At 65.8% G+C, this 55,931-nt stretch carries 54 protein-coding genes (2 of these 54 only partly in view); 9 read left to right on the top strand and 45 right to left on the bottom strand.

From position 1 onward, the window contains the following. Positions 1-750, bottom strand: partial view of a TrkH family potassium uptake protein gene (locus ACOXXX_RS07430; protein ID WP_422825929.1) — the 5' portion only. 594 nt of this gene lie to the left of the window's left edge; only the first 750 of its 1,344 coding nucleotides appear in the window; its start codon is at positions 748-750; its stop codon lies off the left edge, out of view. A 3-nt stretch (positions 751-753) separates the two neighbouring features. Continuing rightward, positions 754-1,419, bottom strand: a complete 666-nt coding sequence (locus ACOXXX_RS07425; RefSeq protein ID WP_422825928.1) for a potassium channel family protein — start codon at positions 1,417-1,419, stop codon at positions 754-756. Between the two features lie 222 nt (positions 1,420-1,641). Between ACOXXX_RS07425 and ACOXXX_RS07420 the strand changes: the two genes are divergently transcribed. The 3 genes from ACOXXX_RS07420 (at position 1,642) to ACOXXX_RS07410 (ending at position 5,100) form a co-directional block, all read left to right on the top strand. Then, positions 1,642-3,012: a hypothetical protein gene (locus ACOXXX_RS07420; RefSeq protein ID WP_422825927.1), complete on the top strand. Its 1,371-nt coding sequence runs from the start codon at positions 1,642-1,644 to the stop codon at positions 3,010-3,012. Continuing rightward, the gene (locus ACOXXX_RS07415; RefSeq protein ID WP_422825926.1) at positions 2,990-3,445 is read left to right on the top strand and encodes a hypothetical protein; all 456 of its coding nucleotides are present in this window, start codon (positions 2,990-2,992) and stop codon (positions 3,443-3,445) included. The genes ACOXXX_RS07420 and ACOXXX_RS07415 overlap by 23 nt, the downstream gene beginning before the upstream one ends. A gap of 107 nt (positions 3,446-3,552) precedes the next feature. After that, on the top strand, positions 3,553-5,100 hold the full coding sequence (locus ACOXXX_RS07410) for a Ppx/GppA family phosphatase (RefSeq protein ID WP_422825925.1): 1,548 nt from the start codon (positions 3,553-3,555) through the stop codon (positions 5,098-5,100). Positions 5,101-5,113: 13 nt separating this feature from the next. Here ACOXXX_RS07410 and ACOXXX_RS07405 read toward each other — a convergent pair whose 3' ends face one another. The 7 genes from ACOXXX_RS07405 to ACOXXX_RS07375 all read right to left on the bottom strand — a co-directional run bounded on the left by ACOXXX_RS07405 (position 5,114) and on the right by ACOXXX_RS07375 (position 11,470). Further along, entirely contained in the window at positions 5,114-5,458 is a 345-nt protein-coding gene (locus ACOXXX_RS07405; RefSeq protein ID WP_422825924.1) for a hypothetical protein, read from the bottom strand. 71 nt (positions 5,459-5,529) lie between these two features. Further along, on the bottom strand, positions 5,530-6,534 hold the full coding sequence (locus ACOXXX_RS07400) for an endonuclease/exonuclease/phosphatase family protein (protein ID WP_422825923.1): 1,005 nt from the start codon (positions 6,532-6,534) through the stop codon (positions 5,530-5,532). A 1-nt stretch (position 6,535) separates the two neighbouring features. Next, positions 6,536-7,219, bottom strand: a complete 684-nt coding sequence (locus ACOXXX_RS07395; RefSeq protein WP_422825922.1) for a TerB family tellurite resistance protein — start codon at positions 7,217-7,219, stop codon at positions 6,536-6,538. A 43-nt stretch (positions 7,220-7,262) separates the two neighbouring features. Then, positions 7,263-7,742, bottom strand: coding sequence for a GNAT family N-acetyltransferase (locus ACOXXX_RS07390; protein WP_422825921.1), 480 nt, complete (start codon positions 7,740-7,742; stop codon positions 7,263-7,265). After that, positions 7,739-8,350 (bottom strand): VOC family protein, encoded by a 612-nt coding sequence (locus ACOXXX_RS07385; RefSeq protein ID WP_422825920.1) that lies wholly within the window; start codon positions 8,348-8,350, stop codon positions 7,739-7,741. The genes ACOXXX_RS07390 and ACOXXX_RS07385 overlap by 4 nt, the downstream gene beginning before the upstream one ends. An 86-nt stretch (positions 8,351-8,436) precedes the next feature. Further along, positions 8,437-10,566, bottom strand: coding sequence for a methylmalonyl-CoA mutase (gene scpA / locus ACOXXX_RS07380; protein WP_422825919.1), 2,130 nt, complete (start codon positions 10,564-10,566; stop codon positions 8,437-8,439). After that, positions 10,529-11,470, bottom strand: a complete 942-nt coding sequence (locus ACOXXX_RS07375; protein WP_422825918.1) for a hypothetical protein — start codon at positions 11,468-11,470, stop codon at positions 10,529-10,531. Before ACOXXX_RS07375 ends, scpA begins: the two co-directional genes overlap by 38 nt. Positions 11,471-11,606: 136 nt before the next feature. Between ACOXXX_RS07375 and ACOXXX_RS07370 the strand changes: the two genes are divergently transcribed. Continuing rightward, positions 11,607-12,089 carry a DUF4174 domain-containing protein gene (locus tag ACOXXX_RS07370; RefSeq protein ID WP_422825917.1) on the top strand — a complete coding sequence of 161 codons (483 nt, stop codon included), beginning with the start codon at positions 11,607-11,609 and terminating at the stop codon, positions 12,087-12,089. 67 nt (positions 12,090-12,156) lie between these two features. On the opposite strand, the gene ACOXXX_RS07365 is transcribed toward ACOXXX_RS07370, so the two are convergent. The 7 genes from ACOXXX_RS07365 to ACOXXX_RS07335 all read right to left on the bottom strand — a co-directional run bounded on the left by ACOXXX_RS07365 (position 12,157) and on the right by ACOXXX_RS07335 (position 18,937). Next, entirely contained in the window at positions 12,157-12,951 is a 795-nt protein-coding gene (locus ACOXXX_RS07365; RefSeq protein WP_422825916.1) for a hypothetical protein, read from the bottom strand. Positions 12,952-12,955: 4 nt separating this feature from the next. After that, entirely contained in the window at positions 12,956-14,956 is a 2,001-nt protein-coding gene (locus tag ACOXXX_RS07360) for an acetyl-CoA carboxylase biotin carboxylase subunit (RefSeq protein ID WP_422825915.1), read from the bottom strand. Between the two features lie 156 nt (positions 14,957-15,112). Next, the gene (locus ACOXXX_RS07355; RefSeq protein WP_422825914.1) at positions 15,113-15,319 is read right to left on the bottom strand and encodes a hypothetical protein; all 207 of its coding nucleotides are present in this window, start codon (positions 15,317-15,319) and stop codon (positions 15,113-15,115) included. Positions 15,320-15,668: 349 nt separating this feature from the next. Beyond that, positions 15,669-16,028: a hypothetical protein gene (locus tag ACOXXX_RS07350; RefSeq protein WP_422825913.1), complete on the bottom strand. Its 360-nt coding sequence runs from the start codon at positions 16,026-16,028 to the stop codon at positions 15,669-15,671. Positions 16,029-16,112: 84 nt separating this feature from the next. Then, on the bottom strand, positions 16,113-16,259 hold the full coding sequence (locus tag ACOXXX_RS07345; RefSeq protein WP_422825912.1) for a hypothetical protein: 147 nt from the start codon (positions 16,257-16,259) through the stop codon (positions 16,113-16,115). A 214-nt stretch (positions 16,260-16,473) separates the two neighbouring features. Continuing rightward, a complete protein-coding gene (locus tag ACOXXX_RS07340) occupies positions 16,474-16,971 on the bottom strand; it encodes a DUF6497 family protein (RefSeq protein ID WP_422825911.1) in 498 nt (165 codons plus the stop codon). A 433-nt stretch (positions 16,972-17,404) separates the two neighbouring features. Then, positions 17,405-18,937: an acyl-CoA carboxylase subunit beta gene (locus tag ACOXXX_RS07335; protein ID WP_422825910.1), complete on the bottom strand. Its 1,533-nt coding sequence runs from the start codon at positions 18,935-18,937 to the stop codon at positions 17,405-17,407. A 179-nt stretch (positions 18,938-19,116) separates the two neighbouring features. Between ACOXXX_RS07335 and ACOXXX_RS07330 the strand changes: the two genes are divergently transcribed. Next, a complete protein-coding gene (locus tag ACOXXX_RS07330) occupies positions 19,117-20,343 on the top strand; it encodes a multidrug effflux MFS transporter (protein WP_422825909.1) in 1,227 nt (408 codons plus the stop codon). Positions 20,344-20,404: 61 nt separating this feature from the next. After that, positions 20,405-21,805 (top strand): helix-turn-helix domain-containing protein, encoded by a 1,401-nt coding sequence (locus tag ACOXXX_RS07325; RefSeq protein ID WP_422825908.1) that lies wholly within the window; start codon positions 20,405-20,407, stop codon positions 21,803-21,805. Between the two features lie 74 nt (positions 21,806-21,879). Here the strand turns inward: ACOXXX_RS07325 and ACOXXX_RS07320 are convergent, their stop codons facing one another. The 19 genes from ACOXXX_RS07320 to ftsW all read right to left on the bottom strand — a co-directional run bounded on the left by ACOXXX_RS07320 (position 21,880) and on the right by ftsW (position 41,390). Continuing rightward, positions 21,880-22,569 (bottom strand): N-acetylmuramoyl-L-alanine amidase, encoded by a 690-nt coding sequence (locus tag ACOXXX_RS07320; RefSeq protein ID WP_422825907.1) that lies wholly within the window; start codon positions 22,567-22,569, stop codon positions 21,880-21,882. After that, complete coding sequence (locus ACOXXX_RS07315) at positions 22,530-23,207, bottom strand: hypothetical protein (protein WP_422825906.1); 678 nt, start codon at positions 23,205-23,207, stop codon at positions 22,530-22,532. The genes ACOXXX_RS07320 and ACOXXX_RS07315 overlap by 40 nt, the downstream gene beginning before the upstream one ends. Before the next feature lie 35 nt (positions 23,208-23,242). Then, the gene (gene gatA, locus ACOXXX_RS07310) at positions 23,243-24,727 is read right to left on the bottom strand and encodes an Asp-tRNA(Asn)/Glu-tRNA(Gln) amidotransferase subunit GatA (RefSeq protein WP_422825905.1); all 1,485 of its coding nucleotides are present in this window, start codon (positions 24,725-24,727) and stop codon (positions 23,243-23,245) included. Further along, on the bottom strand, positions 24,727-25,014 hold the full coding sequence (gene gatC / locus ACOXXX_RS07305; protein ID WP_422825904.1) for an Asp-tRNA(Asn)/Glu-tRNA(Gln) amidotransferase subunit GatC: 288 nt from the start codon (positions 25,012-25,014) through the stop codon (positions 24,727-24,729). Before gatC ends, gatA begins: the two co-directional genes overlap by 1 nt. A 109-nt stretch (positions 25,015-25,123) precedes the next feature. Beyond that, positions 25,124-26,776 carry a DNA repair protein RecN gene (recN, locus tag ACOXXX_RS07300; protein ID WP_422825903.1) on the bottom strand — a complete coding sequence of 551 codons (1,653 nt, stop codon included), beginning with the start codon at positions 26,774-26,776 and terminating at the stop codon, positions 25,124-25,126. Positions 26,777-26,815: 39 nt separating this feature from the next. Then, a complete protein-coding gene (locus ACOXXX_RS07295; RefSeq protein WP_422825902.1) occupies positions 26,816-27,670 on the bottom strand; it encodes an outer membrane protein assembly factor BamD in 855 nt (284 codons plus the stop codon). A 124-nt stretch (positions 27,671-27,794) separates the two neighbouring features. Beyond that, the gene (gene lpxC / locus ACOXXX_RS07290) at positions 27,795-28,718 is read right to left on the bottom strand and encodes a UDP-3-O-acyl-N-acetylglucosamine deacetylase (protein ID WP_422825901.1); all 924 of its coding nucleotides are present in this window, start codon (positions 28,716-28,718) and stop codon (positions 27,795-27,797) included. Between the two features lie 368 nt (positions 28,719-29,086). After that, positions 29,087-30,739, bottom strand: coding sequence for a cell division protein FtsZ (gene ftsZ, locus ACOXXX_RS07285; protein ID WP_422825900.1), 1,653 nt, complete (start codon positions 30,737-30,739; stop codon positions 29,087-29,089). Between the two features lie 172 nt (positions 30,740-30,911). Continuing rightward, positions 30,912-32,246: a cell division protein FtsA gene (gene ftsA / locus ACOXXX_RS07280; protein ID WP_422825899.1), complete on the bottom strand. Its 1,335-nt coding sequence runs from the start codon at positions 32,244-32,246 to the stop codon at positions 30,912-30,914. Next, entirely contained in the window at positions 32,246-33,064 is an 819-nt protein-coding gene (locus ACOXXX_RS07275) for a cell division protein FtsQ/DivIB (RefSeq protein ID WP_422826169.1), read from the bottom strand. The genes ftsA and ACOXXX_RS07275 overlap by 1 nt, the downstream gene beginning before the upstream one ends. A 38-nt stretch (positions 33,065-33,102) precedes the next feature. Next, positions 33,103-33,981, bottom strand: a complete 879-nt coding sequence (locus tag ACOXXX_RS07270; protein ID WP_422825898.1) for a D-alanine--D-alanine ligase — start codon at positions 33,979-33,981, stop codon at positions 33,103-33,105. Between the two features lie 125 nt (positions 33,982-34,106). After that, positions 34,107-35,036: a UDP-N-acetylmuramate dehydrogenase gene (gene murB, locus ACOXXX_RS07265; protein ID WP_422825897.1), complete on the bottom strand. Its 930-nt coding sequence runs from the start codon at positions 35,034-35,036 to the stop codon at positions 34,107-34,109. A gap of 84 nt (positions 35,037-35,120) precedes the next feature. Further along, positions 35,121-36,551: a hypothetical protein gene (locus ACOXXX_RS07260; RefSeq protein WP_422825896.1), complete on the bottom strand. Its 1,431-nt coding sequence runs from the start codon at positions 36,549-36,551 to the stop codon at positions 35,121-35,123. A gap of 164 nt (positions 36,552-36,715) precedes the next feature. Beyond that, complete coding sequence (locus ACOXXX_RS07255; RefSeq protein ID WP_422825895.1) at positions 36,716-36,979, bottom strand: hypothetical protein; 264 nt, start codon at positions 36,977-36,979, stop codon at positions 36,716-36,718. Positions 36,980-37,090: 111 nt separating this feature from the next. Further along, entirely contained in the window at positions 37,091-37,345 is a 255-nt protein-coding gene (locus ACOXXX_RS07250; protein WP_422825894.1) for a DUF2484 family protein, read from the bottom strand. After that, on the bottom strand, positions 37,342-37,596 hold the full coding sequence (locus ACOXXX_RS07245; protein WP_422825893.1) for a DUF2484 family protein: 255 nt from the start codon (positions 37,594-37,596) through the stop codon (positions 37,342-37,344). Before ACOXXX_RS07245 ends, ACOXXX_RS07250 begins: the two co-directional genes overlap by 4 nt. A 25-nt stretch (positions 37,597-37,621) precedes the next feature. Then, positions 37,622-39,019: a UDP-N-acetylmuramate--L-alanine ligase gene (murC, locus tag ACOXXX_RS07240; RefSeq protein WP_422825892.1), complete on the bottom strand. Its 1,398-nt coding sequence runs from the start codon at positions 39,017-39,019 to the stop codon at positions 37,622-37,624. 22 nt (positions 39,020-39,041) lie between these two features. Then, positions 39,042-40,181 carry a UDP-N-acetylglucosamine--N-acetylmuramyl-(pentapeptide) pyrophosphoryl-undecaprenol N-acetylglucosamine transferase gene (locus ACOXXX_RS07235; protein ID WP_422825891.1) on the bottom strand — a complete coding sequence of 380 codons (1,140 nt, stop codon included), beginning with the start codon at positions 40,179-40,181 and terminating at the stop codon, positions 39,042-39,044. A gap of 42 nt (positions 40,182-40,223) precedes the next feature. Beyond that, a complete protein-coding gene (gene ftsW / locus ACOXXX_RS07230; protein WP_422825890.1) occupies positions 40,224-41,390 on the bottom strand; it encodes a putative lipid II flippase FtsW in 1,167 nt (388 codons plus the stop codon). Positions 41,391-41,551: 161 nt separating this feature from the next. Here ftsW and ACOXXX_RS07225 point away from each other — a divergent pair, with 161 nt between their 5' ends. Next, positions 41,552-42,739 carry an NAD(P)/FAD-dependent oxidoreductase gene (locus ACOXXX_RS07225; protein ID WP_422825889.1) on the top strand — a complete coding sequence of 396 codons (1,188 nt, stop codon included), beginning with the start codon at positions 41,552-41,554 and terminating at the stop codon, positions 42,737-42,739. Here ACOXXX_RS07225 and murD read toward each other — a convergent pair. From murD to ACOXXX_RS07175, 10 genes are all read right to left on the bottom strand, one after another. Beyond that, positions 42,715-44,121 (bottom strand): UDP-N-acetylmuramoyl-L-alanine--D-glutamate ligase, encoded by a 1,407-nt coding sequence (gene murD, locus ACOXXX_RS07220; RefSeq protein WP_422825888.1) that lies wholly within the window; start codon positions 44,119-44,121, stop codon positions 42,715-42,717. The two genes, ACOXXX_RS07225 and murD, sit on opposite strands and share 25 nt — an antisense overlap. A 35-nt stretch (positions 44,122-44,156) precedes the next feature. Further along, positions 44,157-45,395: a Coenzyme F420 hydrogenase/dehydrogenase, beta subunit C-terminal domain gene (locus ACOXXX_RS07215; protein WP_422825887.1), complete on the bottom strand. Its 1,239-nt coding sequence runs from the start codon at positions 45,393-45,395 to the stop codon at positions 44,157-44,159. A gap of 1 nt (position 45,396) precedes the next feature. Further along, complete coding sequence (gene mraY / locus ACOXXX_RS07210; protein ID WP_422825886.1) at positions 45,397-46,479, bottom strand: phospho-N-acetylmuramoyl-pentapeptide-transferase; 1,083 nt, start codon at positions 46,477-46,479, stop codon at positions 45,397-45,399. Between the two features lie 3 nt (positions 46,480-46,482). Then, positions 46,483-47,928: a UDP-N-acetylmuramoyl-tripeptide--D-alanyl-D-alanine ligase gene (locus ACOXXX_RS07205; protein ID WP_422825885.1), complete on the bottom strand. Its 1,446-nt coding sequence runs from the start codon at positions 47,926-47,928 to the stop codon at positions 46,483-46,485. A gap of 82 nt (positions 47,929-48,010) precedes the next feature. Further along, complete coding sequence (locus tag ACOXXX_RS07200) at positions 48,011-49,495, bottom strand: UDP-N-acetylmuramoyl-L-alanyl-D-glutamate--2,6-diaminopimelate ligase (protein ID WP_422825884.1); 1,485 nt, start codon at positions 49,493-49,495, stop codon at positions 48,011-48,013. Between the two features lie 59 nt (positions 49,496-49,554). After that, entirely contained in the window at positions 49,555-51,342 is a 1,788-nt protein-coding gene (locus ACOXXX_RS07195; RefSeq protein ID WP_422825883.1) for a peptidoglycan D,D-transpeptidase FtsI family protein, read from the bottom strand. After that, positions 51,339-51,686: a cell division protein FtsL gene (gene ftsL / locus ACOXXX_RS07190; RefSeq protein WP_422825882.1), complete on the bottom strand. Its 348-nt coding sequence runs from the start codon at positions 51,684-51,686 to the stop codon at positions 51,339-51,341. The genes ACOXXX_RS07195 and ftsL overlap by 4 nt, the downstream gene beginning before the upstream one ends. After that, entirely contained in the window at positions 51,686-52,678 is a 993-nt protein-coding gene (gene rsmH / locus ACOXXX_RS07185; protein ID WP_422825881.1) for a 16S rRNA (cytosine(1402)-N(4))-methyltransferase RsmH, read from the bottom strand. Before rsmH ends, ftsL begins: the two co-directional genes overlap by 1 nt. Positions 52,679-52,680: 2 nt before the next feature. Further along, the gene (gene mraZ / locus ACOXXX_RS07180; RefSeq protein WP_422825880.1) at positions 52,681-53,184 is read right to left on the bottom strand and encodes a division/cell wall cluster transcriptional repressor MraZ; all 504 of its coding nucleotides are present in this window, start codon (positions 53,182-53,184) and stop codon (positions 52,681-52,683) included. Between the two features lie 705 nt (positions 53,185-53,889). Next, positions 53,890-54,945, bottom strand: a complete 1,056-nt coding sequence (locus tag ACOXXX_RS07175) for an Mrp/NBP35 family ATP-binding protein (RefSeq protein WP_422826168.1) — start codon at positions 54,943-54,945, stop codon at positions 53,890-53,892. 265 nt (positions 54,946-55,210) lie between these two features. Here ACOXXX_RS07175 and ACOXXX_RS07170 point away from each other — a divergent pair, with 265 nt between their 5' ends. Next, the gene (locus tag ACOXXX_RS07170; RefSeq protein ID WP_422825879.1) at positions 55,211-55,429 is read left to right on the top strand and encodes a DUF1127 domain-containing protein; all 219 of its coding nucleotides are present in this window, start codon (positions 55,211-55,213) and stop codon (positions 55,427-55,429) included. A gap of 471 nt (positions 55,430-55,900) precedes the next feature. After that, positions 55,901-55,931 carry the beginning of a valine--tRNA ligase gene (locus ACOXXX_RS07165; RefSeq protein WP_422825878.1) on the top strand. 3,047 nt of this gene lie beyond the right edge of the window, so only the first 31 of its 3,078 coding nucleotides appear in the window; the start codon lies at positions 55,901-55,903; its stop codon lies beyond the right edge, outside the window.

The following is a 55,931-nucleotide window of genomic DNA, read 5'->3' as shown; positions in this document are numbered from 1 at the left end:
CGCGCCGAAGGTCACCGTGCCCCAGACGATCAGCACTGCGGTGCCCACGAGCATAAGGCGCGAATGCAGCGTCAGCGCCCGCCATTTGCGTTTCTGGTAGATGTCGCCCACCACGATGAAGCCAAGGCCCCCGAGGATGAAAAGCACCGGCACCACGATGTTGACCACCGGGTGCCCCACCCATTGCGACAGGCTGTCGGGATGCAGCGCGAAGCCCGCGTTGTTGAAGGCCGAGATCGAGTGAAACACCGCCTGCCAAAGCCCGTCGATCCCGTATTGCGGCACGAAGACAAAGGCCAGGATCAGCGCCCCCAAAGCCTCGCACAAGAGTGCGACGACGATGATGATCCGCACCAGTACCGTGAGGTTCGACAGCGACGTCTGGTTCAGGTCCTCGCGCAGGATCATGCGCTGCGGCATGCCCACAGGGATGCCGAGCGCGCTGAGCACCAGGACCGCAAAGGTCATCAGCCCCAGCCCGCCCAACTGGATCAGCCCGGCGATCACGAACTGGCCAAACCCGGTGAAGGCCGCGCCGGTATCATGCAGCACCAGCCCCGTCACAGTCACCGCCGAGGTCGAGGTGAAGAGCGCGTCGATCAGCCCCACATCTCCATGATGCGAGATCGGCAACCACAAGAGTCCCGCCCCCACGGCGATGAAGACGAGGTAGAGCAATGCAAGGGTCAAGGGCGGCGGGATGCGCAGCCTGCGACGGCCGTGCAATTTGCCCGCTATGCCACCCACCATCGTTCAGAGACTCGCGGCAAAGCTGCGCAGATCATGGCGCCGCCCCAGCAAAAGCAGAAGATCGTCGCGCTCCAGCGTGCAACCGCTGCCGTCGTTTCCGACGAACTCGGTGCCGCGCATCACGCCGATGCAGCGCAGCTTGTAGCTTTCGTTATGCGGCAGATCGGCCAGCTTCTTGCCCTCGAGGCTTTCGGGGATGCGGAAGTTGACCACGTGGTAGCCGTTGCCAAGGCTCACGTAATCGCGCACCAGCGGGTTGTGCAGCACCTGCGCGATGTGCTGGCCGACCTCGACCTCGGGGTGAATGACCCGGTCCACGCCCAGACGACTGAGGATGCGGTGATGGGTCTTGGTCTTGGCCTTGGCCCAGATCACCGGCACGCCCAGCAGCTTGAGGTTCATTGCCGACAGGATGCTGGCCTCGAGGTCCGATCCCATCGCCACGACGCCGATGTCGCATTCCGCCAGCCCAGCCTCACGCAGCGCCGCCTCGTCCCGGGCGTCGGCGATCATCGCCTGGCTCAGGGTTTCGACATGGTTGGCGACCCGCTGGTCGTCGATGTCGATGCCGATGACGTTGTTGCCGAACCGCTGGAGCTCCGTCGCCACGGTGCCGCCGAAATTGCCCAGCCCGATCACCCCGAACACCCGACCGTTCTTGCGCGACATGTCGCCTCCAACCCACAGGCCCGGACCGGATCCGGGCACTCCTTCGCAGGCGCGCCATCGGCCCGCCCGTTTCCAGCACCTATACCAGCCGTGCCCGAAATCAACGATCCCGGCCTGGATGATTGGCAGAAACCGTCCCGCCCGGACCCGATAACGCAATATCATTAGGCGCGTGCGCCTGACCGGGGTATACTCGCACCAGTTGCATATCGGGAGGCTGTATTGAGCCGCGATCTTTGGTCACCCCGCCTGAATTTTGCTTTGGCGCTTTTCCTGTTGGCCGCCCCGGCGGCCCATGCGGCCGGTCTGTGCGACCACGGCCTGATGGATGATCGCTATCAGCTTGGCTTTGACGACATGCCGATGGAGGATCCCGACAGGCTCTTCTATCTGAATGTCGACTGCACCTGCACCTACCCCAGCGGCCGGACCGATCCCGAATGCGTCGCCGGGACGGCGCGGCTGTCGGCCTTTGCGGGGCCGGAACCGGCCCGGCTTTTCGATATCGACGCCTTTGCGGACGGGCCGCAAAGCCTGGCACTGCGGTCTGGCCGCACGCTCACCCTGTCGCACGACATCCGCGACCTCATCGGACTGCGGCAGGGCCGCATCCATTTCAAACTGACAGAGGGGGACAGGGTCGTGTCGGACGCCACGGCGCTCAGCCCCAACATTTACGCGCCAGACCGGTCGGGTTGCGCCTCGGCCTCGGGAGAGGCGGGTATGATCCCGGGCGCGGTCGAGCTCAGCTACTGGCCCGAAGATGCCCCGGCCATCGCTGCGCTGGCGCAATCCAGGGGCTGGCAGGCCACGGATTACACCACCTACGACCGGGCCGGGCCGGAGGTGCTTCTGACCTGCCATCCCGGGTGGGACGGCACAGGGGAGCCTGCGGAGTTCTGCACCAACACGCTTTGGGTCGGCCCGGGGATGGAACTGGCCAGCATCACCGCGATCCACAGCGCGACATCCGCGATCTGTGCCACTTGGCCTGCCGAAGGGGCCGGCGCGCCGCCGATGCAGATCGGCTCTATCGCCCTTGGCACCCTGCTGGATCCGGCCAACCCCCAACCCCCCGCCGTGGCCGGGCGGCTGGGTGATATGCTGGAAACGGCGGTCTTCGATCCGCGCGTGAAGCTCAGCCCGCCCAGCCAACTGGGGGCCGGGCATCTTTTTGGCCTGCGGGTGCTGGGCCCCGGTCCGACGCTGGGCATCGATCAGTCCAGCGGCTTCTGGTACCAGGTCGATCTCAGCCTCAGCGTCGGGCTCGACATGGGCTATGACGGCAACCTGTTCGAGAAACTGGAACTGACCGTCCTTGATGTGGTCGAAATTCGCGCGCCCGACACCTTTGACACCCTGCCCCGCGGCATTGTCGAGGGCGGGCGCATCCTGCGGCTGATGCGCAGCTTTGACGATGTGCCACCATCAGACGAACCGCCAGACGAAGACGAGCCGGTGGTCTTCTCGCCGCTCAGTGATGATGGGATGCGGATCGACGCCTGGCAGCGCCAGACGGCCACGAAACTTGCCCAAGCCCTGGGCGGAGAGGTCTACGGAGGGATTATCTATGAGATTGGGAACGATCCGTGAGCTTGCCGCGCTGATCCTCATCGCCGGGCACCTTTTGGCGGTGGCCCTGATCTTTGGCAGGCTGCACGACTGGGCGAATTCGACCGAACGGCTGGAACTGGTGCTGATCCTGTCGCCGCTGACCGGGCTTTTTGCCCTCGCGGGCGTGCGGCACATCCTGGGCACCGAACGGCGGCGACGCAGCACCGCCAAAGTCACTGCCGCCTTCGGCATCGTCGCGGTCGGTCTGCCGCTGATCTTCTGCGGGTTCATCCTTTATACGATCTGGGTCTTTCCCTATGGCGTGGCCGCCGATCTGGACAGTCTGCGCCTGACCCTGGCCGCCTCCGAAGCGGGGCTTGGGGCGCTCATCGGCGCGGTGGCGGAAAAGCTTTTCGGCGCCGACATGGCGGCCCTGCGGGACGAGGTCGAGGCGTCGCACCGTTCGCAGTGACCCCTGGTTCGCCCTGCCTGCGGCAAACTGCACCTTATGCTAGGGCAGTTTCTTGACCCCCGCGCGCGGCTCCGGCATGGTCGCGCTGACGGCTCGCGGAGGGGATGATGGACGCGATAGCAGACACCGCCCAGACAGATTGGGGCCCCTTCGGCCGCCCGCTTTTCGACGATCCGCATGCCCGCGCCCTGTCGCGCGTGGGCGTCATCGACATCGGATCGAACTCGGTCCGGCTGGTGGTTTTCGACGGCGCGGCGCGGTCCCCGGCCTATTTCTACAACGAAAAGATCATGTGCGCCCTGGGTGCCGGCATGGCCGAGACCGGGCGGCTCAACCCCGAAGGCCGGGCGCGCGCGCTGGCCGCGATCGAACGTTTCCAGATGCTGGCGCAGGGCATGGGCCTGCCGCCGCTGACGGCCGTGGCCACGGCCGCCGTCCGCGAAGCCAAGGACGGGCCCGAGTTCCGGGACGAGATCGCGCGCGTCACCGGGCTCAAGATCTGGGTGATCGACGGGGTGGAAGAGGCGCGGCTGTCCGCGCAGGGCGTGTTGCTTGGCTGGCCAGGCAGCTACGGCCTTGTCTGCGACATCGGCGGGTCGTCGATGGAACTGGCGGCGATTTCGGACGGTCGTGTCGGCCCCCGGGTGACATCCGATCTGGGCCCGCTCAAGCTGCGCGATATGCCCGGGGGTCGCAAGGGCCGGACCCGGGTGATCAAGGACACGCTGCAGGACCTGGCCCGGACCATGGGCGACCAGCGCGACCGGCTGTTTCTGGTCGGCGGGTCGTGGCGTGCCATCGCGCGCATCGACATGCACCGGCGCGGCTATCCGCTGCACGTGCTGCACGAATACCGGATGACCGCCAAATCGGTGCAGGCCACCGCCAAGTATATAGAGGCGTCCGATCTGGATGAGCTGCGCAGCGCCTGCAGCCTGTCGTCGGCCCGCATGGCGCTGGTGCCCTACGCCACCGAGGTGCTGCGGCGGCTGGTGCAGGTGTTCAAGCCCAAGGATATCGCGATTTCCAGCTATGGCATCCGCGAGGGGCTGCTTTACGAACAGATGCCACAGGCCCTGCGCGACCGCGATCCGCTGATCGAAGCCTGCTCTTTCGCCGAACAGAAGGACGCCCGCCTGCCCGGCTTCGGCAAGCGCCTGTTCCACTTCATCGAACCGCTTTATCGCAATGTGCCAGAGGCGCGCCTGCGCATCGTCCGCGCCGCCTGCCTGCTGCACGACGTAAGCTGGCGCGCCCATCCCGATTACCGGGCCGAGACCTGTTTCGACAACGCAACCCGCGCCAACCTGGGCGGGCTCAAGCACAGCGAACGCATCTTTCTGGGTCTGGCCCTGCTGCACCGCTATCGCAACCGGCGCGAAGGCACGCGGTTCGAGGATCTGTACGACCTGATCGATGAACAGGAACAGCTGCGGGCCGAGGTTCTGGGCAAGGCGCTGCGGTTCGGCGCGATGCTATGGATGTCGGACACATGGCAGGACGGCGCGGCGCTGGAATGGCAGCCGAAAAAGCGCCTGCTGCGGCTGAAACTTCGCGAAGAAATTCATCCGCTTTTCGGCGAGGTGGCGCAGGCGCGGTTCCAGTCGCTGGCAAATTCTCTCGATGCGACGACCGAGGTGAAGATCGTCGGGTAGATCGTGCCCGGCGCTAAAGCTCGATCTCTCCCTCTGGCCGGTCAGGCTCTTGCTTCAGCTCCTCGGGCGTTTTGCGGCGCAGGATGATGTCGCCGTTGGGCAGCATCTCGGGCGGATGATAGACCGACCAGTCCTGCACCTCGGTCATCAGTTCGCGCAGCGCCGGGCCCATTTCGCGAACGAAATCGCGCAGTTGCGGCTTGATATCCTCGGCCAGCCCCTGCAACTCGTCCAGCGCCGGTTCCATTTCCTGCATCAACCCGCGAAACAGCAGCTTTGCCCCCTCTTCCATGAGGCTGAATCCGTCCTCCTCCTCTGCCTGCTGGGCAAACGCGGGGGTGACGGGGGCGGCGGCCATCAAAAGGGCCAGACAAAGGGCAGCGTGTTTCATGGCAGTCAACATAATCCGTTCCGCCGCGCTGAGAAGGGTCAGAGCTCGATATCCAGTGTCACCGGAAAATGGTCCGACGCGGTCAGCAGCGCGTCGCGCAGCTCGGGCACCGACCAGCAGGCCGGATCGTCGAAGGGATGCCAGATGCGCCAGCGCGGTTCGGACTGCCGCAGATCGGGCGACACCATCGCGTAATCCAGCAGCGCCTGCAGATAACGGCCCTGATGGCCAAGGTAGAACCGCGCCGTCGTCGGCTGCGGCAGGCCCGGGCGTTGTTGCAGCGCCAGCGCCGCGTTGGGATCGTAAAGCTGCGCGGCGCCGCCACCCAACAGGATCTCGACCGACGACCGGCCGAAGAGATGTTCGTATTCATCCAGCCCCGGCCCATCGTTGAGATCGCCCAGAAGGATCAGACTGTCGCCCGCCGCGAGGTGTTCGCTGATCCGCGCTCGCAGCCAGATTGCCTGCGCCAGCTGCTTGCGCCGGTTGGCGATCGACAGACGCATCACCGCGTCGCGGCCATGCGCGCCGTGCGGGGCCTTAGATTTCAGATGCGCCCCGATCAGCCGCAGCTTTGCCCCGCCTGCAGTCTCGACCGCCAGTTCCAGCGGCGGTTTCGAAAAGGTCACCCGGTCTTCGGAGGCGTCGATATCCAGATCGATGCGAAAGACCTCGTCAAACTGCGGCGCGGCGGCGCTGGCGCCCGGATCGTGCCAAGCGGTCAGGATCGCGGGGTCGTACATCAGCGCGATTTCCTGCTGCGTATCGTTCACAAAGCCCATGACCGCCCGGCTGGCGCGCAGACCAAATGCGCTCGCAAAGCTTTCGAGCGCGGTGATGCTGCTGCGGCGGCGGTGGGTGTCGGGCGCCTCGATCACCATCACCGCATCGGCGTCGAGCGCCGAAAACACGATCCCCAGCGCCTCGATCTGCTGGGCGCGGGTGATGTCATGGCGCGCCGACCAGCGATCGTCGGCCAAGAGCTGACCTGCATCGTCGAAAAGCGCGTCGAACCATTCCACGTTGTAGGTGGCGATGCGCACCCTACCCGGCCTCGCGGGCCTGGATCTGCTCCCACGCGCGGTTGATCGCCACCAGCCGCTTTTCCGACATCTTGACCGCCTCTTCGGGCAGGCCGCGGGCGATCATCCGGTCAGGATGGCTTTCGCGGACCAGCCCGCGCCAGACCTTGCGGATCTGCGCCGTGGGCATGTCCGGCTCCACCCCCAGCACGCTGTAGGGATCGGGGGCGGCATCGGGCACGAATCGCGCCCGCAGCCGCTGGAACTGCGCCTCTGGCAGGCCGAAGATTTCGGCCACCTGCGCCAGGAACGCGTCTTCCTTGGGGTGGTAATCGCCGTCCGCCAGGGCGATATGAAACAACCCTTCCAGAAGGTCGCAGAGCGTGCCGCTGGTTTCATCGAACATCCGCGCGATCCGATCGGCGTATTCCTCGAACCCCGCAACGTCCTGCCGCGCCAGGTTGAACACCCGCGCCGCCCCGGCTTCGGCCTCGGGCGGAATATGGAACACCTCGCGAAAGGCGGTGACCTCGTCGCGGGTCACCAGCCCGTCGGCCTTGGCCATCTTTGCGCCAAGCGCGATGACCGCGATGGTGAAGGCGACCGACCGTTCGGGCGGCGTGCGCAGCCGGTCGAACACCGCCGACAGCCCTTCGCCCGAGGCGAGGGCCGACAGGGCCTGGGATATGCGGGTCCAGATCGACATGGGCGCAGTCTATGCGCCCGCCCCGCCAATGTCAGCGCGGCAATCAGAGAATTTTCTGCATCAGCACCAGATCCATCCAGCGCCCGAACTTGAACCCGACCTCGGGCAGTGTGGCGATTTCGCGAAAGCCCAGGGCTGCGTGGAATCGCACGCCGCCGGGGTTTTCGCCGCTGACCCCGGCCCAGAGCGAATGCACGCCCTCGCGCCGGGCCGCGTTCGCAAGCTGCATCATCAGCGCGCGGCCCATGCCGCGGCCTCGCGCGGCGGGGGACAGGATCACCGAATGTTCCTTGGTAAAGGCATAGCCCGGGCCGCCGCGAAACGGGAAATACGTCGCAAAGCCAAGCAGTTGCCCATCCTCTTCGACCACCATGAAGCCATCGCCCCGCGCCGCGATATCGGCGGTGATGCCGGGGATCGTCTTGGGTTCGGTGGTAAAGGTGATGGCAGTCCGCGCGATCACGTCATTCCAAAGCGCCACGATGCCCGGCGCGTCGGCTGCGGTGGCCCGGCGCAGGATCATCGCAGCTGTCGCAGGCCCTGGGGCGTGTGCACCGAAGCCTCGAGCCCCGGTCCGCCCGTCCGGTACGCCACGTTGGGCGCGTCCAGATGCGGGGCCAGAAGCGCCTTCAGCTCTTCGGCCTGAGGATGCGAGACTGTCAGCCGCTCTAGCTGCAGGGCCGGGTTGGCCAGCGCGTTGCCGGGCGGCACCGGGCTGTGCCACTGGATGATCGCGGGAAACAGCCCGTCAAAAGGCAACTGCCCGTCCTCGGGCACCGCCATCGTCCAGCGCAAACTGTCGCGCGCGAGCTTCACGGGGCGTCCCGCCATCGGCAGCGCCGCCAGCGTCGCATACATGTCCGCCGTGCGGCAGATCCATTTGTCGAGCCGGGCGGCCCCGCGGAACCCGTCAAGCCCGAACCACCGCGGATGGGGCGGCGGGGGCGCGGCTGGATCGATGGCGATCGCTTCGATGTAAAGCCCGTCCGCCAGCCCCAGAAGCCGGTTGTGCGTGGCGAAATGCCCATGCTTGCCCCCGGGCAGCATCGACTGGCCAAGGGCCGCCTCCGTATGGGCGGCGGCCTCTTCCAGCGTTTCGCCAAGAACGGCGATATGATCCAGTGTCAGCAAGGGTGCAGCAAGTCCGGCGCGGTTTCCTTCGCGCTACCTTAGATCAGGCGCCGGGTTTGGCAATACGCCCTTGGTGCCCCCTGCCCTCAGCCCCTGGCCTTGCGGATCAGCTGCAGGATGTCCTGCGCCGCCTCGGGGATGTTGGTGCCCGGGCCGAAGATCGCCTTGACCCCCGCGTCATAAAGGAACTGGTAATCCTGCTGCGGGATCACCCCGCCGCAGATCACCAGGATATCCTCGGCCCCCGCGTCGCGCAGCGCCCGGACCAGCTGCGGCGCCAGCGTCTTGTGCCCCGCCGCCTGCGAAGAGATGCCGATTACGTGCACATCGTTGTCGACCGCATCCTGCGCCGCCTCTTCCGGCGTCTGGAAAAGCGGGCCGACGTCGACGTCGAACCCGATGTCGGCAAAGGCTGTCGCGATGACCTTTGCGCCCCTGTCATGGCCATCCTGGCCCATCTTGACCACCAGCATGCGCGGGCGGCGACCTTCGTCCTCGGCGAATGCCTCGACCGACTTCTGGATCGCGGCAAACCCTTCGTCGCCCTCGTAGGCCGCGCCGTAAACACCCGCCAGCGTCTTCACCTCGGCGCGATGCCGTCCGAACACCTTTTCCATCGCCATACTGATCTCTCCTACCGATGCCCGGGCGCGGGCCGCCTCGACCGCGCCTTCCAGCAGATTGCCGCCCTCCTTGGCGCGCCGCTCCAGTTCCTCGAGCGCCGCATCGCAGGCCGCCTGATCGCGCGACCCTCGGATCTTCTCGAGCCGCCGCACCTGGCTTTCGCGCACCTCGTCGTTGTCGATGTCGCGGATGTCGATCGGGTCTTCCTTGTCCTTGCGGTACTTGTTGACGCCGACGATCACCTCGGTCCCGCGGTCGATATCGGCCTGACGGCGCGCCGCCGTCTCCTCGATCCGCAGCTTGGGCATGCCGCTGGCCACCGCCTTGGTCATGCCGCCCATCTCATCCACCTCTTCGATGATGGTCCAGGCCGCTTCGGCCAGGTCATGGGTCAGCTTTTCCACATAGTAGGAGCCCGCCAGCGGATCGACCACATTGGTCACGCCGGTTTCTTCCTGCAGGACCAACTGGGTGTTGCGGGCGATCCGGGCGCTGAAATCCGTGGGCAGGGCAATCGCCTCGTCCAGCGCGTTGGTGTGCAGCGACTGCGTGCCGCCCAGAACCGCGCTCATCGCCTCGTAGGCGGTGCGGATGACGTTGTTGTAGGGGTCCTGTTCCGACAGGGTCACGCCGCTGGTCTGGCAATGGGTGCGCAGCATCTTCGATTTCGGGTTCTGCGCGCCCAGATCGGTCATGATCCGGTGCCAGAGCATCCGCGCCGCGCGCAGCTTGGCCGCCTCCATGAAGAAGTTCTTGCCGATGGCAAAGAAGAACGACAGCCGCCCGGCGAACTTGTCGATGTCCATGCCGCGCGCCATCGCGGTCTTCACGTATTCCTTGCCGTCGGCCAGGGTGAAGGCCAGTTCCTGCACCAGGTTCGCGCCGGCCTCCTGCATGTGGTAGCCCGAGATCGAGATCGAGTTGAAGCGCGGCATCTCGGCGCTGGTGTATTCGATGATGTCCGCGATGATCCGCATCGACGGTTCCGGCGGATAGACATAGGTGTTGCGGACCATGAACTCCTTGAGGATATCGTTCTGGATGGTGCCCGACAGCACCGCCTTGTCATGGCCCTGCTCTTCGCCCGCGACGATGAAATTGGCGAGGATCGGGATCACCGCCCCGTTCATCGTCATCGACACGGACACCTGATCCAGCGGGATGCCGTCGAAGAGGATCTTCATGTCCTCGACGCTGTCGATCGCCACCCCGGCCTTTCCCACGTCGCCCACCACGCGGGGATGATCGCTGTCGTAGCCACGGTGGGTGGCCAGATCGAACGCGACCGACACACCCTGCTGACCCGCTGCCAGGTTGCGGCGATAAAAGGCGTTGCTTTCCTCGGCGGTGGAAAAGCCCGCGTATTGACGGATGGTCCAGGGGCGGCCCGCATACATCGTGGCTTTGACGCCCCGGGTGAAGGGTTCCGCCCCGGGCAGACTGCCCAGATGCGGCAGATCGGCCACGTCTTCTTCGGTATAAAGCGGTTTGACGGCGATCCCTTCCAGCGTCTGCCAGGTCAGGTCGTCGACGCTGCGATTGCGCAGCTCCTTTTCAGCCAGAGCGCGCCACTCTTGGGTTTTCGATGTCATCAGCGTTTCGTCCTCTTGTCAGCAGGCCCGGCGGCCAGGTGATCCTGGTCTTGTCCGGGTCCGTTTCCTCGATATAGCGCGCAAGCCCGTCGGCCCCGGCGCGCAGCCAGTTCAGATCGTCCGCATAGGCGTTGCGCAGTTGCAGCGCCTCGCGGGGTGAAAACGGCATCCAGCGGCCGGACCGGGTGCCCAGTCGCGCCGGGTCCTCTCCGCGCGCCGCCATCACCTCTGCCAGCGCGGACACATCGGGCGCGCGGTTGCACCACGGCCCGTCGGCCGGCGGCGTCGGCGCATAAAGCAGCCCCGTAGCGCTGTGCAAAAGCCGGTCGGGCCGGGCGGCGAAGCGCTCGAAGGGGGTCACCACCAGGTCGGTGCCGGGCATCGCGCAGGCCAGCTCTGTGATCACCTGCCGCCAGCTGCGCGGGGCGGTGGCCAGCATGGCCAGCGTTGCAGTGCCGGGACAGGGCGCGCCGCGCGGCAGTAGGTAGGCCAGGAGCGAGGCCCAATAGCTGTCGAGCGAGCGGATTTGCAGCATCGCCCGGCGCGGGCCCTGCCCAAAGGCATTGTGAAACCGCGCCATGCGTTCGCCGATCTGCGGATAAAGGCAGCCGGCGCGCAGGTTGCCGCGCGGCGTGCCGATCATGTTCTCGTCGCTCACCAGCAGAACCGCCGCACCGCGCCTTGCCGTCGCGGCGCAGGACAGCGCCACGCGGCCTGCGGCCCGGCGCCCGCGCCTGCTGTTGCTCGGCTGGTCGGCCAGGTCGTGAAACAGACCCCTGCGGGTTCGATGCGGCCCCCAGAAGCCGATCCCCTGCCCGGCCAGCGCCGCGCCCGATTGCCGCATGTAGGTCTGAAAGCTGGTCGAGGCGCAGCGGTGCGCCCCAAGGTGCAAAATGATGTCCAAAGCCGTGCCCGCCGTTGTTGCATGTGGCGGCGATCATGACCCGGCACCCCTGACAAAGCTCTTAATGCGAAAATTTTCACGGCCCGTGGTCACTTGGCCGTTCGCAATGCCCCGCGGGCTGACTATATTTGCAAGCATGAGAGCACATGTCACATTCGCGCTGGCCGCCGGCCTTGCCGTCGCCGCAACAGGCCTGCCCGCGCAATCCGCGGGCACCAGCGCCCCGATCCAGGCACCGGTCCAAACCGAAGAGATGATCCTGCCTGCCGACACCGTCGATCTGGCAGAATTCCTTTGGCTCAAGCGGCCGCTTGTCGTCTTTGCCGACAACGCCGCCGATCCGCGATACGTGCAGCAGATGCAGTTGCTGACCGAGCGGCTGGACGTGCTGGACGAACGCGACGTGGTGATTATCACCGACACCGATCCCTTCATGGGCAGCCAGGCACGGCGACAGTTGCGCCCGCGCGGGTTCATGACAGTGGTGCTGGCCAAGGACGGCACGGTCGTGCTGCGCAAGCCCGAGCCGTGGTCGGTGCGGGAACTGTCGCGCAACATCGACAAGCTGCCGCTGCGCCAGCAGGAAATCCGCGACCGGCGCGATGCCTTGCGCGAGTAATGCCGCGCGCCTATATTACAAGTGACGCAAGGAGACGTGACAATGGAAAAAGATCCCAACATTCCGTTCACTCCGATCCCGATAACCGGTCGGACCGGCCCGCGCCCGGGCTACTGATCCGCGCCGCTTCGCGGGCGGCGTCATGGTCGCCTTCCGAATACAGCTTGATAAGCTTCAGCGCGTGCTGGCCTGACAGAAAGGCCTGTTTGCGCATTTCCAGATAATCCGAATACATGGCGATCCGCCGCGACTGGTCGAATTCCTCGGACCGGAAGCGGTCGCCGCGCATGTCGTCACAGAGCGCCGCGATGGATTTGATCAAGCTATAGTAGGACACGATCGCATCGATGGTGACGCGCGGCAGCACCTCTATTTCGTCCAGCACCGCGTCATAGATGTGATCGTCATGTTCGCGCGGCACCAGCGGGACAAAGCCCTGATCCACGCGCATCCGCGCCAGCGTCCGGTTGCCCTCGGCCTCGCCCTGCCCCGCGTCGTAAAGGTTGTTCAGCGCATTGCCGATCTCGGCATAAAGCGCCTTGTGGTAATCGCGGGTCTTCTCGGCCTTTTCGCGCCGCTGCGCATTGGCGGAAAACACCGCCGTGGTCAGCCAGCCCGTCGCGATGAAAAGCCCCGCGATCAGCGCCTGCCAGACCCGCTCTTCCAGATCGGTCAGCCGCGCCACCAGCAGCAGCATCAGCCCCATCGCCGCCGCGACCGGCAGCGCGATGGAGCCGAAGAACTGAAAGATCAGCCGTGCGGCCAGCCGCGATTCGGATCCGCCCATCCATGTCGCGATGCCCCACAGCGCCAGAAGCGCCGCAAGGCCCAGCATCGCGACTGTCTGGACGGTGTCGGACATGGCGCTATTCGAACTCCATGATCACGTCGTCCACGGCCAGGCTGTCGCCCGGACCCGCGTTGATCTTGGACACCTTGCCCTTGCGTTCGGCGCGCAGGATGTTTTCCATCTTCATCGCCTCGACCGTGCAAAGCGCCTGGCCTTCCTGCACCTCGTCGCCGACCTCGACATCGACCTTCACGATCAGCCCCGGCATCGGGCAAAGCAGCAGCTTGGTGGTGTCGGCGGCCTCTTTCTCGGGCATGAGACGCGCAAGTTCCGCCTGCCGCGGCGTGCGCACGTGCACCTTGAGGTCGGCTCCGCGGGTGCGGATGCGGAAGCCACCCGAAATCTTGCCGACCTTGAGCATGAGCGGCGCGTCGTTCACGGTCATGTCTGCCAGCTGGTCGCCCGGCGTCCAGTTGCCCGATACCCGCATCGACGCGCCGTCTTCGAATGTCACGGTCGCGGCACCCGGTTCGGCGGCAATCGTCAGATCATAGCTTTCGCCCTGCAGCGCCACGTTCCAGCGGTCCCCGACGCGGCGTTCGTGGTTGTCGAGTGTGCCCGACACCCGCGCGCGGCGGATCTCGGCCACCCGGTTCATCGCGGCGGCGGCGGCGGCGACGCGGCGCAGTTCCGCATCCCCCAGGGTCACGCCCTGGAAGCCGTCGGGATATTCCTCTTCGATGAAGGCCGTGGTCATGTCGCCCGAGACGAATTTCGGATGATCCATGACGGCGGCGACGAAGGGCAGATTGTGCCCGATCCCCTCGACCTCGAACTTGTCGAGCGCCACGCGCATCGCCTCGATCGCGGTGGCCCGGTCCTTGCCCCAGGTGCAAAGCTTGGCGATCATCGGGTCGTAGTACATCGAGATCTCGCCACCCTCATAGACGCCGGTGTCGTTGCGGACGGAATGATCCTCCCACTGGCCTTCCTGCGGCGGGCGGTAGCGCGTCAGCCGCCCGATGGACGGCAGGAACCCGCGATACGGATCCTCGGCATAAAGCCGGTTCTCGATCGCCCAGCCGTTGATGGTCAGGTCGTCTTGCGTGATCGTCAGCTTTTCACCGTTGGCCACGCGGATCATCTGTTCGACCAGATCGATCCCGGTGATCAGTTCGGTCACGGGATGTTCGACCTGCAGGCGGGTGTTCATTTCGAGAAAGTAGAAATTCTTGTCGCCGTCGACGATGAATTCGACGGTGCCCGCGCTGGCATAGCCCACGGCCTGCGCCAGAGACACTGCCTGTTCCCCCATGGCCTTGCGCGTTTCGGGATCAAGGAAGGGGCTTGGCGCTTCTTCCACGACCTTCTGGTTGCGGCGCTGGATCGAACATTCACGTTCGTGCAGGTAAACGGCATTGCCGTGGGTGTCGGCCAGCACCTGGATTTCGATATGCCGCGGCTGGGTCACGAATTTCTCGATAAAGATCCGGTCGTCGCCAAAGCTGTTGGCCGCCTCGTTCTTGGAGCTTTGAAAGCCCTCGCGCGCCTCTGCGTCGTTCCAGGCGATACGCATGCCCTTGCCACCGCCGCCGGCGCTGGCCTTGATCATCACCGGGTAACCGATCTCGGACGAGATCTTGACCGCCTCGTCGGCATCCTCGATCAGGCCCATGTAGCCCGGGACAGTGCTCACGCCCGCATCCTGCGCGATCTTCTTCGAGGTGATCTTGTCCCCCATCGCCTCGATCGCCTTGACCGGCGGCCCGATAAAGGCCACGCCCGCGGCCTCCAGCGCCTGCGCGAACTTGGGGTTCTCGGACAGGAAGCCATAGCCGGGATGCACCGCCTGCGCGCCCGAGGATTTGATCGCCTCCATCACCTTGTCGATGACGATATAGGACTGGTTGGCGGGCGGCGGGCCGATGTGCACCGCCTCGTCGGCCATCTCGACATGCAGTGCGTTCTTGTCGGCGTCGGAATAGATCGCCACGGTCTTGATGCCCATCTTGCGGGCTGTCTTGATGACGCGGCAGGCGATTTCTCCCCGGTTCGCGATCAGGATCTTGTCGAACATATCTGTCCCTTTCAGTTTCTGACCCGCGCCGACGCGGGTGGCGTTTCGTGGCCGCGCGTTCCGGCGGCGGCGATGACATGCAAAAGGCCACCCGGGGGGACGCCCCGGATGGCCTTTGCTGATCTGTCGGTGCCGCGGTGCGCGGCGAAAGCTGTGTTAGCGGCAGACGCCGGGTGTGACGTCGTCGCAGGTGACCCCAGCAACCACACCGGCCGCTGCGCCGACGGTGCCGTCGCCACCCGTGGCCCGGTCGATGGCATAGCCGCCCGCTGCACCAAGCGCGCCGCGCTCGAGGTCGCTGCCTTCACAGGCCGCAAGCCCCAGGAGAGAGAAGATGACGGCGGTTTTCGCGATGGTCTGCATTGGATGTTCTCCGATCCGATATTGAGTGGTTGTGCCACATCAACACAGGCAAATTGGATCAGGTTCCATGCCTTGTTCGTTCGGATCGAAAATGTGGCAAGTCTTTGCCAGTCAAGCGATTTACCGCTCATCGCACGGGCGGCGCGCAAAAAAACGGGCGGCTGGACGGGGGACGTCCCAAGCCGCCCTTTAGGGGAAGGGTAACGGTGAATGCAAAGGTCCGGGTCGCAACTCGGAAACACTCGCCACATGGTGACGCTGGCAGACCGCCCGGCGCCTGCCAAGCCCGCGCGACGGCCTGCGGCTGCATCGGCCCGTTTCCGCGCATTTTCCCGCATAGGTGGCAAAATCATGCCCAAAGATCTCCCTTGAACGCCTCGGGGAACGCCGCGCGCGCGGCGCGTTCGTCCAACACCAGCTGCGCGTCGTAGCTTTGCGGATCAAAGGGATCGTCGTAGGGCAGGACCTCGCGGCCGAAAAGCCAGCTGAGCCTGCCAGAATCGAGGTTGCCACGCTCGAACGGCTGATCGCCGAAATGGTGCCACAGGGCGGCGATGAACCAAAGGTCTGCCCGCCGGTCAGGCGGGCGGCGGTCGGCAAAACGTTCGCGCCGGATCAGCGGGGTGGCGCCCTTGGGATTGGCGCGACGGATCGTGAACTGGAAATCTGTGCCGGGCAGACGGCCCGGAAACCCGCGATGCTTCAGCATGGCCTGCCCTCCGCGAAAGGGCGCGACGGCAAACCGGGGCGAGCAGACGTCCGGACGAACCCGAAGGTCCGTCCGGCCGGGAACTTACTTGTATTTACCGGTGTATACCGGCTCGACCGTGATCGGCTCCGGATCAACCACGACAAACTCTTCTTCCTGCTGCTGCTGCCCGCACGCGGACACCGTCGCAACGACGCCCAACATTGCAAGAAGCTTGATGCTCTTGGACATATTTTACTCCTGTCAAGTTCAACGGAGCCGACAAGCCCTTTCGGCCCCATCAGTCTCCGCCCGAGTGTAACGGCTGCGTGAAGGCAACCGTTCCCGAATTTACCGGAAAAGATTGGGAAAAGATACTTATGCCCTGCACCACCCGGCTTTTGTGTTCCGAAAGCCTCAAACCGGCAACGACCTGAGCTTTTGTCCGCAAGATATTGTGCAGCCATCAGAAAGGCTCCCAGATGCAGACATCGTCCCGCACCGAAAAGGCCTCGAAAACCTGGCGGACGTCGGGTGTGGGCACGCCGAAATCGGTGATTTCCGCCGACAGACTGACCACGATCTGGCGGGGTTCCGCGCCAAGGTCCGACAGCTTCGGCAGCGCGAATTCCTGGCACAGATGCTGCATGTCGTCGGTCAGTTCCTCGACGCTTCGTTGGGCCTGGGCGATCTCGGGCGCGACAAAGCGGAACCGGAAAAGCGATCCGTTCTCGGCATCGTCGGTCAGCACCTCGTGCAGCGTGACATCCAGGCCCGATGGCAGCGAAACGCCGATCTCGGCCAGCGCCGGTGCGGCGGTCAGCGCCAGAACCAGCAGGCAACCCCGACCCCGTTTCCAGGCTCCTTCCGCCGGGGTTGCCGGATCGCGGGGCGCGCCCGCAACCTTACCTGTCGTGACCGGACCGGTCATGCCTGCCCCCGGCGCCGGGCCCAGCGTATCCATCGCGCGCGGTGGCGCGGATCGGTCAGCAGGTCAGATATCTGCATCCGGGTGTCTGCAGGGACGCATCCCCGCGCGGCGACGCGGCCTCCAGCGGTGACAGACAGGGCCCCGCCTTCGTAATCGACCGCGACGACCGGTGAAAAGCCCCGCAGCCGCTGCAACCGGCGCCACAGATCCTGCCGGATCTGCCGGGCAAGCCGCGCCGAATCCAGCGCCGCCGGAAATTCCGCCCGCGCCGCTACGTCGAACCGCGGCGGCCAGTGCCGCGCCAGAACGTACGTCCGCGCGTCACACGCCACATACCAACCCCCGTCCCGATGCGGGGAAAGGCTGGCGTCGGGCTGCAGGGAAACGGATTGAGGCATGCCACCGTGGATCTGATCGGGTGAGCGGCCCGCGGATGTCCGCGGGCCTGAAGAAGGCTGAAAGCCGGTCAAAGCGGGATGTTGTCGTGCTTTTTCCAGGGGTTCGCCAGCTTCTTGCCGCGCAAGGCGGCAAAGGCGCGGCTGACCCGGCGGCGGGTCGAATGCGGCTGGATCACCTCGTCGATGAAGCCGCGTTCGGCAGCCACGAACGGGTTCGCGAACCGGTCCTCGTAACTTTGCGTATGCAGGGCGGTTTTTTCGGGATCGCCCAGATCAGAGCGGTGAATGATTTCGGTCGCGCCCTTGGCGCCCATCACCGCTATCTCGGAGGTGGGCCAGGCATAGTTGAAATCGCCGCGCAGATGTTTCGAAGACATGACCACGTAGGCCCCGCCATAGGCCTTGCGGGTGATCACCGTGACCTTGGGCACCGTCGCCTCGGCATAGGCATACAGCAGCTTTGCGCCATGTTTGATCACGCCGCCGTATTCCTGGCTGGTGCCCGGCAGAAAGCCCGGCACGTCGACCAGCGTCAGCAGCGGGATCTCAAAGGCATCGCAAAAGCGCACGAACCGCGCGGCCTTGCGCGAACTGTCGATATCCAGACATCCCGCCAGCACCATCGGCTGGTTCGCCACCACGCCGACGGTCTGCCCCTCAAGCCGGATGAAGCCGGTGATGATGTTCTTGGCGAAATCGGCCTGGATTTCGTAAAAATCCGCCTCGTCCGCGATCTTGAGGATCAGTTCCTTCATGTCGTAGGGCGTGTTGGCGTTTTCGGGAACCAGGGTATCGAGGCTCATCTCGACCCGGCCCGGTTCGTCGAAGAACGGCCGCACGGGCGGCTTTTCGCGGTTGTTGAGCGGCAGGAAATCCACGAGGCGCCGCACCTCGGCCAAGGCCTCGACATCGTTTTCAAAGGCCGCATCGGCGACCGAGGATTTGCGCGTGTGGGTGGTGGCGCCGCCCAGTTCCTCGGCGGTGACCTGTTCGTTGGTAACGGTCTTGACCACGTCGGGGCCGGTCACGAACATGTAAGAGCTGTCCTTGACCATGAAGATGAAGTCGGTCATCGCGGGCGAATAGACGGCCCCGCCCGCGCAGGGCCCCATGATCATGCTGATCTGCGGCACCACGCCCGAAGCCATGACGTTGCGCTGAAAGACCTCGCCGTAGCCTGCGAGCGAATCCACACCTTCCTGAATCCGCGCGCCACCCGAGTCGTTGATACCGATCACCGGCGCGCCGTTCTGCACCGCCATATCCATGATCTTGCAGATCTTCTGCGCGTGGGTTGCGGACACCGAGCCGCCCAGCACGGTAAAATCCTGGCTGAACACATAGACCATGCGGCCGTTGATCGTACCCCAGCCGGTGACCACGCCATCGCCGTAAGGGCGCTGTTTTTCCATGCCGAAGTCGGTGCAGCGATGCGCCACGAACATGTCGAATTCTTCGAAACTGCCTTCGTCCAGCAATAGCTCGAGCCGTTCGCGGGCGTTGAGCTTGCCTTTGGCATGCTGAGCGTCGATGCGTTTCTGCCCGCCGCCAAGCCGCGCTTCGGAGCGGCGGCTTTCAAGTTCCTGAAGAATATCTTTCATGACCCGGCTCCCCTGTCGTTTCGCGCCAGACTAGGGCCGCGGCACCAGCGCAGCAAGGAGATTTCGGCAAATTTGCAAACAATGCAAGGGCGTGCGAAAGCATATCGCAAATCTGCAAAAATATGAATGGACCGCAGGTCATATTGGACAACCGGCCATGCGCGGCCTACCACATCTGCATGAGCGCACATCCCGAGGTCCGGTTTCTGGACCGCACCACCCCGCCGCATATCGCGACACTGATCCTGCTGGCCGGCATGTCGGCGCTGGCGATGAACATCTTCCTGCCCAGCCTGCCCAACATGACCGACTTTTTCCAGACCGAATACCGGCTGATGCAGCTGTCGGTGGCGGTCTATCTCGCGGTCAACGCGCTGTTGCAGATCGTGATCGGCCCGATCTCGGACAAGGTGGGCCGACGCCCGGTGATCCTGGCAGGGCTTGCGGGCTTCATGCTGGCCACGGTCGGCTGCCTGATGTCGCGCGATCCCTATGTCTTTCTGGCCTTCCGGATGCTGCAGGCGGTCATCGTGACCTCGATGGTGCTCAGCCGCGCCGTGGTGCGCGACATGGTTCCGCAGGACCAGGCGGCGTCGATGATCGGCTATGTGACCATGGGCATGGCAGTGGTGCCGATGATCGGCCCGGCCATCGGCGGGGTGCTGGATGAAATCTGGGGCTGGCACGCGAATTTCTGGCTGCTGCTGGCGCTTGGCGGGCTGCTGTTCGCCCTGGCCTGGCGCGATCTGGGCGAAACCGCGCAGAAAAGCGGGCTGACCCTGACCCAGCAATTCCGCGAATATCCCGAGCTTCTGACCTCGCCCCGGTTCTGGGGCTATGCGCTCGCATCGGGCTTCGCCTCGGGCGCGTTCTTTGCCTACCTCGGCGGCGCGCCCTTCGTGGGGACCGAGGTGTTCAGCCTGACCCCGTCGGAACTGGGCCTCTTTTTCGGCGCGCCGGCGGTGGGCTATTTCCTCGGCAACTTTGCCTCGGGCCGCTATTCGGCGAAGGTGGGGGTGAACCGGATGGTCTATTGGGGCTCGCTCATCAATGCGGCCGGGGTGGGCACGTCGATGCTGGTTTTTGCCATGGGCCACGGCAGCGTGCTGACGTTCTTTGGCTTCATGACCCTGGTCGGCCTGGGCAACGGCATGACCATCCCCAACGCCACCGCGGGCATGCTTTCGGTCCGGCCACATCTGGCGGGCACCGCCAGCGGGCTGGGCGGGACGATCATGATCGGCGGCGGGGCGGCACTGTCGGCGCTGGCGGGCGCGCTGCTGCAACCCGGCACGGGGGCCTGGCCGCTATTGTGGATCATGTTCATCACCTCGCTGCTGGCGATCATCGCCATCCGGTTCGTCATCTGGCGCGAGGCGCGGCTGATTGTGCTGGACAGGATCTGAGGGCTTTGCAAAACTGCCGTCAGCCGGTCGCTAAGATGCAAAGTTCCGAGGTCCCAAGGCCATGCCCGCCCAAAAGCTCTATGCCGGGGCCAAGCTGCGCGAAATCCGCACGCGGCTGGGCCTGACGCAGAAGGATTTCGCCGCGAAGCTGGGCGTGTCCCTGCCCTATCTGAACCAGATGGAGAACAACAACCGGCCGCTTTCCACCACGGTGGTGCTGGCGCTGGCGCAGGAATTCGGCTTTGACGTGACCGAGCTGGGTCAGGGCGATGCCGAACGCATGGTCACCGACATGCGCGAGGCGCTGGCCGATCCGGTCTTTGCCGACGGTCCGCCGCCCCTGGCCGATCTGCGGCTCACCGCCTCCAACGCCCCCGCCCTGGCACGCGCCTTTCTGGAGTTACACCGCTCCTACCGCCAGACCCATGAACGACTGGCGAGCCTCGACGAAGCGCTGGGGCGTGAGGGCGCGCAGTTGCAGCCCAGCCCCTGGGAAGAGGTGCGCGACTTCTTTCACTACTGCGACAACTACATCGACGCGGTGGATCGCGCCGCCGAGCATTTTGCCCAGCTTCTGGGGGACGAAGGCGACATCCGCGCCGCCGCCATCCGCCGCCTGTCCGGCAAGGGCATCAGCGTGCGCTTTGCCCACGATCCGGCACTGCGTCAGTTCGACAGCGAAACAGGCGTGCTGACCCTCTCGGCCCTTGCCCCGCCCGAGACGCAGACCTTTCAGCTGCTGCTGCAGGTGGCGCTGTTACGGCAGAACGCCCTGCTCGAGGCGACGCTGGATCTGGCGCGGTTCCAGTCCGATGCGGCGCGGGCCATCGCCAAGATCGGCCTGGCCAACTATTTCGCCGGAGCGGCGATGATGCCCTACCGGGTGTTCCTGGCCGCCGCCCAGGAGACCCGGCACGATCTGGAACGGCTGGCGGCACGGTTCGGCGCGTCGATCGAACAGGTGGCGCACCGGCTGTCGACGCTGCAGCGCCCCGGCGCCAAGGGCATTCCGTTCTTCTTTGTAAGGGTCGATCAGGCCGGCACGATCACCAAGCGCCATTCCGCCACCCGGCTGCAATTCGCGCGGTTCGGCGGCGCCTGTCCGCTTTGGAACGTGCACCGCGCGTTCGAGACGCCGGGCCGGTTCCTGCGACAGTTAGCAGAGACACCGGACGGGGTGCGGTATATTTCGCTGGCGCGCGATGTCAGCAAGCCCGGTGGGCATTTCGGCGCGCCGGTGCGCCGCTATGCCATTGCGCTGGGGTGCGAGGTCAAGCATGCGGGCGCGCTGGTCTATGCCGATGGTATGGATCTGGGCCGCGACGGCGCATTCGAACCCATCGGCATCTCCTGCCGGATCTGCGAACGGGTGGCCTGCCACCAACGCTCGGTCCCGCCGCTGGAGCGCAAGCTGCGCATCCCCCCGGATCGGCGCGGCGTGCTGCCTTACGAGTTGGAGTAAAAGGGGGATCGCCCCTTGGGCGATACGAGAGACGCTGTCTCTCGTGCTCTCTGGAGTTTCGGCCAAGAAGAAGATCAGGGCGCGGGGAAGCGCCGTGCCAGGTCGGCCATGAGCGCGGCGTCGGCGTCGCTCAGCGGGCCGGTGGCGCCAGGGCGGAAACGGTCGCGGAAGGCGCTGAGCAGCGTGTCGGGATCGTCGCAGACGTAGCCGAAGGTTTTCGCATCTGCGTGGAAGTCGCCGGGGGGCACGGGCACGGGCCAGATCGACAGGTCTTGCTGCGCAAGACGGCGCCAGTCGAACCGGGGGCCGGGGTCGATCTTGCGCCCGGGCGCCATGTCGGAATGGCCGATGACGCCTTGGGGGGCGATGTGCCAGCGGGACAGGATGCCCGCGAGCAGGGTTTCCAGCGCGCACATCTGCGGTTCGGGGAACGGATGGCGGCCGGTGTTGGCCAGTTCGATGCCGATCGAGCGGGAATTGACGTCCCTTGCGTGGCCCCATTGCCCCGCGCCCGCGTGCCAGGCGCGCTTTTCCTCATCGACAAGGTGCCAGGCCGCACCGGTTTCCGAGATCAGGTAATGCGCCGAGACTTCGGCCGCGGGGTCGCACAGGCGCATGCAGGCCGCGGCGGCATCGGTCATGGCGGTGTAGTGGATGACCACGAGATCGGGCAACGCGCCATCGCGGCGCGGGCCGAAATTCGGGGACGGCTGCCAGTGCGGGGTCAGTTCCGGCGTACCGCACGGAAAGGCGTGGGATCCCATGTGCAGGCAAAGCCGTCGCCGTCGGGATCGAGGCCCCGGCGGTCCCGCTCGGGCCCGCCTGCGGCGAGGAAGGCCTCTTGCGCGAGATCGTCGGACTCGTAGGCGGCGCAGGCGCGCTGCGCCTTGGCCTCGGAGGTGAAGGAGGAGCGGCGGTAAAGCGGTGTGCCGCGCGCATTGGTGGTGCGCAGCGCATAGTCGACGATATTGGGCCCGTCCGAGCCGCTGCGCGTCGGCAGCGCGGTGGGCTGGATCACCTCGTATTGTGCGCGGTTGCGAGCGATGAGGGCGGCATCGGCGGCGATGTCGCGTTCGCTCGACACTGTGTCGAAGTTGTTCTCGTTCGAGATGCCGGCGGCGTTTTCCACGGTCTGCGGCACCGGGCCCGCGGCGGGGGCGCCGGTGCCGTTCAGCGCCGCCTCTGCCCCGTCGATCACCGGATCGCCGCTGAGGGTGGAGGACGACACATCGGCGGGCGGCGGAACCGTGGTGCGGCCCTCGAGCTGGGCGTCGCGCGCGGCGGTGCGAGCCTGGTATTCGTTGTAGTCGCCAAAGCCGACGCCCGCGCCGCTGTCGGGCACCGAAGGAGCACAGGCCGACAACGCCAGGGCCGAGGCGCTGCAGATCACGATCAATCTCATTTGTCCTGTCATCCTAGTGCTCTTTTGCGTCTGCATTACCACCATTTGGTCGGTTTGGCCACAAAACCCGCCGCACGTTCCAGTGTATAGGCCGTATTCAGCAGATCGCCTTCCTCCCACGGGCGGCCGATCAGCTGAAGACCCAACGGCAGGCCATCCTTGTCGGTTCCAGCAGGCACCGAAATGCCCGGCAGACCGGCCAGGTTCACCGTTACCGTAAACACATCGTTCAGGTACATCTGCACCGGGTCGTCCATCTGAATTCCCAGAGGGAAGGCTGCCGATGGTGTGGCGGGGGTCAGGATGGCATCGACGCCCTGATCGAACACCTGTTCAAAGTCGCGCTTGATCAGAGTGCGGACCTTGCGGGCGCGGTTGTAGTAGGCGTCATAGAAACCGGCGGACAGAACATAGGTGCCGACCATCACCCGGCGCTGCACCTCGGGGCCAAAGCCCTCGGCCCGCGTCTTTTCATACATTTCTGTGATGCCGTCACCCTGGCTGAGTGTGGCGCGGTGACCGTAGCGCACCCCGTCATAGCGTGCCAGGTTCGAGGACGCTTCGGCCGGGGCGATCACGTAATAGGCAGGCAGCGCATATTTCGTGTGGGGAAGCGAGATATCGACGATCTCGGCGCCTGCGTCGCGCAGCATCGCCGTGCCTTCGGACCAGAGCGCCTCGATCTCGGAGGGCATGCCATCCATGCGGTATTCGCGGGGAATCCCGATCTTTTTGCCACGGATGTCGCCGGTCAGCGCCGCCTCGAAATCCGGCACCGGCAGATCGGCCGAGGTGCTGTCCTTGGGGTCGTGTCCACACATGGCGCGCAGCACGATGGCCGCGTCGCGGACGTCCTTGGTCATCGGCCCGGCCTGGTCAAGGCTGGAGGCGAAGGCCACGATGCCCCAGCGCGAACAGCGCCCGTAGGTGGGCTTGATGCCGGTGATCCCGGTTAAGGCGGCGGGCTGGCGGATCGACCCGCCGGTGTCGGTGCCGGTCGCGGCAAGGCAAAGATCCGCCGCCACAGCCGAGGCCGACCCGCCAGAGGAGCCGCCAGGCGTCAGCGCCGTGTCGTCATTGCCGCGCCGCCAGGGGTTCACGGCATTACCGTAAACGCTGGTTTCATTGCTGCTCCCCATGGCGAATTCGTCCATGTTGAGCTTGCCCAGCATCACCACGCCCGCGTCCTGCAACTGCTGCGACACGGTGGATTCGTATTCGGGTTTGAAGCCTTGCAGGATGCGGCTGGCGGCCTGGCTGTCGACACCCTTGGTGCAGAAAAGATCCTTGATCCCCATGGGGATGCCGCAAAGATCGGGGGCATCGCCCGCCTTGATCCGCTGGTCGGCGGCGGCGGCACGGTCGCGCGCGATCTCGGGTGTCTTGTGCACGAAGGCACCGAGCGCATCGGCGGCGTCGATGGCGTTCAGGCAGGCCTCGGTCAGCTCGGCGCTGGTCAGCTCGCCCGCGCGCAGGGCATCGCGGGCCTCGGCCACTTTCATCTTGGTCAGATCGGTCATTATTCCACCACCTTCGGCACCGCGAAAAAGCCTTCGCGCGCGTCGGGCGCGTTGGCCAGCACCTTGTCCTGCTGATCGCCATCGGTCACGCCGTCCTGGCGCCGCTTGAGCCGCATGGGCGTCACCGACACCATCGGTTCGACCCCGTCGACATCCACCTCTTGCAGCTGTTCGATGAAGCCGAGGATGGTGTTGAATTCGGATGCCAGCGCGGGCAGCGCGTCATCCTCGACCTTGATGCGGGCCAGTTTCGCCACGCGGGCGGCGGTCTCTGTGTCGATGGACATTTGGGCCTCTTGCGATGCTGTATCGCCCACGCGTTTACCGACCTGCGCGGCGGGTCGCAAGGTGGCGGCGGGGGAAACCCGCCATTGCTGCCGCGGCCCTGCGCGCGCCCTACCCCGCCAGCAGCGCCCGGGCGGCGGCGCGGGCTTCATCCGTGACGGTGTCGCCCGCCAGCATCCGCGCGATTTCACCTTCGCGCGCCTGCGCGTCAAGCGCGGTGACGGTCGAGGTCGTGACATCGCCCGCGACGCGCTTTTCCACCCGCCAGTGATGGGCGCCCAGGGCAGCGACCTGCGGCGAATGGGTGACCACCAGCACCTGTCCGTCGCCCGCCAGCGCCGACAGCCTGCGCCCCACCGCATCCGCCGTGGCACCGCCCACGCCGCGGTCGATCTCGTCAAAGATCAGCGTCACGCCACGGTCCCGGTCGCCCCACAGGCACACCTTGAGCGCCAGCATGAAGCGGCTGAGTTCGCCGCCGCTGGCAATCTTGCCCAGCGGACCCGAGGGCGCGCCGGGATTGGTGGCGACGGTAAAGGCCACCGCGTCGCGGCCTTCGGGGCCGTCGGGACCGGGGGCCATTTCGGTGACAAAGACCGCGCGTTCCATCTTTAGCGGGGCAAGCTCTGCCGACACGGCCTTGTCCAACCGTTTGGCAGCCTCGGTCCGCGCCGCGCTCAGGGCCGCGGCGGCTTGGTCGTAGCGGGCCTCGGCCGTTGCCAGGGCGGCCTGCAGATCGGCCAGATCGGCCTCTCCGCGATCCAGCGCCATAAGGCGGGCGCGCAGGGTGTCGGCGAAATCGCCCAGATCGTCCGGCTGAACATTGTGCTTGCGGGCCAGCGCGCGAATGGCGAAGAGCCGCTCCTCGGTGTTTTCAAGCTGGTAGGGATCGAATTCCAGCCCTTCGATACAGCGCGCGACGCCGTGCGATGCCTCGTCAAGCTCGGCCATGGCGCGGGCCAACGCCGCAATCGGCGCGTCCAGCGCGCCATCGGCCTTGTCGGATACGCCTTCGAGCCAGCGCAGCGCCTCGGCCATCGCGCCTTCGGCGCCATCATACCCCAGCGCGGCCGAGGCCTTGGCGATGTCGTCGCGGATCTTCTCGGCCCCCTGCATCCGGCGGCGCGCGTCGTCCAGCTCCGCATCCTCGCCGGGCTGGGGGGCAAGCTTGTCCAACTCGGCCACCGAAAAGCGCAGAAACTCTTCTTCGGCGCGCGCCTCTTCAAGCTGCGCCTCGGCGGCCGACAGCGCCTTTTGCGCGCGGCTGCGGTCGGTCCAGGCGGCGCGCGTTTCGGCGATCTGTTGGTCAAGCTCCGCGAACTCGTCCAGCAGCGCCCGGTGGCCGCGCGGGTTCAGAAGGCCGCGGTCGTCGTGCTGGCCGTGCAGTTCGACCAGCGTGTCCGACAACTGCCGCAAAACCTCGCCCGAACAGCGGCGGTCATTGACCCAGGCGGTCTTGCGTCCGTCGCGGGTGTTGACGCGGCGCAGGATCAGTTCGGATCCGCCGGGCAACCCGGCCTCGGCCAGAACCGCATGGGCGGCGTGGCCGGGCGGTAGATCGAACACCGCCGTCACCTCGCCCTGATCGGCACCGGTGCGCACCAGTTCCGCCCGGCCCCGCCAGCCCAGCACGAAACCAAGCGAGTCGAGCAGGATCGACTTGCCCGCGCCGGTTTCCCCGGTCAGCACGTTCAGACCCGGCTGAAACGCGAGGTCCAGCCGGTCGATGATCAACATGTCGCGGATTTCAAGCGCGCGCAGCATCGGCACATCCCGTAGGGTAGGTTTTCAACCCACCATCGATTACAGCCACTGCCCCTTGACCATCTGGCGGTAGATCTTCGCCAGCCAGTTGTCGCCCGCCGCCTCGAGCGTCAGGCCCCGCCCGGTCAGGAGCGTGTAGCTGTCCTCGTACCAGTCGGTCGACTGGTAGTTGTAACCCAAGATGGCCCCGGCGGTCTGCGCCTCGTCGGTCAGCCCCAGCGACAGGTAGGCCTCGACCAGGCGATGCAGCGCCTCGGGCGTGTGGGTGGTAGTCTGGAAATCCTCGACCACCACGCGGAATCTGTTGATCGCCGCGCCGAAATGATCGCGCTTGAGGTAATAGCGGCCGATCTCCATCTCCTTGCCCGCGAGGTGATCGAAGGCGAGGTCGAATTTCAGGATGGCCGAGCGGGCATATTCGCTCTCGGGATAGCGTTCAATGACAGTGCGCAGGGATTGCAGCGCCTGGAAGGTCAGCCCCTGATCGCGCCCGACCTCCTCGATCTGGTCGTAGTAGCTGAGCGCCAGAAGGTACTGCGCATAGGCGGCATCGTCGTCGAGCGGGTAGAAGTCGATATAGCGCTGCGCGGCAGAGCGGCTGTTTTCATAGTCCTTGTCGCGATGATAGGCGAAGGCCTGCATGATCAGCGCGCGCTTGGCCCATTCGGAATAGGGATACAGCCGCTCGATCTCGCCAAAGTAGAACGCCGCTTCCTCGGGATCGCTGCGCTCGAGTTCGAATTCGCCGCGTTCGAAAATCTGCTGTGCCGTGAACGCTTCGAGGTTGGTGTTGTCAGAGCCGCTCCCAAGCCTTGCGGCGCCGCCGCATCCCGACAGAAGCGCGGCCATCAGAACCGCCCCGATCACACCGTTCCGCGACACGCCGCCTGACATGCTTGCCTACCCTCAAGTTACGCACTGCGGGGTCTTTACCCCACTCTTGATCCCGGTCCTAGCACAGAAAATTCAGGGGCAAAACGTCTTAACGCCGATTTCACAAAGGCGATGCGCGACGGACTCAGGCGACGGCGGGAATTTCGTGCCGACCGACGCCGGCACCGGGCAGACGCGCCGCCGTGCGGCCATCCGCCTGCACCATGCGAAACGCGTCCGGCATGCTGAAAAGCTCGCGCAGCAGCATGTTGGTCATCGAATGCCCGGCCTTGTGCCCGGTGTAGTGGCCGATCAGCGGCGAACCGGCCAGCGACAGGTCGCCAAGCGCATCGAGCATCTTGTGGCGCACCGCCTCATCGGCGTGGCGCAGACCGCCGGGGCTGAGCACCCGGTCGCCGTCCACCACAACGGCGTTTTCCATCGTCCCGCCCAAGGCAAGGCCGTTGGCGCGCATGGTGTCCACATCCGCCTGGCGGCAGAAGGTGCGGCTGTCGCAGAGTTCGCGCACGAAGGCGCCGTTGGCCAGGTTCAGGCCCTTGTCCTGCGTGCCGATGGCGGCATCGGCAAAAGAGATGTGAAAGTCCATCGACAAACCACCGGCCCCCGGGGACAGGCGCGCCCAGCCATGGGCGGTGTGCACCTCGACCGCGGTCAGTACCTCGATGACCCGCAGCGGCACGGGCAGTTCGCGCACGCCGCGCGACAGGATGCCGCGCACGAAGGGCGCCGCCGACCCGTCGAGGATCGGAACCTCGGGGCCGTCGATTTCAACCAGAGCATTGTGGATGCCGCAGCCGACCAGCGCCGCCATCAGGTGTTCGATGGTCGCCACCTCGACGCCCGCGCGGTTCTTGATGCGGGTGCAGAGCGGCGACAGTTCGACCGCGTCCCAGCGCGCGGGCACGAGCGAGTCGCCCAGCATGATGTCGGTGCGCTTGAACCAGACGCCGTGGTTGGCAGACGCCGGACGAATGGTCAGCCGGGCGGGCTTGCCCGAATGCAAGCCAAAGCCCTGAAAGCTGATCGCGGATCGAATGGTTGTCTGCACGGCGAGTACCCCCGGAATACGCAGCGTTCTGCTGTCCTGCGCCTTGCAGAGGGAGATAAAGGAGCCCCTGCCCCGTCTCAAATCAAAGATTGCAACCGTCTGAAACATCCACTGTTACAAACCGGCGCAACCTCGCGCACCCTGAAGAAAATTAGCCTACCTACTTGAATGTAAATCGAAAAATAGAGGGCGCCGAAGCGGTCGAACCCTCACGATGTCACGCGATGATAGCGCAATCATCACAAAAAGGGCCCCGTCAGACCCATTCGCTTCAGACCTGCAACGCCCGCGTTTCGCGGCCCGGCCCGCCAAAACGCAAAGCGCCCCCGGACGGAACCGGGGGCGCTGCTGCCGCAAAGACGGCTGGATCAGTTGGCCTGACGCCGCAGGAAGGCGGGGATTTCGATCCGCTCCTGATCGGGATCGGCCTCTTGCTCGATCATCGGATCGGGCTGCGGCTTGCGGGCCTGGACCGGCGGCTGCTGACGGCGCGGCGCGGGGGCGGTACCGGCTTCAGCGCCGTGGCCCGTCATCCGGTTGATCAGCGAGTTGATGCCAAAACGAGGCTTGTCGCCTTCGGCGCCAGCCTGTGCCGCGGCCGCGCGGGCCTGCTGCGGTGCGGGCTGGGCCTGCGGGCGGGCGCGGGAGGCCGCGGCCTGCAGACGCGCCAGCGCTTCGGGCGACGGGGTGCCGGGCGCCGGGGCGCGCGGGGCGACAAAGCTCTCGACCTCGGCCTCGATCTCGTCTTCGCGCGGCTGGAAGGCGGCAACCTGCGGCTTGTAGGCCGGGGGCGGCAGACCGTCATCGGCCTCGGCAGCCTGCTCGTCCTCGAAGATGGTTTCCATCTGATCCTCGGCGGCGGTGCGCTCTGCGCTCATGCCTTCGAAAAGCGACGGCTCCTCTTCCTCGTACTGCGGCTCTGCGGACTGGGCGGCCACGGCGGGGCGTGCGGGTTCGCGCACAGGCTCGGGCGCCGGGGCGGCCTCGGCGGTTTCGACCTGGCGCAGAGGCTGCGCCAGCGACCGGCGCGGCACCGGGATTTCGGTGTTCACGTCGACGGCGTCGATGCCGGTGGCGACGACGCTGACGCGCATCCGGCCTTCCATGCCGTTGTCGAGGGTGGAGCCGACGATGATGTTGGCATCGGTGTCCACTTCCTCGCGGATGCGGTTGGCGGCCTCGTCCAGTTCGAACAGGGTCAGGTCGTGCCCGCCGGTGATGTTGATCAGCACACCCTTGGCCCCGCGGAGCGAGATTTCGTCGAGCAGCGGGTTGGCGATGGCCTTTTCGGCGGCCTGGATGGCGCGATCTTCGCCCTCGGCCTCTCCGGTGCCCATCATGGCTTTGCCCATCTCGTCCATCACGGCGCGCACGTCCGCAAAGTCGAGGTTGATGAGGCCCGGACGCACCATCAGGTCAGTGACGCCTTTGACGCCCTGATAAAGCACGTCGTCCGCCATCGAGAACGCTTCGGTGAAGGTGGTCTTTTCGTTGGCCAGGCGGAACAGGTTCTGGTTGGGGATGATGATCAGCGTATCGACGACCTTTTGCAGGGCCTCGACCCCGTCCTCGGCCTGCTTCATCCGCTTGTTGCCCTCGAACTGGAAGGGCTTGGTCACGACACCGACGGTCAGGACCCCCAGTTCGCGCGCGGCCTGCGCGATGATCGGCGCCGCACCCGTCCCGGTGCCCCCGCCCATACCGGCGGTGATAAAGCACATGTGCGCGCCCGCCAGGTGATCGACGATCTGTTCGATGCTTTCCTCGGCCGCCGCGGCACCGACGCTGGCACGTGCGCCCGCGCCCAGCCCTTCGGTGACCTTCACGCCCAGCTGCACCTTGCTGGTCGACTGCGACTGCTGAAGCGCCTGCGCGTCGGTGTTGGCGACGACGAAATCGACGCCGTCCAACTCTTTCTCGATCATGTTGTTGACCGCGTTGCCACCTGCACCGCCTACGCCAAACACCGTGATCCGGGGCTTCAACTCTTCCTGTCCGGGCACCGAAAGGTTCAATGTCATTGATCTGTCCGCCTGCTGTTGTGGCCCGTTCAGGCCTTTTTTGCACCTATTCCCGCCTAGTATTAGCGTTTCAGCCGCTTTTCGTCACGCGAAAAACGCCCTTTTGCCACCAAATGTGGCAATTTTCTGACGCGTCTCTGCGGGATATTGCCGACGCATCAAGATATCGTTGTTACCAGTTGTCACGAAACCATTTTACCGCTCTCTTAAGGGACCGGGCGGGATAGCGTTCCACCGGAACCTCGAAATCCCACCACTCGTCCTGCGGGTGTGCGGCAAACAGGCACAACCCGACCGCGCTTGCGAATCCGGGGCCCGTGGCCGCCTGCGGCAGACCGTGCACGCGCAGCGGCCGACCGAGTCGCACCTGCTGGCCAAGGATCTTCGACGCCAGGCCATCGAGCCCCGGGATCTGGCTTGCCGCCCCCGTCAGCACGATCTGTTGGCTGGGCAGATGTTCGAACCCTGCCGCATCCAGCCGGGCGCGCACCTCTTCGAGGATCTCCTCGACCCGAGGCCGCATGATGCCGATCAGTTCCGCCCGGCTGACCGTGCGCCGGTCGTGATGCCAGTCGCCGGTATCGCCGCCGATCTCGATCATCTCGCGGTCGTCCATGCCGGTGGCCACCACGCCGCCGTAAAAGGTCTTGATCCGTTCGGCGGTGGCCATCGGCACCTGCAACCCCATGGAGATGTCGCCGGTCACGTGGTCGCCGCCCATGCGCACGCTGTCGGCATAGATCATGTGTTTCTTCATGAAGATCGACACGCCGGTCGCGCCGCCGCCAAGGTCGATGCAGGCGGCGCCCAGTTCCTGCTCATCCTCGACCAGCGCCGCGATGCCGCTGACATAGGCCGAGGACGCGATGCCGGCGAGTTCCAGGTCGCAGCGCTTGACGCAATGGGCAAGGTTCTGGATCGCCAGCGCCTCGACGGTCAGCATGTGCATATCGGTATAGAGTGTCTGGCCAATCTGACCGCGCGGGTCCGACAGGCCCGAGCGGTGATCCAGCGCAAAGTTCACCGGCTGCGCGTGCAGCACCTCGCGCCCCTGCCCGAAATCCGGCACGTCGCAGGCGCTCAGCACCCGGGCGATATCCTGTTCGCTGACCATCGTCTCTTCGATCTCGACCTGACCGGCCAGGCCGTAGCTACGCGGCTCGGCCCCCGAAAAGCAGGCGATCACGTGGTCAACCCGGATCTGCGCCATCTTTTGCGCGGCCTGCACGGCGGTGCGGATCGCGCGTTCGGTTTCGCCCATGGCGTCGATCTCGCCAAAGCGCACGCCGCGCGACCGGGTGGTCGCGGCACCGATGACGCGAAACCCCGACTGCCCCGCCAGCGACCCGATGCCGTCGCTCTCGAGCCCCTGCTCGTTGCCGTCGAACCGCAGCACGAGGCAGGCAATCTTGGAACTGCCCACATCGAGAATGGCGATGACGCCCCGCTGCATCGCCGCCCGACGCATGTTCCGCATCGCCCGCTGGGATTCATAGAGTTCAATCATTATTCGGTATCCCCAACTTCCATCGACGTGATCCGCCACCATTCCTGCACCGCCGGGCCGCTCATCCGCAGGGTCGGCCGCTGCGGCAGGCGCAGATCCACGACCAGCAGATCGCGCGCCAGCATGTCCACCGCGTCATCCATGGCGATGGCCCGCTCCAGCGCCTGCACCGCACCGGTTTCGGGCAGACGGATGCGCTGGCCGCGGTCCAGCACCACATCCCAGCGCCTCTCGCCCATCCGCAACAACCCGCGCAGCCGCGGCCAGAGCGGGCGCGCCGCCTCGAGCAGGGCCTGCGCCTCGGGCACGCGCTTGTCCGCGCCGCGTCCGGCGATCAAAGGCAGGTCGGGATAATCGGTGCGCAGCCGTGCGGGCCCGACGAAAACCCCGGATTTGTCCAGAAGCTCCAGCCCGCCCTTGGTGCGCCACAGCACCACCGGCTTGCGTTCGGTGACATCGACCTGCAGCACCCCGCCCTGCCGGACGCGCAGCCGCGCGCTTTCCACCGCATCAAGCTGCACGACGGTCGCGCGCATCTGGTCAAGATCAAGATCGAAGGACGACACCGGAAAACGCACCGGCAGCACGGTGCGGATATCCTCGGCCACGGCCTCGCTGGCGCCGTCCACGGCCATCAGCTTGACCATGAATTCCGGGCGCTGCTCGATGGCGGCGCGGGTGTCGGCGATCATGCCCAGAAAGGCATCGCGGTTGTCCGGGATCGAGAACCACCAGCTTGCCGCGCCAAAGGCGATGGCAAAGGGCAGCCCGACGCGCAGCAGCAGCCGGTAAAGCGGCGTCAGCATCATCCGCTGCATCCGGTAGCGCAGGCGCGACGGCGCAGGATCGGGGCGGGTCACCTGTTGCACGACGCATCCTCCACCATCCAGGCGCACATCCGGCCAAAGGGAATGCCGACCGTTTCGCCCTGTTCGGGCGACAGCGACGTCGGCGTCATCCCCGGCTGGGTGTTGGTTTCCAGCAGAATGAGCCCATCGAGCCCGCGCGCCTCGTCCCAGCGGAAATCTGTGCGGCTCACGCCCCGGCAGCCCAGGGCCGTGTGGGCACGCAAAGCGTAGTCGAGGCAGGCATCGAAAATCTCTTGCGGGATGTCCGCGGGCACCACGTGCCGGGACCCGCCGGGTTTGTATTTGGCGTCGTAGTCGTACCAGCCGTCCGTCAGGATATCGGTGACCGTGAGCGCGCGGTCGCCCATCACCGTGGTGGTCAGCTCGCGCCCGGGGGCGAAGGCCTCGACCATGACCATGTCGGGCATGTCATCTGACAGCTGCGGCGGCGCGTTCGCCGCCTCCTGCACCAGGTACACCCCGACCGAGGATCCTTCGTTGTTGGGTTTGACCACATAGGGCGGCGGCAGCACGTGGCCCGCCATCACATCGGTCTTGGGCGCCAGGACGCTTTCGACCACCGGCAGCCCGTGCTGGCGGTAGATCGCCTTTGACCGCTCCTTGTCCATCGCCAGGGCCGAGGCCAGCACGCCCGAATGCGTATAGGGCAGACCCAGCCATTCCAGCAGCCCTTGCACGCAGCCGTCTTCGCCCCAGCGACCATGCAGCGCGTTGAACACCACATCGGGTGCGGCGTCCGCCAGACGCTGCGCAAGGTCGGGGCCCGCATCGACCTCGATCACCTGATATCCTTCTGCCCGCAAAGCTGCGGCGCATTCGCGCCCTGAACTCAGCGACACCTCGCGCTCCGCCGAGGGGCCGCCCATCAACACTGCAACTTTCGGGAGTGTCCTGCTCGACATCCCAAACCGCCTCAAGTCCCGGGGCTCCGGCCCCTTGTTATTGGTGCAACCTGCCTGTGGTCGCTGTTTTTATACGGGCGTTTTCGCCCTTATTCGCCGATTGGTTCGCCAACCCGCATGATTTCCCAGTGTAACTCTATTCCACTGTGTTGGAAAACCTTTTTTCGCACCTCTTCGCCCAATCCTTCCAGATCGGCGGCAGTGGCGTCGCCGGTGTTGACCAGAAAGTTGGAATGCATCTCGCTCATTTGCGCGCCGCCGCGCTTTGCGCCGCGCATGCCCGCGTCGTCGATGACCTTCCAGGCCTTGAGCTCATGGCTGTCATCGGCCCGCCCGGTGCTGGAAAACCCGGCCGGATTGCGAAAGGTGCTGCCCGCGGTACGGTCCTTGGTGGGCTGGGTCGCATCGCGTTTCGCAAGCTGGTCAGCCATGCGCTGCGCCAGCGCGTCCGGCTCGCCCTCGGGGCCCTCAAACGTCGCCTCGACGATCACCCAGCCCTCGGGCAGATCGGTCTGGCGGTAGGCAAAGCCGAGGTCCTCCGCCGTCAGCGTCACCAACTTCCCCGCCCGCGTGACCGCCTTGGCCTCCACGAAAACATCCGCCACGTAAGAGCCGTAGCAGCCCGCGTTCATCCGCACCGCGCCGCCGATGGCCCCCGGAATCGTGCGCAGAAAGGTAAGGTCCACCCCCGCCTCCGCCGCCTTGCGCGCCACATGCGCATCGAGAGCCGCGACCCCAGCGGTCACGCGCGTCCCGTCGATGCAAATGTCGTTGAACCCGCGCCCCATGCGGATCACGACAGCGCGCAACCCCCCGTCCCGCACGATGAGGTTCGACCCGACGCCCATCGGAAAGACCGGCACGCCAGGGTCCAGTTTGCGCAGAAACTCCTGGAGGTCCGCGACGTCGGCCGGCTGATAGAGCACATCCGCAGGCCCGCCCACGCGCAGCCATGTCAGCTCTGACAAAGGCTTTTGCGGCGTCAGCCGTCCTCGGGTTTCGGGCAGGTCATAGGTCATGCCGTCTGCTAATCCGGGCGGCGCGCAGAGGCAAGCCCGCTTGGCCAAAGCGCCGAACCGAACGGAGGCTTTTGCAGAACGCCGCTAAGCCCCTGATCGCGTCAACGTCTCGAGCACTTCTGGCAACCATTCCCCGGCCTCGGCACCAACTTCCTGTAAGGCGTCAACGCCACGATCAATATCACTCATCTTCCTTCCCCACGAGGCCATCCGCTCCATAACCGACGGCTTCTTTGTCGATCCATCGCTTTTGGCCTCGGATGCCTCGAATTCTAGGGCCGCGACGGCGGAGTGCACGGATGCAGCTTTGATGTAGCTCCACGCCGCCGCTTTTTCTTCCTCTGGGCGGTTCACATCACCCAGTACTGCGAAAGCAACGGCACAAGCCGCCTTGAAGGGGCCGGTGCTGTCATGTTCGAGCCCTGCCGCGATTTTCCTTGCCAGACTGACCTGTTCGGCAGAAAGCAGGTGATATTCGACCCTCTGCCGTTCCTTCACCATTTCCAGAACACTTGGCGCGGCGACGCATACGTCCTGCGCACGAACCGAAAGGTTACCGATCAAGCGCGCCGCAAGAGGCTCTTTCGTGAAACCCTCGTTTTGACTGATCAGGGCGAGATCACCTCGGGCTTCCTCGATCACCCGATGCAAATCCGCCGGGTTGTTCTTGAATTTGGAAAGGTCCTTTCGAAGCCGCTCAATCGTCCGCGCAAACGCGTCCAGGACCGCCGTTCCGATGTCGCTTTTGCCCCGGTCTGCTTTGCAACGCGCGACATGTTCGCGGAGTGCCCTCCGCGTGTCTTGCACCACTTGCAAAAGGTCAAGCTTCTCCTTTGGTTCCGTCGCCAGTTTCTGGCCGCTGGTCACGTAGACACGCCACGCGAAAGGTGTCTTTCCCTGCAGATCGGACAAAAGATACTCCGCCCAGATCCCGTTGATCGCCGCCAGCGCCTCGGGCACCGGCCCTTTCCAGACCTCGTTGTCGATCAGCGCGATGCGTTCCAGCATCTCCCAGTTGGGCGGCTGGCCGTTGGGGTCGAGCATCCGGTCATACCACGCGACCCAGAAATCCCAGTCTGGGCCGACGCCGTCCTTGATCTCCTGCCAATCGGTCGCGAAGGGGCACGCATCCGGCCACAGGGGTTCGGCAAAGACATCCCGACCATCTTCCAGACCCTTGGCATCCCCCCGAACGCTCTGCCACACGTCGGCGGCAGGGGCGGCGCGGGCGGCGGCGTCGGCGGCGTAGGCGGCGGCGTAGGCGGCGTCGGCGTAGGCGGCGTCGTCGGCGGCGGCGGCGACGTCGGCGGCGGCGGCGGAGGAGGCGGCGGCGGCGGAGGCGGCGGAGGCAGATCTGACGGCGGCGGTTGATGCCCGACCTGCAACCGCCGCCGTCAACAGGCTGCGCAGAATCGGCAAGGCTGTCAAATTACGTCTCCGCGCCTTGTCGGAGGTCAGAACCCATTTCCAATACGCCGGCAGCACCCGCGCCGCGGCGCGCGTGGCGATGTGCACCGCGACCCGCCGCGCCTCGGCCTTCTCCGCTTGCGTCGCCTGCGGCAGGCCCTCCAGCCACGCCGTCAGGCTCTCGCGGTCCCTTATCTGAGAAATCTCAACCGTCCCGCGCAGCCTGCCCCACCGTCTGCCCCGGGATCAAGGGGAACCGACGCGCCGCCGCGTCAGCCCCGGCGGCGGCGCAGCCAGCCCAGCAACGCGCCCACGCCCGCGCCCAGCAGCACCGGCCCGCAGACCAGCACCGCAAAGATCGCATAGCCGATCCCGTCCCATCCGGTCTGCTGCCGCCCGGCCCAGATCGCCCAAAGCGCCGCCCCCACCACCAGCAGCGCCGCCGCCAGCACGGTATATCCCAGCCGCTGCAACAGCGCCCACCGCGCCGCGATCAGCGACAGCACAAAGACGACAAGAGGCAACGCATAGACCATCTCCCGCAGCCTGCCCCGCCCCGGCGGCGCGGATCAAGCGAAACCCGCGCGCCGCCCCCCTGCTTCTTCTTGGCAAAAATACTCATATAGCGGCGCCAGCCGCCCGGCCCGTCAGGCCCCGCGCCCGAACCGCCCCTGAACCCAGCGCCAGAGGTAGCGCACCGGCCAGCGCAGCACGCTCATCCCCGCGGCCAGCACCAGCAGCCCGATCCAGGGCCCGTTTTCGTAGGTGACATAGCCCAGCAGCGGAATGCCGATGGCGATCAGGACATAGGCCCGGGTCCAGTGGCTGTCCTTGCTGGGGATCATCGCCAGCACATTGGCCGCCAACGCCCAGACGAAGGCGAGGATCAGGGAGGTCGTCATTCCGGGATCTCCGGCTCTTGCCCGCGCATCCGCGCGATGAGGTATTTCAACGGGTTGCGGAACATCGACACGAAGGCCGCGAGGCATAACCCAAACACCACGCCGCCGTGTGAATAGCCCAGCCAGCCCAGCAGGACCGGCGCTGCGATCATCAGCGCCACGCCCGGCACGTATTGCCGCCGCATCGGCAACATCGCGGTGGCGGTCGCGGCCAGCACCCAAAGGCAGGCCGCGATCAGCGCCGCACTCATGCCGCAGTACTCCGCCCCGCCGGTGTCACGACGCCAGCCGCTGCGGAAGGCCGTTGGCCCAGGCCGAAATCGTGCCCGCGCCCAGGCAGACCACCATGTCGCCGGGCCGCGCCTGTTCGCGCACCAGCCGCTCCAGGTCATCCTCGTCCACGATGGCGCGCGCATGCCGGTGCCCGTGCTGGATCAGCCCGGCCACCAGATCGTCACGGCTCGCCCCCTCGATCGGGTCCTCGCCTGCGGCATAGACCTCGGCGATGGCGACGACATCGGCCTCGTTGAAGCAGGAGCAGAAATCGTCGAAGAGCGAATGCAGGCGGCTGTAGCGGTGCGGCTGATGGACCGCGATCACCCGCCCGTCGCAGGCCTGCCGCGCGGCCTTGAGCACGGCGGCAATCTCGACCGGGTGGTGGCCGTAATCGTCGATGATGGTCACGCCACCCACCTCACCCACCCGGGTAAAGCGGCGGTTGACGCCGCCAAAGGCCGCAAGCGCGGCGCGGATTTCGGCCCGCTTCATGCCCAGATGCCGCGCCACCGCCACGGCGGAAAGCGCGTTCGACACGTTGTGATCGCCAGGCATCGGCAGGGTGCATCCTTCGATCATCGTGCCCTCGGCCTGCAAGGCGATGTCGAAATGCGCCACGCCCCGTTCATACCGCAGGTTGACCGCCCGCACATCGGCCTGCGCGTTAAATCCGTAGGTCACCACCCGCCGGTCCGTGACCTTGCCCACCAGCCGCTGCACCTCTTCATGATCGGTGCAGCAGACCGCGAGGCCATAGAACGGGATGTTGCTGACGAAATCGTAAAAGCCTTTGCGCAGCGCGTCGAAATCGCCCCAGTGTTCCATATGTTCGGGGTCGATATTGGTGACGATGGCGATGGTGGCGGGCAGCCGGTTGAAGGTGCCGTCGCTTTCATCAGCCTCGACCACCATCCATTCGCCTTCGCCCATGCGCGCGTTGGACCCGTAGGCGTGAATGATGCCGCCGTTGACGACCGTGGGGTCGATCCCGCCCGCGACCAGCAGTTCGGCCACTAGCGTCGTGGTGGTGGTCTTGCCATGGGTGCCCGCCACCGCGATGTTGGACTTGAGCCGCATGAGCTCGGCCAGCATTTCAGCCCGGCGCACGACGGGCAGACCGCGGCGGCGCGCCTCGTCCAGTTCGGGATTGCCCGGCTTGATCGCGGAAGAGATCACCACCACTTCGGCGGCGTCCAGGTTTGTCGCCGCCTGCCCTACGAACACATGCGCGCCCAGCTTTTCCAGCCGTTCGGTGATCTTGGAGCGTTTGAGGTCAGAGCCCTGCACCACATAGCCGTGGTTCAGCAGCACCTCGGCGATGCCCGACATGCCGATTCCACCAATGCCGACGAAATGGATGGGGCCCACGTCCCCGGGCAGCTTGGTCGCGGCATTCATCGGCCGACCTCCTGTGATCGCTTCATGTTTCATCTGCGTCGCCTCCGCTTTGTGTCCCGGCCTCACCATGGGCCAGGTAAGTCACCAGGGCGGCAAGCTCTTCCGCCGCCTCGGGTTTCGCCACCGAAAGCGCAGCCTGGGTCATTTGCAGGGCACCGTCGGGATTGTCCAGAACCGCCATGATCGCGGCGGTGAGTTCGCTGATATCGAGCTTTGATTCCGGGATCCGGATCGCCGCGCCCGCCTCGACCAGCGCGCGGGCATTGGCGGTCTGGTGATCGCCCGTCGCCGCGGCAAACGGGATCAGGATCGACGGGCGCCCGATGACGCTGATGTCGGCGACGCTGCTGGCGCCCGAGCGCGAGATCACGAGCTGCGCCTCGGACATCCGGCTGGGAATGTCGCTGAAGAAGGGCTGCACATCCGCGTCGATGCCCTGTTCGGCGTAATAGGCCGCGACCCGTTCACCATCCTCGTCGCGGGCCTGATGGCTGACCCGCAGGTGGCGCAGCACCTCCATCGGCAGGGCGGCGATGGCGGGCGGCACCACATCGCTGAGGATGCGCGCGCCCTGGCTGCCGCCGATGACCAGCACCGACATCGGATAGTCGCCCGGCACGATATAACTGGCCCCCGCCCTGTCGCGCACCGCCAGCCGCACAGGGTTGCCGACGTGCACGCCCTCGACGCCTTGGGGCAGGTCGGTGGGCCAGATGCCGCAGGCCACCAGGTGCACGCGGCTGGCGAAAAGCTTGTTGACCCGGCCCAGAACGCCGTTCTGTTCGTGGATCATCCGCGGCAGGCGCAGCATCCAGGCCGCCCCCAGCGCCGGGATCGAGGGATAGCCGCCAAAGCCCACGACCACGTCGGGCCGGTCGCGGCGCATCTTGGCGGCCATGGCCAGCACGCCGCGCAGCACCTTGAAGGGCACGCCCATTTTTGACATCGCCCCGCCGCGCGCGAAGGTGGCGCTGCTGACCTCCTCTATCTCGACCGAATGGGGAAAGCCGCCGGTGTAGCGTGCGCCGCGGGCATCGGTGCTCAGCTTCACGCGCCAGCCGCGGCGCAGCATCAGCTCGGCCAGGGCCTGTGCCGGGAACATATGCCCGCCGGTCCCGCCTGCGGCGATCACCAGAAGCGGCTTTTGATCAGACTGTGCCATGTGCCTCCCGCGTAGGGTGGGTTTGCAACCCACCTCCCTTTGCTATCGCGGCCTGCCCCGCAGAATGTCGCCTATCTCGCCCTGCGGACGCACACGTGTAAAGGCCAAGAGCATGCCGACGGCGATTCCGCCCGCGATAAGCGAGGATCCGCCGTAGCTGACGAAGGGCAGCGTCATGCCCTTGGCCGGCAGCAGCCGCACCGCGACGCCCATGTTGATCATCGCCTGCACGCCGAACATGCAGGCCAGCCCTGTGCCCGCCAGCCGGATGAACGGATCGCGTTCGCGCATCAGTCGCACCAGGCTGCGCACGACGATGGCGGTGTAAAGCGCGATGATGCAGAGCACCAGAACCAGCCCGTATTCCTCGGCCGCGACGGCGATGATGAAATCGGTATGGGCATCGGGCAGCGACCATTTCACCTGCCCCTCGCCCACGCCGACGCCGAAGAACCCGCCTTCCTGGATCGCGTTGGTGGCATATCCCAGCTGCGTGGTCGGATCGACCTCGGGATTCAGGAACCCGTCGATGCGGCGGGCGAAGTGCTCGGAATTGTCATAGGCAACGGTGCCCGCGACCACCACCAGCCCGGCGATCCCCACAAGCAGCAGCATCGGCGCGCCCGCCACGAAGTACATCACACCCCAGCCGAAGAGCACCAGACAGGCCTGACCGAAATCGGGCTGCAAGGCCAGCATCAGCACGATCGCCACCGCCAGCGCGAAGGACCATGTCTTGCCCGGCGGACCGTTGATGTCCTGGCTTGCGGCCATCATCCAGGCCGCCACGACGACGAACCCGGGTTTGAGGAATTCCGACGGCTGCAGCGATGCAAAGCCCAGCGAATACCAGCGCACCGCCCCTTTACCGAAGTCCGTGCCGAAGATCGGCAACAGCGCCAGCGCCACGAAGGCCACCAGAAAGCCGATCACCGCCACCCGGCGCACGATCAGCGGTGACATCAGCGACATCAGGAACATCACGGTCAGCGCCAGCCCACCGAAAAAGGCCTGCCGCTGGACATAGTGAAAGGGTTGCAGGTTGTTGCGCTCGGCCAGCGGGGGCGATGCGGCAAGGCCCAGCAGCAAACCGATGCCGAAAAGGATCAGGATGCAGGACAAGGACCATTTGTCGACCGTCCGCCACCATTTGGGCAAAACCGGTTCGCCATCGCGCACGGGGACCGTGCCATACACCATCTCTGTCATGAAATGACCGCCTTCACTGCCTCACACCGCCCGTTTTTCCGGGTCTGTCCGCAAGTCTAGCGAATTTGCGCCCCGCTCGCTACAAGAACTTTGCAAACTGGCACTAGCTGCGGCGCAGTTGTGACTTGCGCTGGCGCGCCGCGCGTGGTCCCTGCGGGGCCATGCAGATCACCACCCTCATCCTTGGCGCCGGGGCCGCCGGCATGATGTGCGCCGCCCACAGCGGGCCCGGCACGCTGATCATCGACCACGCCAAGGCACCGGGCGAAAAAATCCGCATCTCTGGCGGCGGGCGCTGCAATTTCACCAACATGCACTGCGATCCCTCGTGTTTTCTGGGCAGGAATCCGCATTTCCCAAAAAGCGCGCTCAGCCGCTATACCCAATGGGATTTCCTCGATCTGGTGCAGAAACACGGCATTCCCTGGCATGAAAAGACGCTGGGGCAGCTTTTCTGCGACACCTCGGCCAAGGACATCATCCGCATGCTGCGGTCCGAAATGAATCTGGCCGAGCTTTGGTTGCAAACGCGGCTGACCTCGCTTTCTCAGACCGACCGCGGCTTTGCCGCAAAGGTTGAGAAGGACGGACAGGTCATTGATATCGAATGCCAAAACCTTGTGGTTGCCACGGGTGGAAAGTCCATCCCCAAGATGGGCGCGACGGGCCTGGCCTATGACATCGCGCGGCAGTTCGGACACACGCTGACCGACACCCGCCCCGGCCTCGTGCCGCTGACCTTTGCCGAAGGCCGCTTTGCGCCGCTGTCGGGGGTGGCCTGCCCGTCGCGCGTGGCCGCTGGCGGGGCCAGCTTTGACGAGGCGCTGCTTTTCACCCATCGGGGTCTGTCGGGGCCCGCGGTGTTGCAGGCGTCAAGCTACTGGCACGAGGGCGAAGCCGTCGCGGTGGACCTGCTGCCCGACACGCCGCTGGCAGAGATCCTGCGCGACAAGCGCCGTAGCGAAGGCAAGCGCAGCCTGACCACGGAACTGGCCCGCCACCTGCCCGCGCGGCTGGTCGATTATCTGGCGCAACAGCTTGATCTGTCGGGCAACCTTGGCGATCTGTCCGACCCGCGCATCCTTGAGCTTTGCGGGCATCTGCACCGCTGGATGCTGACGCCCTCGGGATCAGAGGGCTACCGCACGGCCGAGGTGACGCTGGGCGGCGTGGATACCGCAGGATTGTCGTCCAAGACGATGATGTCAAAGACCATTCCCGGCCTCTATTTTATCGGAGAGGCCTTGGATGTCACCGGCTGGCTCGGCGGCTACAACTTCCAGTGGGCCTGGTCGTCGGGTTGGGCTGCAGGGCAAAGCATCGCTCAGGACCGCTCCGCAACCGTCTGAACCTGAGCGATAAAATCCTCCCCGCGCTTTTCGAAGCTGTCGTATTGATCGAAACTGGCCGCTGCCGGGGCCAGCAGCACCGTGTCGCCGGGCTGCGCATCAGCGGCAGCCTTCGCCACGGCGGCCTGCATGGTGGTGCAAATCTCGGTCTCCACACCCGGCAGGCCAAGCGCAAAGGCGCTGGCCTCGCGCCCGATGACATAGGCCCGTAGCACGTTGCCGAAGCCCGCCGCCAGCGGCTCAAGCCCGCCCTCTTTCTGCAGGCCGCCGCAGATCCAGCGGATATTCCTGAACGCCAGCAGCGCCTTGAGCGCAGAATCGACATTCGTCGCCTTGCTGTCGTTCACGAAGGTCACGCCGCCGCGTTCCGCGATGATCTGGCTGCGATGCGGCAGGCCCGCGAAACTGGCAAAGGCGGCTTCAATCTGGCGCGGCGCAAGGCCCAGCGTGCGGCAGGCCGCATAGGCCGCGCAGGCGTTCTGGTGGTTGTGCTCGCCCGACAGGCTCTTGATCTGGCGCAGGTCGATGGACGCCACCTGCTTGCCCTTGCGCCATTCGCTCAGGAACCCCTTGAGCGCGAACACGTCCCAGCCCGGCCCGCTGAGCTTTTGCGCCGAAGAGATCCGGATCACCCTGTCGTCACCGCGCCCCGCGCTCAGCTGGTTGGCCATATACCGGCCTTCATCCTCGTCCACGCCAATTATTGCGCGGTCTGGCCCGCCTTCTGCGAAAAGTCGGCGCTTGGCCGCGAAATACCCGCCCAGGCCCGCGTGCCGGTCCAGATGGTCGGGGCTGAGGTTGGTGAAGACCGCCACATCCGGCGTCAGCGCGCGCGCCAGATCGGTTTGATAGGACGACAGCTCCAGCACAACCACGCCGCCGTTGCCCGGCGGGTCGATGTCCAACACACCGCGCCCGATGTTGCCCGCAAGCTGGCTCTCGCGCCCCGACGCCGTCAGGATATGGTGGATCAGGGCGGCGGTCGTCGATTTGCCGTTCGATCCGGTCACGGCAATGACCTTGGGGATGGTGTCGAACTCATCCCAGGCTTGGCCTGCAAGCGACTGAAAGAACAGCCCGATATCATTATCGACGGGCACGCCTGCAGCCCAGGCGGCGGCGATCACGGGGTTGGGCGCGGGATATAGATGCGGGATGCCGGGGCTGACGATCAGCCAAGCGACATCGTCGAAGGCGCCCGGCTTGCTCAGGTCGCGGCAGGTCAGCCCCTCCCCCTCGGCCACCGCGCGGGCGGCGGCGCTGTCATCCCAGCAGATAGGCACCGCGCCGCCGTCGCGCAGGCTGCGCGCCGCCGAAAGGCCCGACCGGCCCAGGCCCAGCACCGCCACGTTTTGCCCGTCAAATCCCTGTACCGGTATCATCGTACCCTCCCCCCGCCATTTGCCGCAGCGATAGCCTATTTCGCAGGGGGCTCACAATCCCGCTGCTCATCGTCGCGGGGCACAAGGCCGTACCGCGCCGCGACCTGCCAGACATGGCCGGGCACCATGTTCTTCACGCGTGCGGGAAAGGCGCGGCGCAGGTGCAGGACCGTCTCGATCGCCTTCATCTCGACCCGCGCACGGGCAAATTCCAGCCCGCGCGGCCCGGTGCGCGGCTGCAGGAACGACACCACGGGGCGCAGCCAGTCCGGCATCCGGCGCAAAGGCAGCCCGCCCGCCGCGCGTTCGGTGTTGGCCATGAAACCGCGCACTGCGCCACCGCGTTTTCCCTTGTCCGTCAGCGGCTTGATCCGCAGCCTTGATCCAAGTCGGTCCAGCACCTCGGCTCCGCGCGCATTGCGCACGATCAACCACTGGTCGCCATCGCCGCCCATGTAGCCCACGGTGATGTCGGCCAGCCGGTTGGTGTAATCGACGCAGGTCTTGCAGGTCATAGGAAAGAAATCCGGCGGCAGGTCCGAGATCGGCAATTGCAGGAACGGAATGAATCGCGGCTTGCGCCCGTCGTCAAAGCGCAGCTCGACCCGGTAGTCGGCGCGGAATTCAAGGTACGACACGGTGTCGGGCTTTTCGTCCAGAAGCCCCAGAAACTTGTGAAAATTCTCGGTCGTCGTGTTGTCGGAACAGGGTGTGCCGATCACGGTGATCGCCTCGAACCCCAGTTCCGCCTCAAGCGCCCGCAGCGCGTAGATCTGACAGGGGATGCCCACCACCGCGATGCGCCGGTGCCCCGCCGCACGCGCCGGTTCCAGCAGCGCCAGCAAGGGGCCAAAGCCCATGCGCATGCCGCGACACTGCGCCATGGCCTCGGGCTTTGTCACCAGCACCGGCAGGGGTTTCCATCGGTCCTCGGGGTCGGGCGCCGTCGCCAGAACCGCATCGACCGCGCCGCTTCGCAAAAGCTCTGCCGCCAGCGCCGTGGTCAGGCCCGTCCACTGCGCGCCCGGCGCGGGCGGGTCGAGCCGCGCCCGCAGCATCCGCGCGGTCACGCCAAAGAATACATCGTCGCCGCGCGCCGCATCGGCAGTGCGCCCGTGCACGCGCCGCTCAATCGCTGGATAGTCCGGCTGGATGAATTGGCACGCCTTTCCGCAGGCCTTGCCATTACCGATGCGCGACACGCCGCAATCTGTGCAGAGCCCGGGGCGCGCCGCGCCGCCCAGTTGCGGCGCCTCGATGCCGGCCTCGGCCACCCTAGCGGACTTTCAGCGTGGCCAGCCCGATGATGGCGAGGATCAGCGAGATGATCCAGAACCGGATCACGATCTGCGGTTCGGCCCAGCCCTTCTTCTCGTAGTGGTGATGAATCGGCGCCATCAGAAAGACGCGCTTGCCGGTGCGTTTGAAATAAAGCACCTGGATGATGACCGACAGGGCCTCGACCACGAAAAGCCCGCCGACGATGCCCAGCACGATCTCGTGCTTGGTGGCGACCGCAATGGCCCCCAGCGCGCCACCAAGCGCCAGCGACCCGGTGTCGCCCATGAAGACGGCCGCAGGCGGGGCGTTGTACCACAGGAACCCCAGCCCCCCGCCGACGATTCCGGCGGTGAAGATCAGAATCTCGCCGGTGCCCGGCACGTAATGCACGTCGAGGTAATCTGTGAAGTCGACCCTCCCCACCGCATAGGCAATGACACCCAGGGTCGAGGCCGCGATCATCACCGGCATGATCGCCAGCCCGTCAAGCCCGTCGGTCAGATTCACCGCATTGGCCGATCCGACGATCACGATCATCGCGAAGGGGACAAAGAACATCCCCAGATGGATCAGCGTGTCCTTGAAGACCGGCAGCGCCAGCTCATAGCTCAGCTCCGCAGGATGATAGGTCGCGGCCCAGAACCCGGCCACGCCCGCGATGATAAACCCCAGCAAAAGCCGCACCTTGCCGGACACGCCCGCGGAATTTTGCTTGGCCACCTTGGCATAGTCGTCGGCGAACCCGATGGCGGCAAAGGACATAGTGACGAAGAGCACCATCCAGATATAGGGGTTGTCGAGCCGCGCCCACAGCAGGGTCGAGGTCAGCAGCGCACCGACGATCAGCAGCCCGCCCATGGTCGGCGTGCCCGCCTTGATGAAATGACCCTCGGGCCCGTCGGTGCGGATCGGCTGGCCCTTGCCCTGATGGCGGCGCAACACGTTGATCAGCGGCGGCCCGAAGATGAAGCCGAAGATCAGCGCGGTCAGAAACGCGCCGCCCGCGCGAAAGGTGATGTAGCGGAAGAGGTTGAAGACGTCGCCGCCATCCGACAGTTCCGTCAGCCAAAACAGCATGTCTCAGGTCCCTTCCGCGTCGTTCAGCCCCGGGGCTTGGCCCATTTTCCGTATCGCGTCAACCACGCGCCCCAATCCCGTACTCAGGCTGGCCTTGACCAGCACCACGTCGCCGGCATCAAGGTGACGGGACAGTCCCCGGACCATCTCTTCAGCGCTGGCCACGTGCCGCCCGCGCTTGGCCTCTGGCAGGGCCTCAAAGAGGTTCTGCATCAGCGGGCCCACGCAATGCACCATGTCGATCCGGTCCATCGCGGCATGCGCGGCCAAGGCCGCATGCAACTCTGTCTCGGTACGGCCCAGTTCCTTCATGTCGCCCAGAATGGCGATCCGGCGCCCGCGACTGACCCGGCCGATGTCATGGGTGACCTCGGCCGCCGCCAGCACCTCGAGCGCCGCGGCCATCGACGCGGGGTTGGCGTTGTAGGCGTCGTCGATCAGTTCCAGCGTCATCCGGCTGTCCACCGCATCCAGCGTCACGACCTCGCGCTGGCCGCGGCCCGCGCCGGGGTGCCATCGGCCCAGATCGGCCAGCATCAGCGCCGGATCGAGGCCAAGCGCCTGCCCCGCCGCCAGCACCGCCATGCCGTTCACCGCAAAATGCCGCCCCGGCACCGCCACCTTGTAAAGCAGTGACTGTCCGTCCATGTCGGCGCGCACGACGGTCGTGGCGTCGCCGATCCGCACGTCGGTCACCTGGGCGGTGCAGTCGGGCGTTTCGCCAAAGGTCACGACGCGGGCGCCGCAGGTTTCGGCCTTGGCGATCATCTGCGCGCTGGTCGCAAGATCGCCATTGATCACGGCCACGCCGTCCGGCTCAAGCCCCTCGAAAATCGACGCTTTTTCCTCGGCTATCCCGGCAAGGCTTTCAAAGGCGGCCAGATGCGCAGGCGCCACGATGGTGACGATGGCCACGTGCGGGCGGGCCATGCGCGACAGCGGCGCGATCTCACCGGGGTGGTTCATGCCGATCTCGATCACCGCGAATTCAGTGTCGAGCGGCATCCGCGCCAGGGTCAGCGGCACACCCCAATGGTTGTTGTAGCTCGCCTCGGCGGCATGCACGCGCCCCTGACCGCCCAGAACGGTGCGCAGCATTTCCTTGGTCGAGGTCTTGCCGACCGACCCGGTGACGCCGACGACCCGGGCTTGCGTCCGGGCGCGGGCCGCGCGGCCCAGTGCCTCGAGCCCCCGGAGCACATCGTCCACCAGCAGAAGCGGCGCATCCGCCGCGACGCCTTGGGGCACATGGCTGACCAGTGCCGCCGCCGCGCCCTTGTCCAACGCCTGGGCCACGAAATCATGCCCGTCACGCGCAGCCTTGAGCGCCACGAACAGATCGCCGGGCCGCAGCGTGCGGGTGTCGATGGACACGCCGTTGGCCTGCCAGTCAGCCTCGGACCGACCGCCCGTCGCGGCCACCGCCTCGTCCCGCGTCCAAAGGCTCATGACCGGCTCCCAGCTTCTTCTTGGCAAATACACTCCCGCCGGAGGCATCCGACCGCAGACGCGAACACAGGCCTTGGAAATGTCATGCCAACCTCCCGTCCAGCGCCGCCACGGCAACGCTGGCCTGTTCGGCATCGTCGAAGGGAAACACGGTTTCACCGACGATCTGGCCGGTCTCGTGCCCCTTGCCGCAGATCAGCAGGGCATCGCCGGGTTCCAGCGCGTCGATGCCGCGCAGGATCGCCTCGGCGCGGTCGCCGACCTCGATCGCGTCGGGCGCGCTTGCCAGCACCGCGGCACGGATGCTGGCGGGGTCCTCGGTCCGGGGGTTGTCGTCGGTCACGATCACCAGATCGGCGTTCTCTGCCGCCGCCTGCCCCATCAGCGGCCGTTTGCCCGCGTCCCGGTCGCCGCCCGCGCCAACGATGGCCACCAACCGCCCCATCACATGCGGGCGCAGCGCCTGCAGCGCGGTTTCCACGGCGTCGGGCGTGTGGGCGTAGTCGACAAAGACCGCCGCTCCATTGTCGCGCGTCGCGGCCAGTTGCATTCGGCCCCGCACCGTGCCCAGAAGCGGCAGCACCCCGAAGACCTGATCGGCCTCGGCCCCGCAGGCGATGGCCAGGGCCGCCGCCAGCAGCACGTTTTCCCCCTGGAACCCGCCGATGAGGTTCAGCCGAAGCTGCCGGACAGAGGCGTTCCAGCGCACGCGCACCTCCTGCCCCGTGGCGTCAAAACGCTGCGCCATCAGGCACATGTCCGCGCCTTCCGCCCCGCCCACGGTGATCAGCGCCTGCCCGCGCGCCTTTGCGATGGCGGCCATGTCCACCCCGCGCGGGTCGTCGATGTTGACGACCGCGGTGCCGTCTTCGCCCAGCACCCGGGCAAAAAGCCCGGCCTTGGCGGCAAAGTAATCCTCAAAGCTCGCGTGATAATCCAGATGATCCTGGGTGAAATTGGTAAAGCCCGCGGCCTTGAGCGTCACGCCATCAAGCCGCCGCTGTTCCAGCCCGTGGCTCGACGCCTCCATCGCGGCGTGATCGACACCGGCCTGCGCCGCACCGGCCAGCACCCGGTGCAGGGTGATGGGTTCCGGCGTGGTGTGTTTCAGCGGCGTCTGCCAGTCGCCCTCGACCCCGGTGGTGCCGACATTGACCGCGCGCAGGCCCAGTTCCTGCCAGATGTGGCGCACGAAGGTCGCGACCGAGGTCTTGCCGTTCGTGCCGGTGACGGCGACAACCGTGTCGGGCTGCACGCCGAACCACAGGGCGGCGGTAAAGGCCAGCGCCTGGCGCGGATCGGCGGCGATGACCAATGCCGCGTCCGAAGCGGCCAGTTCGTCCTGCGCGATCCGGGCGCCTTCGGCATCCGTGAGGATCGCAGCCGCCCCCATGCGTAGGGCGTACTGGATATATTCGCCGCCATGCACCCGGGTGCCGGGAAGGGCCGCGAACAGATATCCGTCCTTCACCTCGCGGCTGTCCAAAGCCAACCCTGTCACGCGTGCCTCGCGGCCCGCGCGCGCCGTCAGGCCCAGCTCTGCCAAGGATTTCACCTGATCGCCCATCGCCACCCCCGGCGTCTATCTTGCACAATTCCCGGTCGTCGACAGGGGACAATGCCAGATCAGTTCCCCGTCAGAACGATGCCTGCCACTTGGCCCGGTTCGACCTGCGGACGCAAGCCCAGAAGCGGGGCGATGCGCCCGATCATTTCCGCCGCCACCGGCACCGCCGTCCAGCCCGCGGTGCGCCGCGGCTTGGAGCCCGAGGTTTCCACCGGTTCGTCCAGCGTCACGATCAGCACGTATTCGGGTTTGTGCGCGGGGAACATGGTGGCGAAGGTCGCGATGACCTTGTCCTTGTAATAGCCGCCGCCGCGTTCCTTGGGTTTGTCCGCCGTGCCGGTCTTGCCGCCCACGTGATAGCCCGGAACTTCGCCAAAGCTCGCCGTGCCTTCGGTCACCACCTTGCGCAGCATCACCCGTGCGGCGGCGGCGGTTTCTTCGGACAGCACGCGTTCGCCCATCTGATGGCCGCGCTGTTTCAGCAGCGTCGGCTTGACCACACGCCCGCCGTTGGCGATGGCAGAATAGCCTGCCGCCAGGTGCAGCGGCGAGGTGCTGATGCCGTGGCCGTAAGAGATGGTAACCGTGCTCAGATCGGTCCAGCGCTGTGGCAAAAGCGGCGCGCCGCCCTTGGCTTCCACGATCTCGAACGGGGTGGGTTCGAAAAAGCCCAGGCTTTTCAGAAAGTCCTGCTGCCGCTTCGGCCCGATGGCCAGCGCCAGCTTGCCCGTGCCACGGTTCGAGCTGTGTACGATGATGCCCTCGACCGTCTGTTCGCCGTAGTTCTTGCCGTTGAATTCGCCGATCCGGTGGCCGCCGACCTTCATCGGCGGCTTGGTGTCGATCACCGTGTGCGCGTTGACCAGCCCCAGTTCCATCGCCTGTGCGGCAGTGAAAATCTTGAAGGTCGAGCCAAGTTCATAGACGCCCTGCACCGCCCGGTTGAAAAGCGGGCTGTCGCTGGGGTTGCCCTCGATGGCGGCGCGGGGGCGCTGGTTGGGGTCGAAATCCGGCAGGCTCGCGATCGAGATCACCTCGCCCGTATGCACATCCATCAGCACCGCGGCCGCGCCCTTGGCGTTCATGAGCTTCATGCCGCCGTAAAGCACCCGCTCCATCGCCGCCTGCACGGTCAGGTCCAGCGACAGCTCCAACGGCGCGCCTTTGCGGGCCGGATCGCGCAGGGTTTCATCGAGGTATTTCTCGATCCCCGCGGTGCCGATGACCTCGGCCGAATGCACGCCCTCGCGGCCAAAGCTCGACCCGCCCAGAACATGTGCCGCCAGCGGCCCGTTGGGATAAAGCCGCATTTCGCGCGGGCCGAACAGCAGCCCCGGTTCACCGATGTCGTGCACCAGCTGCTTCTGTTCGGGGCTGAGTTTCTTGCGCACCCACAGGAACTTGCGCTCTCCGGTAAAGTCCTTCAGCAGACGCTTTTCATCCAGATCGGGAAAGATTTCCGCCAGCGCCGCAGCGGCGCGTTCCGGTTCGATCATCTGCTGGGGATGCGCATAAAGGCTGTGGGTTTCCATGTTGGTGGCCAGGACGCGCCCGTGCCGGTCGACGATGTCGGCGCGCTGCGCCACGATCGACGCGCCCGCCGCCTGGGCGCGCGGCTCCTGCGGTTCGGACGCCGCAAGATGGCCCATGCGCGCGCCGACAACGGTAAAGGCGCAGAAAAACAGCACACCCATGACCAGCAGCCGCCCCTCGGCCCGGACCCGGGCCCTGTCGCGCATCTGCTCATGCCGGATGCGGATGTTTTCGCGTTCAATGGCATCGGGGTTTTCGCCGTTGCGGCGGGCCTCGAGAATGCGCGCCAGCGGGCGCAGCGGGGTGCGGATCATGGCTCTTGTGCTCCTGCGCTGGACACGTCGACAGGGTTGGTGATGGGCAGTTCGGGCGGCTGCGGATAGGCGATCTGATCGACCCGTCCGAACTGATCCGGGCGCAGCGGCAGCAGGCCCAGCCGTTCAAAGTTGATGTCGGCCAGATCGCGCAGACGGTCGGGCCGGTTGAGATAGGCCCATTCGGCCCGCAGCACCGCCATGCGTTCGCGCGCGGCCCCGATGTCGCGTTGCAGATCCGCGACCTCGGACAGGGTGGCCTGGGTCTTGTAGTTTTCGTGATAGGCCCAGAAGGCCAGCCCGATCACGCCCATGAAGGTTGTCATATACAGCAACGTGCGCATCAGCGTTTTCCCCCAAGCTGTGGCATGGCAATGGTTTTTGCGTCGATCCCGCCGCTTGGCGCGTCGGTCCGGCGGGCGACGCGCAGCTTCGCGGACCGCGCGCGCGGGTTGTCCGAAAGCTCGTCCTCGTCGGGCCCGACGGCCTTGCGGGTGACAAGCTCAAATTGCGGCGCGTCCTCTTCGATGACAGGCGCATAGCGGTTGGCATTGCCGGTCTGACCGGCGCGGACCTGCAGAAAGCGTTTGACCATCCGGTCCTCGACCGAATGAAAGCTCACCACCGCCAGCAGGCCGCCGGGCCGCAGCGCGCGTTCGGCGGCCATCAGCCCCTCGTGAAGCGCGCCGTATTCGTCGTTTACCGCGATGCGCAGCGCCTGAAAGCTGCGCGTCGCAGGGTGAGATTGTCCCGGCTTGGCGCGCGGCAGGCAGGATTCCACCAACCCCGCCAGCCGCAAGGTCGTGGTGATCGGTTCCTCGGCCCGCGCGCGGACGATGGCCTTGGCGATACGGCGGGACGCGCGTTCTTCGCCATAGACGTATAGGATATTGGCCAGCTCTTCCTCGCTCGCCTCGTTGACCAGGTCGGCCGCAGACGGACCGTCCTGGCTCATCCGCATGTCAAGCGGCCCGTCGCGCATGAAGGAAAACCCGCGGTCCGCAAGGTCCAGCTGCATGGAACTGACACCCAGATCCAGCACCACGCCGTCGACGCCACTGGCCACCTCGTCCATCTGCGCGAAGTTGGCCTGCGCCAACTCCAGCCGCCCGGCATAGTCGCCGATCCAGTCCGCCGCCATCTGATGCGCCAGCGGATCACGGTCGATGCCGATGACCCTGCCCGCCCCTGCCTCCAGCAGGCCGCGGGCATAGCCGCCCGCGCCGAATGTGCCGTCGATCCAGGTGCCCTTTACAGGCGCGACCGCCCGCAACAGCGGACGCAAGAGAACGGGCACATGAGGTTTGCTTTCCGGGGAATGCGCCTCGGTCGCCATGACTAGCCCCCCTGCACGCCGTCAAGGAAGCTCAGAGGATCGAAATCCTCCGGCAGTTCATCCAGCCATTCCTCGGTCTTGGCGACCTCTTCTTCTTCGTAGGTTTCGGGCTTCCAGATCTGGAAGGTATCGCCGTTGGCGATAAAGAACGCCTCGTTGTCCAGGTCGATCTTCGAGCGCAGCTTGGCCGGGAGGACAAGCCGCCCGGTTTCATCCACCGTGGTGGGAAAGCTTTGTCCGTGAAACAGCCGCTGCAGCATCTTGCGCTCGTTGCTGCCGCGCGGCAGAGCGTCGATCTTGGCATCGACCTCTTCGATGGCTTCCATCGTGTAGCATTCAAGGTATTTGCGGCGGTGATCGCCATAGACGATGACCAGTTCGGGGTTCAGCCCCTCGGTCCAGTTCGGGTCTGAGGCTTCCAGCACACGGCGAAAAGAGGCCGGGATGGACACCCTGCCCTTCGTATCCACCTTGTGGTGGCTTTCACCTCTGAACCTGCGACCCACTGTCCCGTGTGTCCCTTATAAAGACCCCCTGAAAATGAAAACGACGGGTTGATCCGCTGCCACTGATCAACCCGCCGCCCTCGTCCCGCTGTGCGGGGTGTCCAGCTGCGCGCGCCACCTGGGGGGATGTCTGCTCGCTCGCGCGCCGGATCTCTTGGTCGATGAAAGTCGGGGCCTGTATGAAACCTGCCGGTTTTCTTTTTTGTTTTGGAAGTCGTCGGGGTCTTGGCGTCCCCTTCGTCGTTCCCGCCTCTCATTCGATGCACTATGGATGGCATGGGAATTCGTGGGTGGCAACTGTTTTTTATGGGAAATGACTACCCGATGTTGTTTCAGAGACCCCTGCAAAACAACATGTAGAGGCAAAATTGGGTCAATTCGCTGCACAAGTTGTGGCTAGGCAAATACTCATATCTATATATTGTGTCAGCTTGGCCTGACCACAGCGGCCCACGATTTCCCAATAAATTTGCCTCCCCTACCGGAAAACCCTGCGGCTCGACCCTAAAGACCGCGAGATTTCGGCCGAATCAACCGGAAAATCGCGATGATTCCAGTTTGATTCGCAGACCAGGCGCCACCTGAACAGACTGTCCCACGGTTTCCCGTGGCCGCTCTCAAGGCGCGGCCCATGGTTTCCCATGGTCCGCATGGTCCCGCAGCGCTGCATATATATAGAGAGAGAGTGTGTGTGGTGCGGTGCGCTCAGGCCATGCCGCCGCGCACCAGACCGTCGGCCAGCTGCCGGTAGGCCTGGGCCACCGGACCGTCGCCCGCCGCCACCGGCGCCCCGGCATCGCCCGCCAGGCGGGTGTCGAGGTCGATGGGCAGCGCCGCCAGCAGCGGCACGCCCAACCTTTCCGCCTCGGCCGCGACGCCGCCATGGCCGAAGATATGGCTTTCGCCGCCGCAATGCGGACAGTGAAAGACCGACATGTTCTCGATCAGGCCCAGAACCGGGGTCTTGAGCGTGCGGAACATGTCCAGCGCCTTGCGCGCATCCAGCAGCGCCACGTCCTGCGGGGTCGATACCACGATGGCGCCCGACACCTCGGATTTCTGGCACAGGGTCATGGCCACATCGCCGGTGCCCGGCGGCAGATCGACCAGCAGCACATCCAGTGTGCCCCAGTTGACCTGCCCCAGCATCTGCTGCAGCGCCCCCATCAGCATCGGCCCGCGCCAGACCACGGCCTTGTCCTCGGGCAGCATGAAGCCGATGGACATCAGCGTGACCCCGTGGGCGTGCAGCGGCTCGATGATCTTGCCGTCGGGGCTTGCCGGTTTGCCGCTGGCCCCCATCATCCGCGGCTGGCTGGGACCGTATATATCGGCATCGAGCAGCCCGACCCGGCGACCGGCGCGAGCCAGGGCCACAGCCAGGTTCGACGACACCGTGGATTTGCCCACCCCGCCCTTGCCCGACCCGATCGCGAGGATGCGGTTGACCCCCGCCGGTTTCATCGGACCTGCCTGCGGCGTGGGATGGCCACCGATCTTCAGTGACGGCGCCTTGGGGGCCGGGCCATGCGCGGTCAGCGCCGCCGAAACGCCCGTCACCCCGGGCACCTGCGCCACCACCGCCTCGGCGGCGCGGCGCAGCGGCTCCATCTGGCGGGCGGTTTCGGGCGACGGCGCCTCGATCACGAAACGGACCTGGCCCGCCTCCACGCTGAGGGCTCGAATCATCTTTCGCCCGATCAGATCGCCCCCGTCCGGCAGCGCCAGCCGCGCCAGCGCTGCCTCGATAGCTCGTCGCATTTCATCCACGCCTATTCTCCTTGCATCTGCGCCAGCAAAACCGGCGCTTCGCCCGCTGGCCCGCCACGGCCGTTTCGTTAGCGCACACAATTCAGGCAACCCGCTGAATTTAGGTCAGAATCGCGTATGCAAATGCTGCATAGCAGCATTGACGCAAAAGCCCATTGTGCACCTGCAGCATCTGACCCATCTTGAGGTCAACAGCGCAACACACCGCTCCATGTCGGGGCGCCGCGCAAAAGACAACGAGAGAGAGGCAAGCACAATGGCATTTGCATCTTACACCGCGACACACGGCCGGAACGCCGTACTTCAGCGCCTGAACGGCGTGTTCGATAGCCTGCGCGAACGGTCCGCCCGCCGCAAGGTGTTCAAGACAACCCGGGGCGAGCTGATGGCCCTGACCGACCGCGACCTGGCCGACCTGGGCCTGGCCCGCGCCGAAATCAACCGCGTCGCCTATCAAGCGGCCTACGGCGACTGATCCGACGCGGACAACCCCATAGGGCGTGAAACCACGCCCGTACGGTTCGGCGGCCCTCTCCTCCTCCCTGGGCTGGTCGATACCGCGGCGGCGCCTCTCCTCCTCCCTGGCGTCGCCGCACCCAAATTCCGGGACCGGCCCCTCGCGGCCCTTCCCACAACGGTTCGGCGGCCCTCTCCTCCTCCCTGGGCTGGTCGATACTGCGGCGGCACCGTTCCTCCTCCCTGGTGTCGCCGCACCTTTTATTCCGGGCCCGAACGGGCCCAACCAAGATCGGGGCCCCTCTCCTCCTCCCTGGGGTTCCGTGTACTAGAACGGCGGCGCCTCTCCTCCTCCCTGGCGTCGCCGTTTTTTTATGGCGGGCTGCCCTGCGAAGACGCCCATTCGGGCGGATAAGCGGCGCCACCCTTTCCCTTGCCCCGATGCTTCGCTAGATGATCACCAAAGAGGATCAGACGGGACGCATCACCCATGCCGATGGAAAAGACATTCGACGCCGCCG

Origin of the sequence: Thalassococcus sp. BH17M4-6 (assembly GCF_049323015.1) — a bacterium.
In the GTDB taxonomy this organism is placed as follows: domain Bacteria; phylum Pseudomonadota; class Alphaproteobacteria; order Rhodobacterales; family Rhodobacteraceae; genus Puniceibacterium.
Note: the sequence above shows the minus strand (reverse complement) of the source record. Positions and strands in the feature narration are given on the sequence as shown.

What these genes read in the sequence shown, in the direction of transcription:
- ACOXXX_RS07425 (WP_422825928.1), bottom strand. Translation starts at nt 1,419, where the DNA reads ATGTCGCGCAAGAACGGTCGGGTGTTCGGGGTGATCGGGCTGGGCAAT.
- ACOXXX_RS07415 (WP_422825926.1), top strand. Translation starts at nt 2,990, where the DNA reads ATGAGATTGGGAACGATCCGTGAGCTTGCCGCGCTGATCCTCATCGCC.
- ACOXXX_RS07410 (WP_422825925.1), top strand. Translation starts at nt 3,553, where the DNA reads ATGGACGCGATAGCAGACACCGCCCAGACAGATTGGGGCCCCTTCGGC.
- ACOXXX_RS07405 (WP_422825924.1), bottom strand. Translation starts at nt 5,458, where the DNA reads ATGGCCGCCGCCCCCGTCACCCCCGCGTTTGCCCAGCAGGCAGAGGAG.
- ACOXXX_RS07395 (WP_422825922.1), bottom strand. Translation starts at nt 7,219, where the DNA reads ATGTCGATCTGGACCCGCATATCCCAGGCCCTGTCGGCCCTCGCCTCG.
- ACOXXX_RS07390 (WP_422825921.1), bottom strand. Translation starts at nt 7,742, where the DNA reads ATGATCCTGCGCCGGGCCACCGCAGCCGACGCGCCGGGCATCGTGGCG.
- scpA (WP_422825919.1), bottom strand. Translation starts at nt 10,566, where the DNA reads ATGACATCGAAAACCCAAGAGTGGCGCGCTCTGGCTGAAAAGGAGCTG.
- ACOXXX_RS07370 (WP_422825917.1), top strand. Translation starts at nt 11,607, where the DNA reads ATGAGAGCACATGTCACATTCGCGCTGGCCGCCGGCCTTGCCGTCGCC.
- ACOXXX_RS07365 (WP_422825916.1), bottom strand. Translation starts at nt 12,951, where the DNA reads ATGTCCGACACCGTCCAGACAGTCGCGATGCTGGGCCTTGCGGCGCTT.
- ACOXXX_RS07360 (WP_422825915.1), bottom strand. Translation starts at nt 14,956, where the DNA reads ATGTTCGACAAGATCCTGATCGCGAACCGGGGAGAAATCGCCTGCCGC.
- ACOXXX_RS07355 (WP_422825914.1), bottom strand. Translation starts at nt 15,319, where the DNA reads ATGCAGACCATCGCGAAAACCGCCGTCATCTTCTCTCTCCTGGGGCTT.
- ACOXXX_RS07350 (WP_422825913.1), bottom strand. Translation starts at nt 16,028, where the DNA reads ATGCTGAAGCATCGCGGGTTTCCGGGCCGTCTGCCCGGCACAGATTTC.
- ACOXXX_RS07345 (WP_422825912.1), bottom strand. Translation starts at nt 16,259, where the DNA reads ATGTCCAAGAGCATCAAGCTTCTTGCAATGTTGGGCGTCGTTGCGACG.
- ACOXXX_RS07340 (WP_422825911.1), bottom strand. Translation starts at nt 16,971, where the DNA reads ATGGATACGCTGGGCCCGGCGCCGGGGGCAGGCATGACCGGTCCGGTC.
- ACOXXX_RS07335 (WP_422825910.1), bottom strand. Translation starts at nt 18,937, where the DNA reads ATGAAAGATATTCTTCAGGAACTTGAAAGCCGCCGCTCCGAAGCGCGG.
- ACOXXX_RS07330 (WP_422825909.1), top strand. Translation starts at nt 19,117, where the DNA reads ATGAGCGCACATCCCGAGGTCCGGTTTCTGGACCGCACCACCCCGCCG.
- ACOXXX_RS07325 (WP_422825908.1), top strand. Translation starts at nt 20,405, where the DNA reads ATGCCCGCCCAAAAGCTCTATGCCGGGGCCAAGCTGCGCGAAATCCGC.
- ACOXXX_RS07320 (WP_422825907.1), bottom strand. Translation starts at nt 22,569, where the DNA reads ATGGGATCCCACGCCTTTCCGTGCGGTACGCCGGAACTGACCCCGCAC.
- ACOXXX_RS07315 (WP_422825906.1), bottom strand. Translation starts at nt 23,207, where the DNA reads ATGAGATTGATCGTGATCTGCAGCGCCTCGGCCCTGGCGTTGTCGGCC.
- gatA (WP_422825905.1), bottom strand. Translation starts at nt 24,727, where the DNA reads ATGACCGATCTGACCAAGATGAAAGTGGCCGAGGCCCGCGATGCCCTG.
- gatC (WP_422825904.1), bottom strand. Translation starts at nt 25,014, where the DNA reads ATGTCCATCGACACAGAGACCGCCGCCCGCGTGGCGAAACTGGCCCGC.
- recN (WP_422825903.1), bottom strand. Translation starts at nt 26,776, where the DNA reads ATGCTGCGCGCGCTTGAAATCCGCGACATGTTGATCATCGACCGGCTG.
- ACOXXX_RS07295 (WP_422825902.1), bottom strand. Translation starts at nt 27,670, where the DNA reads ATGTCAGGCGGCGTGTCGCGGAACGGTGTGATCGGGGCGGTTCTGATG.
- ftsZ (WP_422825900.1), bottom strand. Translation starts at nt 30,739, where the DNA reads ATGACATTGAACCTTTCGGTGCCCGGACAGGAAGAGTTGAAGCCCCGG.
- ftsA (WP_422825899.1), bottom strand. Translation starts at nt 32,246, where the DNA reads ATGATTGAACTCTATGAATCCCAGCGGGCGATGCGGAACATGCGTCGG.
- ACOXXX_RS07275 (WP_422826169.1), bottom strand. Translation starts at nt 33,064, where the DNA reads ATGCAGCGGATGATGCTGACGCCGCTTTACCGGCTGCTGCTGCGCGTC.
- ACOXXX_RS07270 (WP_422825898.1), bottom strand. Translation starts at nt 33,981, where the DNA reads ATGGGCGGCCCCTCGGCGGAGCGCGAGGTGTCGCTGAGTTCAGGGCGC.
- murB (WP_422825897.1), bottom strand. Translation starts at nt 35,036, where the DNA reads ATGACCTATGACCTGCCCGAAACCCGAGGACGGCTGACGCCGCAAAAG.
- ACOXXX_RS07255 (WP_422825895.1), bottom strand. Translation starts at nt 36,979, where the DNA reads ATGGTCTATGCGTTGCCTCTTGTCGTCTTTGTGCTGTCGCTGATCGCG.
- ACOXXX_RS07250 (WP_422825894.1), bottom strand. Translation starts at nt 37,345, where the DNA reads ATGACGACCTCCCTGATCCTCGCCTTCGTCTGGGCGTTGGCGGCCAAT.
- ACOXXX_RS07245 (WP_422825893.1), bottom strand. Translation starts at nt 37,596, where the DNA reads ATGAGTGCGGCGCTGATCGCGGCCTGCCTTTGGGTGCTGGCCGCGACC.
- murC (WP_422825892.1), bottom strand. Translation starts at nt 39,019, where the DNA reads ATGAATGCCGCGACCAAGCTGCCCGGGGACGTGGGCCCCATCCATTTC.
- ACOXXX_RS07235 (WP_422825891.1), bottom strand. Translation starts at nt 40,181, where the DNA reads ATGGCACAGTCTGATCAAAAGCCGCTTCTGGTGATCGCCGCAGGCGGG.
- ftsW (WP_422825890.1), bottom strand. Translation starts at nt 41,390, where the DNA reads ATGACAGAGATGGTGTATGGCACGGTCCCCGTGCGCGATGGCGAACCG.
- ACOXXX_RS07225 (WP_422825889.1), top strand. Translation starts at nt 41,552, where the DNA reads ATGCAGATCACCACCCTCATCCTTGGCGCCGGGGCCGCCGGCATGATG.
- murD (WP_422825888.1), bottom strand. Translation starts at nt 44,121, where the DNA reads ATGATACCGGTACAGGGATTTGACGGGCAAAACGTGGCGGTGCTGGGC.
- mraY (WP_422825886.1), bottom strand. Translation starts at nt 46,479, where the DNA reads ATGCTGTTTTGGCTGACGGAACTGTCGGATGGCGGCGACGTCTTCAAC.
- ACOXXX_RS07205 (WP_422825885.1), bottom strand. Translation starts at nt 47,928, where the DNA reads ATGAGCCTTTGGACGCGGGACGAGGCGGTGGCCGCGACGGGCGGTCGG.
- ACOXXX_RS07200 (WP_422825884.1), bottom strand. Translation starts at nt 49,495, where the DNA reads ATGGGCGATCAGGTGAAATCCTTGGCAGAGCTGGGCCTGACGGCGCGC.
- ACOXXX_RS07195 (WP_422825883.1), bottom strand. Translation starts at nt 51,342, where the DNA reads ATGATCCGCACCCCGCTGCGCCCGCTGGCGCGCATTCTCGAGGCCCGC.
- ftsL (WP_422825882.1), bottom strand. Translation starts at nt 51,686, where the DNA reads ATGCGCACGTTGCTGTATATGACAACCTTCATGGGCGTGATCGGGCTG.
- rsmH (WP_422825881.1), bottom strand. Translation starts at nt 52,678, where the DNA reads ATGGCGACCGAGGCGCATTCCCCGGAAAGCAAACCTCATGTGCCCGTT.
- ACOXXX_RS07175 (WP_422826168.1), bottom strand. Translation starts at nt 54,945, where the DNA reads ATGCGACGAGCTATCGAGGCAGCGCTGGCGCGGCTGGCGCTGCCGGAC.
- ACOXXX_RS07170 (WP_422825879.1), top strand. Translation starts at nt 55,211, where the DNA reads ATGGCATTTGCATCTTACACCGCGACACACGGCCGGAACGCCGTACTT.